Origin of the sequence: Streptomyces hygroscopicus subsp. hygroscopicus, from assembly GCF_001553455.1 — a bacterium.
GTDB classification, from domain to species: domain Bacteria; phylum Actinomycetota; class Actinomycetes; order Streptomycetales; family Streptomycetaceae; genus Streptomyces; species Streptomyces hygroscopicus.
Window position 1 is genome coordinate 57,672 of sequence record NZ_BBOX01000026.1, and the last position, 51,314, is coordinate 108,985.

Below are 51,314 nucleotides of genomic sequence, written 5' to 3' on the forward strand. Positions count from 1 at the left end.
TCGTGCACCACGCCAACAGGTGGATCTACCAACGACTCACTGGCAGCCCCGTGAGGATGATGCCCGCCCCCACAACGCCGATCCCCGACGACAAGCCACGCAAGTATCCGCAGTTCACCTTCGACCTCCACCCGTCGGAGACCGAGGCACTCACACGCTGCTGCTACACACTCCTTGCTGAGCACGACATCACCGAACCATTGTCATGGGCGCCTTCGATCCCAGCGGATCTGGACACCTCGCGGCTGGCCGGGACGACTCTGGAGAGCGTCACTCCCCGTCAGGTGCACGTGCTGCTCCTGACGGGCACCCCGAGTGCATCCGGCGTCGCCAAGGCCCTCGGCACCAGCGCGGCCCACATCCGCTGCATTATCGACCGGCATCCGCTCAGTCGGCACGACATCGTCGCCGACCGCATCGAGAAGTGGCGCCAGCTGTATCTGTCCGGCCGATCGGTAGCCGAGATCGCCCGTGAAGTCGGTGGCGGGCATCAGACCATCCTCACCGAGCTCCGCCGCCTCGGCGTGGAAATCCGCCCCCGTGCTCCCCGCCACCAGTACACGCATCTGACCGAAGAAGTCATTCACCGCTACACCAAACTTGACCAGTCCCTCCAAGACATCGCCGATGCCACGGGGATGTGCAAGGCAACCGTCCGAAACATTCTCGAACGAGAACAAGTTCCCCGACGACGCTGCGGACGACGCACCCTTCGGTAGCGGTCCTTCGCAAGGAGGGACGCTTGCTATCAACGGGCGCCTGGAGCACCTCCGCGGCTCCGTCCTGGGATTCCGGAACCTCACCAACTACATCGCCCGGAGCTCGCTTGAAACCGGTGGATTCAGATCCCATCTACACCCTCAAATGCGATGAGCCGGTTTGTGCCGCGTGTGGCTCCGCCTAGGTTTTGTCTCTTTGGTCAATTGGGCCCGCAGGTGATCAGAAAGGCAGAACCTCGTTCACACCGTTCTAGCGATACCCCTGGACCTCGGGTGAGATCTTGAGTAGAGATTCTCGCTGATTCGAAGGGGTCTGCCGAGGGACCTCCACTGCTGTTGGCTGCAGTGGGGGTGTGCCAAAGAACGACTGGAAGATGAGGTCGAACTCGCAAGCAATCGATTCCTTGAATACCGGAAGCCCGCGGATGGCATCGGCGGTAGTGTAGCGCTCGCAGAACATGCGGGCCCGGTCGTTCTTGTTGTTCGACTCGTTGGCCTGGAGTTCGGGGTAGTAGGCTTCGATCGCCCCTCGCTCCCAGACATAGATGTCTTCGTGGCGAAGCGTCCTGAGCAGTTCCAGCTTCATCTCTGCCAGCTCCGGGTCATCGGCTTCTTCGAGAATCCGCCGGCTGGTTCCATAGGCGGAGCGGGCAAAGAACGCTTTCACGGCTGCGTCCACTTCCTCGAACTCGCATAGACCTTGTGCGTGTTCTTCGCTCTTGAGCTGTGCATGCTCCCACAAAGCCCGAGCGCTACCGTTCTTACTGAGACTCTTGAGGGTGCTGGCAGATACCGCGACGTCCTCGTTCTTCAGCAGTTCGTTGACCTTAGAGACGACCCGGTCACGCAGTTGCCGGCTGCTCGCGCCCAGTTTTTCGAACCCGTCAAGCAGCGCGTCTAGGTCCGCTACGACCGCTACCCTCATCGCGAAGCGCTGGAAGAAGCTGCGGTACCGCTCGATGCTGCCTTTGCCTTCGACCTTGGCGATCGCAGCACCGTGCTTGTCGAAGTCCCACTGAGGGCTGAGGGTGCGCGCGATGTGAGGAATGAGAGTACGGTCGCTCGGCCCTTCCACGAGGAGTACGGAGGTGGCGAAGAAGGCCGCCTCGTTGTTCTCATGTGTGATGATCTCGAACTGATCGCGGGCGTCCATGTCGGACAGGTCGATCACGAAGGTCCGGCTGGCCGGGGGTTCCAGCGTGTGGTCCTTAACAACCTTGACAAAGGTGCCGGTCGCCCCTGGCGCACAGAATGCCGATGAGTGTGTGCTGACCAGGACATCGTTGTAGTTGGAAAACACGGTCAGGGCTTCGAAGAGCTGGCGCTGCGCCTGCGGATGCAGGAACACCTCGGGCTCCTCGAACAGCAACAAGCAGGGCTGTTGGGCACTGTCTGGCTGTGTTGGCTTCGAGGTCTTCATATCCACGTAGGCTCGCAGGATGGCGAAGGCCACCGACCGGCGCAGGCCGTCACCCTTGGTCTTGAACGGGCCGTTGATGCCGTCGTTGACGGTGATCTGGGCGTCCTCCAGCAGGCTACGCAGGCGCGGCGGGGGAATCTCCAGGCGTACTCGTGCACGAGGGAAGGACTCCTGGAGATTGTGCTGGATCAGCGATTCGATCTGGCGGACCTCCGGTAGCCGACCGTCCGACTCGCTACCGTCCTCCTCCGAAACGACGTTCAGCTGGCTACGAAGCAGTTCGAAGGATGCTTCCAGCTGAGGTAATTGATGCTCGATGTCTTCGAACAAGATGGACAGCAGGCGTCCGAACGTCGCAGTGGAGCTGGTCTTGAGGTCGTCGTTGAGTTCCTTCACGGCCGGGATGTAGATGGGCTCCGGCAGCAGGGGAGCGACCGACTTGTCCAAGCCGGTCATCAGTGGGTCATCGCCAGTGGTGTACTCGTCGTCCCTAAGCGCACCGACGCATTCGGCCCATTCTCGCTCAACGGCGGTACGGGTGATCTTGCCCGTCAGTTTGGCAAAGATCTCCGGGTAGGCGAATTTAACGCTCTCCCCAAGCTCCTCGGTGGTGATCTTGGGCCGGAGGACCTCCTTCAGGGCTCCGTTGTGGAACCGGGCCTCCCTCGGCACCTTCCGGACCACCCAAATTGTGCCCTTCCCGGCCCCCGCGTACGTTCGCGCTAGGGTCAGTCGTCCGTCCGCGACCACCGGCTCGATGCGTGAGCGGTGACTCTCCTCGAGGCGCTTGAGGTCTGCTGTGCCGATGCCGGCGAAGGTGAGCTGAATGCGGATGGGCAGCGAGGGGTTCAAGAAGTCGGTGTCGACTGCAGAGCCCGAGCGAAGGAACATGTTGAGGGCCTGGAACACGGAGGACTTCCCCACGTTGTTCTCGCCGATGAGGCAGCCGAAGTGGGAGAACGACATGTCCACATGGCTCAGTCCGCGGAAGTTGTCGATCCTGATGTGTTCGAGGCGCATGGTGCTCCAGAGGATGCTCAAGCCGAGCGATCAGCGTAGAGACCCGCGTGGCATCGCCACCGGGATAAAGCGAGATCGGCTGACATGTCGGGAGTGAGTGGATTTGGGCCACCTTCAAGCCGAAGGGGGTCGCGTGACCAGAGAGGGCGCGACCGGTGGCGAAGGTGATGAATGCATGGCTTGGAGCCGTTACGGGAGGTCGGCCAGTGGCTACTTGCCTGTTCGAGGCATGGGCGTGGGTGCTTGCTCCATGGGTTCGCCTCCCATGACGCCCGGGAAGGGGTAGACGGGGGGTGTACAGGTCGCCGTCCGCAGTCAGCTTGTTATGCCTCGTCCGCTTGCTTATCGGGTCCGCACGGCTGGACAAGTGTCGGACAGACAAGATGTGGTCAGCAGACTTCGTTATCGCGAACGTCGTCGGGCATAGGGGGTGTTGGCCATGGACCGTACGTGGCAAGATCGGGTCACTCACGGTGAGCTTGGGTCTGCAGGGGGTTAGAAATGGCTGAGCGGGAACCCGATTTTGAGGCGTCGGCTTCAGCGCTCGGTTACGTGTACCAACTACGTGAAGCCCTCCACCTATGTGTGAGCCGTCTCGGAGATCTTGACTGGGCGTTGGCCATCGAGGCGGGCGACGACATCGAGGAGGTCCGCCGATACGGGCGGACGTACTACCAGCTCAAACACCGTGCCCCTGGCACGAAGATGACCAACGCAAGCACGGACTTGTGGAAGACCCTGCGCATCTGGGCCCACGCTATCCACGGCGGGCAACTCGACCTCGATCAGACCGATCTCATCCTGCTCACCACGGCGGAGCTGCCCGATGGGTCTGTAGGCAGCATGCTGCAGCCGACGGATTCCCGGCAACGGGACGAACAGAACGCCCTGGAATCCCTGAAGACCACCCGCAGGACCTCCAAGAGTGAGTCCCTTGCGAAGGCGTTCGCGGCATTCGATCTCCTGAAGCCTCCACAGTTGGTGCGTATGGTGTCCAAGATCCAAGTGATCGGTAACGCCCCCGACGTGGATGCCGTCGAGCAGAAGCTACGGCAGGCGGCGATCACGGCCGTGGGACGTGAGCACGCCGCATCATTCCTAGTCCGCCTGGAGGGATGGTTCTTCCGACGCAGCATCCAGCAACTGCGCGCTGGCGGCGCGGACGCGATCACTGGGCTGGACTTTGACGCGGTCTTTTCCGATCTGCGCAACCAGTTCGGGAGGACGAACCTGCCCATTGACGAGGACATCGCCGAGATGGAAGCGGACCTTGCCAAGTACTCCGGCCAGCCATTCGTACGGCAGCTGGAGCTCATTGAGCTGGGATCGAGGCGGGTGAACCGCGCGGTGCGCGACTACATGAGGGCTGTCACCCAACGCTCGCGATGGCTGAATGAGAACCTTCTGCTGCCGAGAGAGCTCAGCCGCTATGAGCGGCGCCTGATCGAGGAGTGGGAGGAGCTCTTTGACGACATGGTGGACACCCTCGGCGCCGAGGCGGCCGAAGCAGAGAAGATCGCCGCAGCCACGAGGATCTACCGGTGGGCGATGACCGAAACCCAGCGGCGCATCCGCCCTGAGTGCGATGAGCCGTTCGTCGCCAAAGGCTCATTCCACATACTGGCCGACGACTACAAGATCGGCTGGCACATGGACTTCGTCGCTCGCCTCATGGCCGTGCTGGAGCCTGTGGAGACCACATCTGTATGAGTGAGTTCAGCACCCTCAGCCGCGATGAGCGCGCCATCTACAACCCCGCCTTCACGGGTTTGGTCGTGGCTCGTGCGGTGCAAGGGCATCAAACGGAGTTCGCCACGCCATGCCCAGTCGTCATCGCGACCCTCGCTGCGGTCATGGCCCTGCAGCCGACGGTGCGCACCGCGCTGCCACGCTCAACCGCGAGCGGACTGCACCGTTGGGTGCAGGGACATCCGGACGTGCGCGCGTCGATGACCCTGAACGCGACGGCAATCGCAGATGTTGTCCGCCCCGGTCTGCTGATGGCCCTGCAAACACGCACGCTGACGTGCGATGCAGAGGGGCACCTCCACGTGCCCAGCAAAGCTTTGAAGAAGGCCATCACCGGCGGCAGCGACGATGTCACTGCCGTTCAGAAGGCCGCGCTGCTGCTGGGGCGTTGGCTACCCAGCGCCGGCAGCATAAGCACCGTCATGACCCTGCTAGGAGTCCGGCCTTGACGTTCCAGATCCGCGCCATCTCCATCTACAGCAGGGATGGCGAGATTCGCACAGTTCCGTTCCAGACAGGCTCACTCAACATCATCACGGGGGACTCCAGACGCGGAAAGAGCGCCCTCTTGACCATCGTCGACTACTGCCTGGGCAGCGACGACTTCGTCATCCGGGGAGCGGCACTCCGCAACTTCGTGCACGTCTTCGCGCTCACCATCGCCAAGGGCGACGAGCAGCTGTTCGTGGCACGTCCCGCGCCCGTCGGCAAGGCGGCAACCAACACCACCTTCTGCATCGTCTCCCAGGCGCACGGAGCGCCCCCGCCTGACTATGCGAACTTGACCTTCTCCATGCCGCTGGATGTCGCCAAGAAGGTTCTGTCTAGGTTCACCGGCATCGACCCCTCCGTGCAGCTGCCCGTGGCACGCAGCCCCCGCCAGCTCTCCCCATCCGTGCGGCACGGCTTGTTCTTCTGCCTCCAGGAGCAGAACGAGGTCGCCAATCAGGACCTTCTCTTTCACGGTCAGATGGACGACTTCCATCGCCCCGCTCTGCGAGCGATGCTCCCGTATTTCCTAGGAGCCGTGGATCCCGAACGCGCCCAGCTTGAACACCGCCTCAGGCTCCTACGTCGGCAACTGATCGAACAACAGGAGCACCTGCGGGCAGCCCGTCCCTTCCAACACGCCTCAGGGACGGCGGCCGGCCTGCACGGGGAAGCCGTCGAAGCCAACCTGCTGACCCCCGCCCCGGCAGGACGTCTACTGTCCAACGACGAGATTGTTGACCGACTGCGCCAAGCGGTCGAGACAACCGTTCCTGATGCGGAGCCACCCGCGGGCGAGGACCCGCTGTCTGCTCTCAACGCGACGCGGCGCGACCTGCGTGAGGCCTACTCCCGGACCCGCGTACGGATATCCAACCTCAAGACCATCGCTAGAGAAAAGGACGACTTCCTCGGCCAGGTACAGGAGCAGCATGCTCGACTTGCCACGCTCGGCCTTCTGCAGCGAGCTCACTCGGAGATGACGCCGCAAGGCGAGCTATGCCCAGTGTGCGGCAGTCACGCGTCAGACGCCGGGCAGGTAGCCCAGATCATGCGGCGAGACCTTGAACGCCTGGATGCTGAGATGTCCGCGATGGGAGAGGCGACACCGGACATCAATGCGCGCATCGCGGACGAGGAGGGTGCACTCGCGGATCTGCGGTCAGCGCTGGCTCGCAACCAGGAGGAGATCGAGGTCCTGAGTGCTGGCCAGCGGGCAGCTGCCCAGGAGGATCCGCAGCACCGGGCAGCTGTAGTCCAGGGACGCATCAGCCTTTTCCTGGACACTATGGCCCGTCATGCCCAGGATCCCGTGGAAGACCGTCGTGAGGAACTCGCCATGGAGATCGCCTCGCTCGAAGAACGGCTCGGCAACAGCGCTCAGGAGGACCTACTCAGCAGCTATCTATCCCTCGTCAACCAGAAAATCCAGTCCAAAGCCGTTGCTCTGGAACTGGAGCACCATAGCGATCCCATCCGCTTGGACCCTCGAGCACTGACTCTCATCGCCGACACGCGACGCGGACCCGTCAAGATGCCCGAAATGGGCAGTGGGCATAACTATCTGGGTTACCACATCGCGACCATGCTGAGCCTGCATGAGTGGTTCAACGAGATCCACAGCCCGGTTCCGCGCTTTCTCATCCTCGATCAGCCTTCGCAGGCAGGGTTCCCCGATGAGACTCGCGGCGGAGGGTTCGGGTCCGCCCGGGCCACGCTGCTCAACCTCTACGAGACGATCCACTTGAGCATCGAGTCCCTCGCCGGCGCCTTCCAGGTCATCGTCCTTGAACACGCCGACCTGGATGACGAACCCTTCCGCAGTGCTGTTCGTGCACGATGGAAGCGAAGCAACGGAGAAGCCCTCGTCCCTGAGCACTGGATCACCTACGACTCCGACGAGTGACCTGCTGGGTAGAGCCGCATGGCAGGCACATGCCGCCCGAGGAGACCGAACGCCTGCGCCATCTCCCGTGGCACGTCCGAGCAAACGCATTGCAGGTCTCATTTGACGGCTACGCGGCAGCAGTCAGGATTCGTCGAGTTCGACCTTTTGCTCTCTCGGGATCGCGTCAACGTTGCCGTCGGCATCTAGGGCTTCCTCTGTCCAGGTAATTTTCGCTTCCTTGATGCCGCGCTTCCGGCGGAGGTAGCTCTTGATTTGATCGGCGGCCACGTCAACGGTGATCCCGACAGGGATCGTCAGCAGGAGAGTTACCAACTGGTCTTCCCCTCGCGGCTTGTTCTCCGGATCACCACGCAGGGCTATGCCGTTGTCGGAGACGGGTGCGTCTGCCGCACCGGCCGCTTTCGCGTCCGCCTCAATGGCAGAGATGAAGGCCTTAGTGTTGTCGGTCTTTAGATCCAGGAAGTAGTTCATTGGTGCTCTCCCAGCCACATCCGTTCAGGGGGTCTGTGGCTTGTGCTTGCTCTGGGGTCGCCCACCACGAACCAGGGGGACCACCAGGATGCGTGCGTCGGTCGCGGGTGCTCGCAGCCAGTGATGAGAGCCTTGACATCATCTACGCGTAGTCGGCGGCGCATGGTCTGTCGTGCCCAAGCGACCGCCGGACCGACCGCGAGCGGCCGGTCGGGTGTTCGCCATGGCCGGTCCGGGCCTTTGCCGTTCAGAGCCCACACGAACAGGTCGGCGAAGAGTACGCCGGCCGCGTCAGGAACAGGGGCCATGCTGACCACGGCGGCCTTGGCGCCGGTCACCACAATCAACTGGCGGACAACTCCGAGGAACTCGTTGTTTTCCTCCCTTGAGAAGTCGCCAGCGCTGCATCCGGTCAGCAAGAGGATGTCGGCGTCGAAGGTGCGTCCGGGGACGTTCATAAGGTCGGTGGGCCTCGTCCAGGTGCCGTTGAGGGACAGCAACAGCCCCTGAGGCTCAGCGTGGCACGCAAGGTGCAGCAGTCCCGCGCTGCACCCGTGCTCCAGGAACCTGCCGCAATCGGCAGTCCCGAGAAACCCGGACCCGGGGTCATCGGCGAAGTGGTTCGACCTGGTGGTCTCCACCTCCTGGTCCACGAAGACGAGGCCTTCACCCCCTCCGTCACAGGCCACACCCAGATAAGCAGAGTCCCGCCTGCTTGGTTCTGAGCGTGGACGATAGGCGCGCAGATGACGCAGAATGCCCGCTGCTGGTACGACAGTGATCGTGTAGCGCTCACCGAGCGTGAGGTTGGAATTGGACGGGTCCGGGCTCGGTACCTGGTGCCACGGAACGCCGACAAGAAGTGAATCGGGAGAGATGATCAGCGTGTCTATATCGTCCGAGACCGGCCCAAGTAGCCGATCTGCGCTAGGGAAAGCGCTGCTGGGCAGTACCTCGCCAAGGCGACCAGCTTTGACGGCCGCGGTGGCGAATTCCGAGGTGACGCCCCTGGCAAGCCCGGCGGTGACACTATTCCGGGTCACGACGGTGCGCAGGGGAGCGCCGTCGTTCCACCGATAGCTGATGTACGCCTCGCCCGGCTCTAGGCTGGCCTGCAGGTCCTCGGGGGTCACGGGAGAGGTGCTGAGCAGCTCAATCCGCTCTGGTGTGTCGTGATAGATGTGCTGGAACCGTCTGGCTACCTGCCGGTCGATGTCCTCCAGCTCGTGCTCCTTGCGACGGAGCCTCTCCTTCATCACCTGGACTTCGTCGTCGGAGCGCGTGATCAGTGTTGCTTTGATCATTTGCTGGAGGTTGGATTGTTCTCGGGTCAGATCCTTTCTGCGCGTCATCAGATCCGACAGGGTGCCGTCGTCGGCGGCCAGCCGGCTCCAGGTGTCGTCCTGGAGGTGTTGGTCCTGAAACGAGCGTCCTTTGGGCGCCTCGCTGAGCAGCCAGATGAGCTCTTGCCACAGCGGATGCTGCCCCATGGTGGCCGCCGACCTGCTTACCTTGCTGGTCAGGACGCGGGTTCCGTTGGCGATGATGGTCCGATCGTTGATCTCCCGGTCCCTGGGTATTCGAAGGCTCGGCCGGGCCTGCTCATAGGTGTGTAGGGCATCGACCGCACCGGTGATCCACTCCGTGCCGCCGGCCTGCGTCAGCGTGACGGCGGCCGTCATTCCAGCAGCCGCTGACTCCACCGGGCGGTCCGCGCGCGTGAAGGCCTCTGCCGCACGGCTGAGGGCGGGTATGCTCCGAGGGTCCGGCGAGCCGCCGACCACGTCCGTCCGAAGGGCCTGCCCAGCCAGGAATTCGGCCATCCCCCTTCCCCACCAGTCGTCGGCGGCGCCGAGGTATTCGGCTGCTATTCCGCACATGGAGTAGCACTTTTCGCGATACTCGGGTCGGAGCAGGCCGAGCCAGTTGTACTCATAGGCGGCCTGGTACCAGCACCGTCCCGCGTCCCCGACCAATCCGACCGTGCGGAACAGTTCAGCCGCGTGCTCGTACTCCGCCGCACGTTCCTTCCGCAGGTCAAGAAGGGCCGAGGTATTGCCGGACTGTACGAGACTCTGTGCGACTTTCCGGCCACGACCCAGACTCTGCGCGCGCTGATAGCGGCACTGCGCCTCCATGCGGGTGTTCCCGGAGGCTGCGTACTGCTCCGCTAGCTCAAGGAACCGGTCCGCAGCCGTTCGTACGTCAGTCATCCAGCGTCGCCCCCAAGCCCTTCGCTGCCTCCTCTTCGAGGTCGGCAGCACCGGGTAGACCACGCACCAAGTCCAGCACCTGCTCGTATTCCTCGGCCGCCGAGTCAAAGTCCTTCAGGATCCGATGATTGTGCGCGAGCACCAGCCGGAAGGTCGCCTCGGTGCGGCGGTCCCCCAGTCGGCCTGCGACGTCCGCGGCTTGAGCGGCCGAAGCGAGGGATCCCATGGGGTCTCCGGCCGCCAGCTGCGCCTGCGTCCGATACCGGAAGGCCACCAATCGAAATGTGAGCAAACGCAGACTGTCGGTGTGCTCGGTCGCGGCGATGAGCTGGTTGCTCAGATCGGTGTCGGACCAACGGTTCAGGTCGGCCAATGTTTCCAGCTTGGCCGCCGAGGCCTCCAGGCGTCCGGCCTGGTCCTCCGCCTGGCCGAACTGGCCAATGGCTCGGTCAAACCACAGTAGACTCTCCTCCTGTCGGCCGTCGACTGTCAGAGCGTGCCCACTGCCCAGGAAAGCCTGGGCCGCCGGGGTCGCGAGCTCATCCTGCTCGAAGATTTCCGCTGCCCTGCGAAGCTGTTCGAACGCTGCGCCGCCGCGTTGCAGTTGAAACAGGTATCTGCCGAGCTCGAATCGGGCTGCAGCTTCCTTGCCTCGGTCGCCCGACTGCGAGAATTTTTCAGCGGCGGCTGCAAGGGTGGAAGTTTGTTGATCGGTATACGCACTACTGCCGCTCATTTCGATCATCTCCGAAAGCGGCGAACTTGGACGCGGGCTGGGCCGCGTGCGGGATTCCCGCCGAACCCATCCTGATTCCTTCTCTCTCTTCATGCTATCCACATTGTGGGAGGGCTTGCAGCGTGAACCGGGTGGCTGCTCCGTCGACCCCGTGCCGGTAACTAACGAGGTCGTGCACGGTAAGCGGTGAGACGTCGAGCTCTGGATCGTCGATCATGGTCGTGTGGTGGGGAACGAGACTCGTGCAGCGATCATCTACGATCGGAGAATCACCAGTCTGTCGACCGGCGTGATCGCTGAACTCGTTACTTAGGTAGGGCCGTTGTGGCATGAACGGCACCAGGCCAGGCTCGCGACACGACCACGCAAGCGGGCCGTGGGCGCCGGTGCGAAGCATCGGCTGGTCTTCGTCGACCAGCTTGGCCACGCTGGTGCACCTCCGTCATGGAGTCACGCATGACGTGCTGGACTGCTGGTTCGGGGTGGACCCCTCCACCATCACCCTGTCCATCGAGGAGGTGCGCCCCCTGTTGGCCGAGCGAGGCTGCACTGTCACTGCCGGAGTGCGGTTACGGACTCTGGCAGAGGTCGTCGACCACCTCGGCGCCAGCGAGAGGACCGGGATCATCGGCGGCACCGAGATCCGGGTCTGGCGGCCGTCCGTCGGACGCAAGGGACCGGGACAGGCTTATCTCCGGCAAGAGCAAGCAAAGCGCTGCTGCCAGGAGGGCACCGCTGTGCGGTGCCCTCCTGGCAGGATCAGCGCATGCTCATCACACCCCGCCCCGGCGCCGACCGCAGAAGCATCCGTGGCGCGCTCCGCGACGCCCACACTGCGGCCAGCAACCTCCAAGGGGCCGGACCTGAAACGGCCTTCTCCCGGCTCATGCGGTACCTCAGCTGGGCCACCGACACCGCTGGCGTGCTTGGCCACCAGATCAGCGACGATGACATCGACCGCCTCGTTCTTACCCGCCGCTACCAGTCCCTCCTGAGCAGTTGCGGCACACTCGCTGGAAGCTCTCAGGAACGCCTCGTCAACGGGCTGATCAATCTTGAGGTGGCCGAACGCATCCAAGCCTTCGAAGACGCCCTTGTGGCCCTCAACGCCCAGATAGAGCGCTGGACCGGGCGTGAGTGGTTTGTAGTCGCGGACTCCAGCTTCTACATTCAGAACCCCGACAGGCTCTCCGAGGTGGACCTGCACAAGATTCTTGGACTGCCGCCAGCTGAGCACATCCGGCTGCTGTTCCCTATCGCTGTTGTAGATGAGCTGGACGCCCTGAAGGAATCGGGTAAGCACCGATCGCGCTGGCGCGCCTCACACACGCTCGGCCGCTTGGACCAGGTCCTGAACGGCTCCACCTTCGGCATCCTGCGCTACGCCGATCTCAACGGCGAACCGGCCCTGTGGCGCGGCGAGGTGAACGTCGAGATCGTCCTGGACCGGCCCGGCCACGTACGTCTCCCGATCACCGACGACGAGATCATTGACAGGGCAGTGGCCATTCAGGCTCTCTCCGCCCGCGAGGTGCGGCTGCTGACGTGCGACACCGGTCAACACACCCGCGGCCGGGCGGCCGGGCTGAAGGTGACGAAGGTGCCAGCGAAGGGGCCTGGGCCGGAACCCGACTGGGAAGCCGAGGACAAGCCGGGCAACGGGACCCGGGCGAAGCGACGCGAGCGGCAGGCGGCCCGTGACGTCGAGTCAGGTGAACCGTCTCCCAGGTAAGCACGACGAGCGCGGGCCAAATCCGACGCCACTGCCGTCACCATCCCAGGCATGGCAAGCGACACGCCGGAGATTGCCGACGATATAGGCGAGAAGGACTGGTCGGAAGCGCTCAACCGAGCGCTTGAGCATCGTCGTCAATAGCGGCGCCGCCCCCAGCGCCGGGGCGCAAGGCGAAGCTGGGCGGTGAGGTCGTCTTCCCGGAGGTTGGCCACGTCGCTTGGCTCCACATCGTCCAGGCCACCGCAGCGCAAGACTCGGCGACGTCCAGCAGCATGTACGCCATGCCGACGAACTGGGCGCCGACGCGGACGCGCCGGCCGCCAGCCTCGGCGGCCGGGTACACAACCACGGGCGGCCCCTCGACCATGCTCCAAGCGTGAGGCGCGTGCCCCGAGCGTGTATGCGGGGCGCCCGAAGCATTCGTAGGCTGGTTGTGGGATCTTCTTGCGCTCGGCATGCACCAATGCTGTGACCTACCGATCTCTGCTCTGTCTCACACCGATGGCCATGCTTCTGTCTCAGGAGCGTGGCCATTTCCTAGGTCGGTTCTGACGCGGGAGCTATGCCGGGCATCCAGTGCGTCTGCTGGGGACCGTGGGCGAGCGGTCATGGGTACGCTTGCGGACGGATGGGCTGGGACTTGGGGGTGCTGTGCGAGCCGGCGAGCAGGTGACGGGGAGATACAACCTCATCGAACTGATCGGCCGCGGAGGCATGGGGGAGGTGTGGAAGGCTCACGACTTGGAATCGCGTGCGTTCGTGGCCGTGAAGCTGTTGCTGGCCGAAATTGGGGACGAGGATGCTGTGGCCCGGTTCCGCCGCGAGGCCCGGATCGGTTCGCGGATACGGCACCCGGGAGTCGTCCCCGTGTACGACGCGGGGCAGGACGCAGGGCAGCCATTCATCGTTATGGAACTCCTCGAGGGCTCGGACCTGGGTGCGCTGATCGATCGGATGCCCGGGGGCCTGCCGCTGCATGATGCCGTGGACTTGGCCTTGAAGGTCTCCGAAGTGCTCGCTGCCGCGCATGAGGAAGGAGTCGTGCACCGAGACCTCAAGCCCGCGAACCTTTTCCGCGAGGTCGACGGACGCGTGCGGATCTGCGACTTTGGCATCGCCCGTGCCGCCGACTCGACTACCGGCCTGACGGTGACGGGACTGCTTCTCGGTACTCCGTCGTACATGGCTCCCGAACAGTGGCGTGGCGCCCAGGTCGATGCCCGATGCGACCTGTATGCCTTCGGGTGCGTGCTCTACACGCTGCTCACCGGGTCTCCTCCCTTCAGCGGTCTCCCGTACGCCCTGATGCGCCAGCACTCCGAGGACATGGCACCCCCACTGCGGAGCCGGCGTGCCGACGTCCCCTTCGAACTGGACCGGCTCGTAGCCGTGCTGCCGCAGAAGGACCCGGCACGGCGCCCGGATTCGGCTCGAGAAGTGTCGGCGGTGCTGTCACGGATCCGGGACCTGCCCGGCGGGATCCTCCCCGTAGCCCAGGCGCTCGGCGGCCACCCGGTCGAGGGCCCGCTCGTCGCCGGGCTCTTGGCGCGAGTCAGGACCTCCACGGAAGTCTTCACTCTTGCCCAAGCGGCCCGTCTGGCGACCCGGGTGAGCCCCGCGCTCGCCCTGGAACTGGTGGAGGCCGCCGAGTCACGAATGTGGGAACTGGAATCCGATCCGGCCGGGTTCATGTCCGCGCTCCGCGAGTTGTTCCTGTGCTGGCACAACTTGGCACCACGACGGTTGTCGAGCCTGGTGGCCGCAGCGACGGAACGGTTCGGCCACATCGAGTGGGTCGTGCGCAAGATCTTCGAACTGTCGGGTTGGTTCGACCTGAACCGCGAGGTGGCGGCGGTCCGGCGTCGTCCACTCGGGAAGGAGGCCGATCAGGCATGGGCCTCTCTGATGATCCGTACCCGGGACACAAAGCTGGCCATGTCCTGGCTGGGCAGCATCTCGGATCCGTTCGCACGCGAGCAGGCCCTGATCCATATCGCCGAGAACGCGTCGGACAGGGACATGGACGAGGCCATGAGGACCCTCGCCATGCTCTCCTTCCAATGGGCCTTCATCCAGGGCCTGGCCGCCATTTCGCTCCGCCGGGGAACATCTTGGGCCGATCCGGCCGGGGCCGAACACTTCCTGGAACGGGCCCGCAAGGAAGAGGCCGCCTATCTTCGCGAGTCCGAGCCCGACCAGGAAGACGGCCGGACCCTCATGGCCAGTGCCATCGACCGCGCCGACCTGTGGATCCGCGTACATAAAAGCAGTGGCTTCAGCAGGTACCGGCAGGCCCCACTCCCCGGAACGACCGCGCGTGCCCGGAGAGCAGCGAACCCTGACCCGCCTTTCAGCCACCAGGTGCTGCTGGACCTGGCCGCGGAATGCTTCGGAATGCCCCTCCCGGGCCCGTTCGGCACCGAGCTGATCAACGCCGTGAGCACACGCGCCCCCGTTCCGCTGGAGCTCCTGGACACCATCACCGCGTAACCCGAGATGGGCGTTCGCCGCAGCCCCGTCCTCCTCCGCGAGGGCTCCGGGATGAATGCGCCGTCCTCACACCGCTGGCCAGTGGCCCGGCACTGCTCGCCACAGCAATCGAACCGACATCCTCGGCTCTGCGGGACCAGGTCGACGATGTCCTTGCACACGCCCCCCAAAAAATAGAGCGGGTGACCCGCCCCCCGGTGGGCGGCGTATCACCCCAGCGGGTCAGCCCCGAGCGTCCGCGCGACGATCACGCGGGAAGACGTGATGCAGGTACCCCTCGGCACCGCTCCCTGACTCCACTCGGATCGAGACTGAACCCTCCGCATGGTGGGTCGGGCAGCGCAAAAGGAGCAAGATCGTGAGACGGAGAGGTCATGTCCCTCGAATGAGACGCCGGATGAAGCCCAGATCACCACGCCGGAATGAGACATTCCGACTGCGGGCCTACACCAGTGTGGCGTCTTAGAATGAATGACCCTTTCTCATTCTCCTTGGCCTGTGTCGGCGAGCTCGCGCGTGAAGTCCCGCCTGTTGTCCCGCGGACGGTCGGACCCAATGCCCCTCGGCCAGCGGCCGAGGAAGGCCGCGCAGAGCGGCAGCGACTCTCAGCAGCCCTCCCCGGCCGGGCAGCAGCTCGGTGTGTACCGGCCTGACGCTGCGGCGGCGGAGCGGTCTGCGCCATCCGAGTGGCAGGCGCTGACGCGCGTCCTCACTAGGTATAGAGCAAGCTGAGGCATGGGGCGAGATGTCGCGCACTCGCTCGTCGTCGTATGCCTGTCCGTCCACGGGTGTCAGCGGCTGGCCTGGGGGCTGGCGCGATGATCCAGTGACCCGCTCGTGATCGAGCGGCTGCGATGGGCCGGTGCCGAGAAGGCGGATGAGGTCGGGACAGGGTGGCCGTCGGTTGTCTCCAGGCGGAATGCGCGGTCCCCGCTCATTTGGCGGGCAGCGGGAGCGCGACATAGCCAGAGGCGGGGCATGCTGGCCTAAAGGCCGCACGTGCGGGCCAAGGGAGCGAGCTGGAGATATGGCTTTGGACTGGGCAGCTGTCGCTGTCGGCGGCATCACAGCGGTGGCGGGGATTTCCGGCTCACTCATCCTCGCCTGGACCACGAGGCGCACCGCTGAGCAGCGGGTTAAAGCGGATCTCATGCAGGGTGAGTTCACACGGTTCGCTGTCTTTCAGATGCATAAGCGTGCCGTGTACAGCGATTTACTCAAAGCTGGACAGGACACATCGCAAGGCTCCGCCGATGGCGTGCCGAGCGAGTGGTCGAAGGAGAGGGCAAGGGCGCTCGTCGTGGCGCAAAAGCCACTGCGGGTCAAGCTGATGGAGTTGACCGACGCCGAGCTGCCGTTGCGAGATGAGCAGCTGACTGACCTTGTTGTGGCGATGCGCGAGGATGTTGACACACAGCTCGTGCCGTAGGCGGTATCGCTTCAGCAGCTGACCGCCCCGCGCCTTGTCAGCGCCTGCCGCAGTCAGCGACGGAGGACCTTGTCGGCTCGGCACACGTCACACATAGCCACGGCGGGATTTCGATCAGGCCAGCTGGGGTCAAGATCGTGAGACGAAATCCGGCTGGCCTACGAATGAGACAGCAGAGGGGCTCCAGGCCAGGGGGCTGCGTGAGGCCAAGAGGAGCGCGAACCTACACCGGCGCGGGTTCTGACAACGAGTGACCCGCTCCCGTTCCGAACGAGTGCCCCCGTCCTCCCTCCCGTGGGCCGGGCGCCGCTCCCCGACGGACGGTCCGCTCACGATCACGGTCACGTCCGCGCGGACACCGAAAGGCGGCGACCAGTTCCTCATCGGGGGCGGGTACGAGGACCGGCTGGGCCCCCGCTTCGGCGGTATCGCCGTTGACGCGCCGTCCGTCACTCCTCCGGGACCGCGGGGAGCGCTTCCTGGGGCCGGTCGGTCGGGGTGTAGAGCGTCTCGGCGCGGGCGGTGGGGTTGAGGTCCTTGTGCACCGCGCGGGCCACCGCCTCGATGGTGGCCACGCCCGCCTTCATGGTGCGGTCGTCCTGGGTGAGCACGGTGAGTGTGTAGTCGTGGCCGCCGCCGGTGAAGGCGCCGACGCTGTGCACCCGCCAGCCGTGCGTGGACCGCTTCAGCCAGCCGTTCTTCACGTGGATCCGGGTGTCGCCCGGGGCACCGGCCGGGGTGCCCCAGCGCTGGGCGTGGACGACCTTGCCCATCAGCGAGAGGAGGTACCCGCGGGAGGCGTCGCTCAGCACCGTGTTCGGGTGGGTGATCAGGTCCAGCAGGCGCTCCTGGTCGTTCGCGGTGATCCGGGTGAGGCCCCAGTAACCGTCCTTGCCGGGCACGGTGTCGGCCATTCCGGCCGTCCGCAGGAACGCCGCGACCCTGGCGGGGGTGAGCTGCTTCCACAGCGTGCTGGTCGAGGCGTTGTCCGACTTGGTGATCATGGCCGTGGCCAGGGTCTTCTCGCGTCTGGTCAGCGCCCGGTGGTGATGTTGCGCGTCCCACAGCAGCGTCGCCAGGACCGTCACCTTCACCACGCTCGCCGAGTCGAACCCCTGGTTCGCGCGCAGGGTGCAGCGGGTGTGCGTGGTGTGATCGCGGAGGCTGAGCGCGGTGGTGGCGGACCGGCCGCGCAGCGCGGCGGTGATGTCCCGGGACAGCTTCCCGGCCAGCCCGGGCTGGTGCGAGACACAGACCGGGCGCGGTGCCGTGGCAACGGCGGAGGCGGCCGGGGCGGTAGCGGAGGTGGCCGGGGCGCCGGAGGTGGCCGGGGCGGCCGAGGTGGCCGGGGCGGTGGACGTGGTGGCGGTGGCGGCCCGGGCGGGCCCCGCCCCGGCGACCGGCGCGGTGGCCACGGCCGCCGCCAGCGCCGCGCACACCGCGGCGCGGTGGTGTCGGGGTATCGCGTGTTCCGTCATGGCGTCTTCATGATCTCGTCTCCGGCCCCGTCCGTCGATCCGAGCCGGACCGGACGATCACCGGGCGTGCCTCCGCGATGATCCCGGCTCCCTGGAACGCCGCCGGTCGTGGGAGGCTTGGAGCCATGGCCCTGCAGATCAATCCCAGCATCCTGTCCGCAGACTTCTCCCGCCTGGCGGATGAGGCGAAGGCGGTCGAAGGCGCCGACTGGCTCCACGTCGACGTCATGGACAACCACTTCGTGCCCAACCTGACCCTCGGCGTCCCGGTGGTCGAATCGCTGGGCAAGGCCACGGACACACCGCTGGACTGCCACCTCATGATCGAGGACCCGGACCGCTGGGCGCCGCAGTACATCGAGGCGGGCGCCGGTTCCGTCACCTTCCACGTGGAGGCCGCGGCCGCCCCGGTGCGGCTGGCCCGCGAGATCCGGGCCAAGGGCGCGCGGGCGTCGATGGCGCTCAAGCCGGCCACGCCCATCGAGCCGTACGAGGACCTGCTGCCCGAGCTGGACATGCTGCTGGTGATGACCGTGGAGCCCGGCTTCGGCGGCCAGGCGTTCCTGGACATCATGCTGCCCAAGATCCGCCGCACCCGGCAGCTCATCGACAAGCACGGACTGGAGCTGTGGCTCCAGGTGGACGGCGGGGTCTCGGCCGCCACCATCGAGCGGTGCGCCGAGGCGGGCGCCGATGTGTTCGTGGCGGGCTCGGCGGTCTATGGTGCCCAGGACCCGGCCAAGGCCGTAGCGGAACTGCGCCACCTCGCCGAGAAGGCGACCACCGCCCCCGGTACAGGAGACGGCCTGGTCACCGGTCGGTGAACTCAGGGGCAAAGGGCGAAGCAACTCCGCCGTTTCTGACAGGATGAACGGTGAGTCCGGACAGTGAATAGTGAGGAGACCGCGGTGTCGACGGGCCGTTCAGCCACGCGGATGGGACCCGCCGAACTGGTGCAGGCGGCGGCCATGGCGCGCCGCTTCTACCTCGAGGGCAAGTCCAAGATCCAGATCGCCGAGGAGTTCGGCGTCAGCCGTTTCAAGGTCGCGCGGGTGCTGGAGACGGCGCTCGAGCGCGATCTGGTGCGCATCGAGATCCGGGTTCCCGCCGAGCTCGACGCGGAGCGCTCCGACGCGCTGCGCGCCCGCTACGGGCTGCGCCACGCGGTCGTCGTGGAGTCCCCGGCCGACGCCGAGGCCGACACCCCCGACCCGGAGAACCTGGGCGAGGTCGCCGCGGACCTGCTGGGCGAGCTGGTGACCGAGGGCGATGTGCTGGGGCTGGCCTGGGGACGTTCCACGATCCACATGGCGGCCGCGCTGCACCAGCTGCCCCCGTGCACCGTGGTCCAGCTCACCGGCGTGTACGACGCGGGCACGGCGGAGCGCGGCTCGGTCGAGGCGGTGCGCCGGGCCGCCGCCGTCTCGGGCGGTGAGGCGCACCCCATCTACGCGCCGATGCTGCTGCCGGACACGGCCACCGCGGACGCCCTGCGCGGCCAGACCGGTATCGCCCGCGCCTTCGAGTACTTCGACAAGGTCACCGTGGCGTGCGTCTCCATCGGCTCCTGGGAGGCCGGGATCTCGACGGTCTACGACATGCTGTCGGAGGAGGAGCGGGCCCACTACGAGAGCCTGGGCGCCGCCGCCGAGATGTCGGCCCACCTCTTCGACGCCGAGGGCCGCCGCATCGGCCGCGACCTGGGCGAGCGCTGCATCACCGTGGAGGCCGACCGGCTGCGCCGGATCCCCGAGGTGGTGGCCATCGCGGGCGGCCGCCGCAAGGCCGAGGCGATCGGGGCGGTGCTGAGGTCCGGCCTGGTCACCAGCCTGGTGACGGACACCGCCGCGGCGGACTACCTGCTCGCCGAGACCACCCCCGGTGCCCGCCCCGCCCTGGACCGCGCCGACCCGGACGGCGCGTAGCGGGCGGCCCGCGGCGGGCGAGGGCCCTTCCGGCCGAGACCCGTCGGGGCGCCGGATCGTCGGGGCGCCAGACCCGTCGGGACGCCAGACCCGTCAGGGCGGAGAGCCGGACGCCAGATCGTCGGGGGCGCCAGACCCGTCAGGACCGAGACCCGTCGGGGCGCCGGACCCCTCACGGCGGCGAGCCGTCAGGAGGACCCCGGGGGAAACGGCCCGCCGGTTCACACCAGCAGCAGGGCGGCGTCCCACGGCACCTCGCCGTCGGCCGCCGCGCCGGGCGGTGTGCTCCCGCCCAGCAGGACGAGGGCGACGCCCGCCGCGCCCTCCAGGAACGTCGGCGCGTCCAGCGGCTCCGGCCGGTGCGTCGGCACCGGCGCGGTGGGAAAGCCGAAGGCCGCGCCGGGGTCGAAGCGGGCGCACAGCCGCTCCGCGATCTCCTCCGCCCGCGCGGACAGCGACGGATCGTCCAGCTCGGCGGCCATGCGTCCGGTGATCCGGGCCAGCCCGGCGAGGCCGTGGCACAGCCCGGGGTCGTCCAGCCCCCGCAGGCCGTCGGGGCGGGCGAAGACCGCCCTCATCGCCTCCGCCGCGGCGTGCACCCACGCGTCCTCGCCCAGCGCCACTCCGGCGAGGTGGAGCGCGCGGGCGATGCCCGGGGTGCCGTAGCACCAGCTCGCCCGGCGCGGCTCCAGGACCGGCCGGGCGGGGGCCAGTTCCTGGTCGGCGGAGACCGTACCGGGCCACCCGGGACCCGCGCCGGTGTCCGGGTGCTCCTGGCGCCAGCTCATCAGCCATCGGGCGATACGGCGGATGGCCGTGTCGTGGTCGGGGACGCGCAGTCCGCGGGTCCAGCACAGGGACAGCAGCGCGAGTGGCCCGGCGACGCCGTGGGCGAGGCCCAGGTCGAGCACCCACTCCCGCCGCCGCGGGTCCACCGCGGCCGGCCACGGGGGGCTGAACCAGCCGGGCAGCGGTCCGGCCCCGGCCTTGACGGGCTCGGTGAGGGCGACCAGATACCGCAGCACGTCGTGGACCGCGTCGGGGTCGGACGGTTCGGCGAGGAAGTACCGGCCGAGGCCGGTCACACCGGAGACGACGTCGAAGTCTCCCCGGTCCGCCCCGGGGACACCCGACTCCATACGCTCGTACTCGGCGTCGAGGACGTTTCCGAGGCGCTGCCGCAGGGCCGCGTCCACCCGGCCCCGCACGGTGGCGTAGTCCCGGGGCGAGCGGGCGGCGTGCTTGGCGGCGAAGCCGAGCCCGGCCAGGCCGGTGATCAGCCCGGAACCCTTGGCACCGGTGAACCCGGCCTCGGCCGCCAGCAGGGCGTGGACGGCCGTGCGCAGGCCCGGATCGCCCTTGCTCAGCTCGCTGAGCAACAGCGCCGCTCCCGAGGCGCCCATGCCGAGCCCGGCGGCGGTGAAGGCCCGGGGACCGGTGGTGGTGTCGGTGGCGTGGTCGCGGATACGGGCGGCGATCTCGGCCACCACCGTGTCGGCGTCCCACCGGGCAGCCGGTGTCACCGTCATCCCAGATGCCTCCGCCGTCCGTGTTCGACCTGGGCGAGGCCGCGTGCCACCGCCAGCGAACGGCCCTCGGAGGTGCGTGAGGTGCCGATGAGCCGGTTGTGGTGCATATGCAACACGCTCGCCAGCACGGAGCCGTCGGCGGCCACCGAGGCGTAGGCACGCATGGCGGCCGCCCTGGCGCCGATGGCGGCGAGCGCGGCGTCGGCGCCCTCGGCGGGGAACGCGGCGCGGAGCCCGCCGTCCAGCAGGCGCAGCGCCGCCGCCCGGTGTTCCCGGAAGGAGGCGTGGTGTTCCTCCTCGCGCGGGTTGCGCAGCCACCAGTCGGTCCACCGGTCGCCGTGGACCTGGCGGGCGAGGTCGAGGTAGTTGGCGGCGGCGAGCACCTCCGGCGGGGCGGTGACCGCGCCGGACGCCCGCAGGCGCAGCTGCTCCAGGACGGCGACGCTGTCGTGGTGGAAGACCGTCTCGGCGGCCTCGATGGCCTGGGGGCCGCCGTAGCGGTGGGTTTCCGGCTCGTAGCCGTCGAGGACGAACGCCCCGGCCAGCCGAAGGTCGCGCACGCGCTCCACCCAGTCGAGGACGCCCGGTGTCAGCTCACCGTGGAGCGTGGCGGGGTCGCCGTGGAACCGCAGCCGCAGATGCGAGCCGGCCGGATCGGTGTAGCGGATGAAGAACCAGCGGTCCACCCCGGGCGGCAGGGCCGCCAGCAGCCGGGGCAGGTGCTCGGCCAGCACCTCGTCCTGGCGGTTGGCGTAGGTGTAGAGCTTGCCGTAGAGCCACTCGCGGCTGTGCCGCGGGACGGGCGGACCGACCGGGCGGATCCGCCGCGCGGGGGCCCGGACGGCCGGGGACCCGGCGGGCGCCGGGCGGGCGGGCACCAGCGGGATCACCAGCTCGCTGCTGAACGCCCCCGAGGCGGTGGCGAGCCAGCCGTGCCCCGCCCCCGCGTCCTCGGGAGTCTCGTACGCCGTCACGTCCTTGCCCCGGACCAGTTCGCGGCGCAGCAGCATGCGGTGCAGCGGGGCGGTCAGGTCCAGCTCCACCCGGTGGTCGCCCTCGCCGACGGCCACCCGGTCGGGCACGTGCCAGCGCGCCCGCCAGGCGTCCAGGCGGCGCTCCCACTCGGCGTCGGGGAGGGAGGCGTCGGACAGGCCGGGGTCGGTCAGCCGCCACCGGGCCGGGGCCAGGACCGTCCTGCCGTACCGGACGCGGGGCAGGTGGGGAAGGGTGGCCAGGCGCCCCCAGGACCACACGCACGAGGGCCAGCTGCCCATCGTCGGCACCTCGCGCAGCAGGCGGACCGCCGCGGGGGCGCGCCGCGGGTCGAGCATGGTCGGCAGCCGGGGGTTGATCTCCTGCCCGGTCGAGGCGTCCACCAGATACAGCCGGTCGGGGTCGGCGGCCAGCGCGAGATCCGCCATGCCCCGCACGGCGGGCGAGGCGCGGTCCGCGAAGCAGCCCACCGCGACCCGTTCGGTCCAGAACGGCCGGACCCGGGCCACGTTGGTGTCGCGCCCGGTCAGGGGCAGGAAGTCCAGGTGCGCCTGGAGCGCGCCGTCCGGGGCCGAGCCGGCGGCGGAACGGCGCGCCAACTCGCCCACCGCCTCCACGTCGTCGAGGAGGTAGGCGAACCGGCCGAAGAGCGCGCCCGGTGCCGGTGACCCCGTCCAGGGGGAGAGCACCAGCGCGAAGTCGCCCTGTTCCAGGGCCCGCTGCGAGGGGGCGGTCAGTTGGGCGCAGAGCTCCAGCGCGGCCGGGGGCGGTGCTCCGGGGCCGCGCAGCCGGTCCAGCGCCGTGTCGTCCAGCACCACCTCGCGGTCGCCCGATCCGATCGCCGCGAGGGCCAGTTCGGCCAGGAACTCGTCCCGGGCCCGGTCGCGTTCGCTCCGCTCGCCGGGGTCCGCCGTGCGCCGCTCGCTCCTCGGATGGTCGTAGTCGGCGGGCGGGCCCAGGCCGGTGTGCGGGTCGAGGACGTCGGCGAGCGGCACGGCCCGGCCGGTGCCGTAGCGTTCGACGAACGCGTCACGGTACTCCCGTAGCTCCGGCGTCGGCCGCGTGTCGGGTGCGGCGAGGCACAGCGCCGTGGCCGCGCGCTCCGCCTCGCGCAACACCTCCCAGGGCAGGGTGACATCGGCGTCCAGCCGCATGTCGACCTGGATCGGCCGGTCATCGGCGCGCAGGCCGCCCATCGCGTCCACCGCCGTCTGCCAGCGGCCGAGCCCCGCGCCGAGGCGTTCCGCGCCGTACTCCTGGAGCAGATCCCCGATGGCGGCCAGTTCGCCTGCCTCGTCGGCCCGGCCCACGGCCTCCAGGACGTCCACCGCGTACCGCAGCGGATCGGTCTCGCCGAGCGGGGGGCGCAGCTCGGTGAGGAGGAAGCCCTGGCGGACCAGCTCGGCGAGCAGCCCCTCCTTGGCGGACGCGGGGACGCTCGGGTACGTCTCGTCGAGGACCTTCAGCAGGTCCCCGGCCGGACAGGGGTGCCGTGCGGCGGCGAGGACGGTCCGCACGGCCGCCGTGTGGCGTACGGAGACCTCCTGGGCGCTCCGCCCCTCGTGCCGCCGTTCACCGGCGGCCCTCTCGTCGGGGCCGGCGGGGTCCTTCGCGTCGTAGCCGCAGGGAAGCACCCAGCGCTGCCCACGGGCGAAGCCCAGGTCGTTCACGACGACGCGCAGCGCCCGCAGCACCTCCGGATCGCCCTCCCAGGCGGCGAGGACACCGGTCAGCCAGCCGCCGTCCGGGCGCACCGCCTTGCGGTGCGAGGTGCCCATCCGGACCTGGCAGCCCTCGCCGAAGGACACCGGGGCGACGCCCGCGAGGAGTCCGAAGGGGGTGGCGCGGCTGGCGGCCCGCAGGACGTAGCGCGTCGCCGAGAGCGCGAGTTTGCGCAGGGCGCCCGCCTTCATGGGCGCGCCCGCGCGCAGCGTTTCGACGGCCCGGCGCAGTGAGGGGCTGGAGACGGCGAGCGCCTCCTCGACCCGTCGGTCGGACAGGAGCGCGTCGAGGTACCGGCGGACCTGTTCGCGGTCGCGCGGATCGAGCTGGGCACGGGTCCCGGTGGCGGAGTGGGGCAGGAGGGGGACACGGAGCAGCCCGGTGGGCTCCGCGTGGAACATCGCGTGGTCTGCGGCCATGGTGTCGTCTCTCCCGTTCACGCTCGGCACCGCCGAGAATTCCGCCGTCAGCGAGCCGGACGGGGCCCGGACACCGGTCCGGGCCCCGTCCTCCTATCCACTAGCCACAGGCCGGGGCGACGATCGTGCACTGGATGATGGACGCCGCGGGCGTGACGGTGGCGGCGCCCTGCGCGGCCACCGGCTCGTCGAGCTCGACACGCACGTCCAGGTCGAACTCCGACATCTCCACGGCCGACTCGGCCGGTACGGCAACAGACATGATCCACTCCTTTGATAAAGGGGCGACGGCAGCCGTTCGCACCAGGGCCGCTCGGGCACACCTCACCAGGTGGGCACGCGCGGCTGCCGTTCGCGGATGTACACAACGGCCGCCCGTGTCGAGCGCCCGCATCTCCTGTCTACGCGCCTAGCGGCGGTTTCAAGCCTTCGGAGAGTCCGGATCTAAGCGTTCCCCCAGAGAGTCGCGGCTGGTGGAACACCCGGCCGCCGTCCCGCTCTCTTTCCGCTGACGGGCGGGACCGGCCGCCCGTGGACGCGCGGACGGCGATCACCGGCCTGCGGCCACTCGCCCTCGGGCGGACGCTCGGGTAACGTTTCGACGTAAGGCAGGTTGCCTGCCGGCGCCGGAGCAGCCCCCGCAGCGCCTCCCCGGAGGCCCAGAGGAACGCGGGGGTCTTTTGTTGTGCCGCCCCGGGAGTGACCTGCGTCGTTTCGCGTGAATGTGAGACTCATGCGTTTCCTCGAGCCCGGTACGGGGCGCCATGTGGAGTCGTCCCCGGTGCCCTACGACCTGACCTACGACGATGTGTTCATGGTGCCGAGCCGCTCCGCGGTCGGCTCCCGCCAGGGGGTGGACCTGGCCTCGCCCGACGGCACGGGCACCACCATTCCGCTGGTCGTCGCCAACATGACCGCGATCGCCGGCCGCCGCATGGCCGAGACGGTGGCCCGCCGCGGTGGCCTCGTCGTCATCCCGCAGGACATCCCGATCGACGTCGTCACCGATGTGGTCCGCTGGGTCAAGGACCGCCATCTGGTGCTGGACACCCCGATCGTCCTCGCCCCGTCCGGGACCGTCGCCGACGCGCTGTCGCTGCTGCCCAAGCGGGCACACGGCGCGGGGGTGGTGGTCGAGGACGGGCGCCCGGTGGGGGTGGTGACCGAGTCCGACCTGACCGGTGTGGACCGCTTCACCCAGCTGTCCGAGGTGATGTCGCGGGAGCTGATGGTGCTCGACGCGGATATCGACCCCCAGGAGGCGTTCAACCGCCTCGACGCCGCCCACCGCAAGTTCGCCCCGGCCGTCGGCGGGGACGGGAAGCTGGTCGGCATCCTGACCCGCAAGGGCGCGCTGCGCGCCACGCTCTACACGCCCGCGGTGGATGCCGCGGGCCGGTTGCGGATCGCCGCCGCCGTCGGGGTCAACGGCGATGTGGAGGGCCGTTCGAAGGCGCTCCTGGACGCCGGGGTGGACACCCTGGTGGTGGACACCGCCCACGGCCACCAGGAGTCGATGATCAGCGCGCTCAAGGCGGTCCGGGCCCTGGGCCCGCGGGTGCCGGTGGTGGCGGGCAACGTCGTCGCCGCCCAGGGGGTGCGCGATCTCATCGAGGCCGGTGCCGACATCGTCAAGGTCGGCGTCGGGCCGGGCGCCATGTGCACCACCCGCATGATGACCGGGGTGGGCCGGCCGCAGTTCTCCGCGGTGCTCGAATGCGCCGCCGAGGCGCGGAAGTTCGGCAAGCACATCTGGGCCGACGGTGGCATCCGGCACCCCCGCGACGTCGCCATGGCGCTGGCCGCCGGGGCGTCCAACGTCATGATCGGCTCCTGGTTCGCGGGGACGTACGAGTCGCCCGGCGACCTCCAGCACACCGCCGACGGCCGGCCGTACAAGGAGAGCTTCGGCATGGCGTCGGCCCGCGCGGTGCGCAACCGCACCAGTGAGGAATCGGCGTACGAGCGGGCCCGCAAGGGGCTGTTCGAGGAGGGCATCTCCACCTCGCGGATGTTCCTGGACCCGGCCCGGCCGGGGGTCGAGGACCTGATCGACTCGATCATCGCGGGCGTGCGCAGCTCCTGCACCTACGCGGGCGCCGGGTCGCTGGAGGAGTTCCACGAGCGGGCCGTGGTGGGCGTGCAGAGCGCCGCGGGCTACGCGGAGGGCCAGCCGCTCCACGCCTCCTGGGACTGACCCCCGGGGCGCCGGGGAGCCTGGCGGGGCGCCGGGGTCTTCCGGCCGGGGACGCCTGCCGGCGGGGGCCGGAGGCGGGCCGAAGAGTCGTGCCCGGTGCCTCCGGGCGCCTGGGGCCACCGGCCGCCGGGCGCCTCCCGGCGGCAGCCGGGGCAGATTACGGCGCCCCGGAGGCGGACCGAGCCCCCCGGAAAGGGGGGCCACGGCGGTGTGTCGCGGTGGTGCCTCACCTCGCCGCCCCGCGCTGCTCGCCCCGGGTGCGGGGCAGCGCGTGGCGCGGCGGGCTGGTGAGGGTGATCTGCCGCACCAGCTGGTGGAAGGAGACCAGCGCGGCGATCGGGGGAAGACCGGCCACGGCCATGCTGGGCGCGTTCTTCGGGGCGTGTGCGACGCACAGGAACACCGCGATGGTGGAGAAGAGCACCACCACGGCCCAGGAGTGCGCCGCGCCCCGCCGGTGCAGGGCGGCCCGCAGCACCGACAGCGAGGCGACCAGCCAGGGTCCGAAGACCAGCAGCGGCCACCACGCCGCCATGGACTCCGAGGTGCTCGGGGAGGCCAGGTAGCGCAGCGGGCGGTAGGAGATCATGCCGCCCAGCACGCTCAGCATGGCGACGATGACCGTGGTGACCGCCGCGAAGATCAGGCTCACCACATGCAGCCACGGCATCCTCGGCAGCCGGAACCGGACCCGGCGGCGCTTGCCGCGCCCGCGCACATGCGCGGGGGAGGGGGTGCGGAGGGCGGTGACCGGTCCGATGGGGCCGGTGCTCTGCCCCGGCTCCTCGGCGGAGGTGGTCTGGAGCAGCCGGGCCAGATCTCCCTCCAGGTCCCAGCGGCTCTCGATGGTCTCCGGATCGGGCAGCGGGAAAGGATTCATCTCGTAGTCGACGGCCGCCTCGAACCGCTCCCCGGGAGGGGGCGCGGGGGCGGGCCGGTGGCCGGTGGGAGGGGGCCCGTAGCCGCCCGGCCTCGGCTCGGTGTACGTCATGCCGTGACGCCCGGTTCCGTGGTGTCGGAGCGCTGGCGGAAGTCCGCCTCGATCCGGCCCAGCGCCCGGAGGAAGTCCTCCCACACTCTCGCGCGGTATGCGAGCGGATGGCGCTCGTTGTCACCCCCCTGGTCGCGGGGCCGGAACACGGGTTCGGCACCGGGGCGGGCGTGATCGGGTGGTTGCAGGCTGTCAGTGGTCACGTCCCCACCAACGACCGCTAAAATGGTGCAGTATCGCGGCATTCGGGTGAAACGCGCGCTGACTCGCGCAGTGTCTCGCAACAATTCCCCGCCGAGCGCCCCCGCGCGCAACGTCGCGACGGGGATGCGCAACCATGGTGCATTACGGCCGTCGGCGGACGGCTCATAGGGTCTTGCGCTGACGTGGAGTGGCGGGACCGGCTGCTCGGCGATTCCCACCTGCGGGTTTGCCCCCCGGGCACCCGTATGTCCGCAGTCGGTCGCCACCACCTGATGGCAGCGATAAAGGAGCCACCCAAGTGTTGGAGCACGGCGCAGCACCGCCCGCCACCCAGCAACCGGAATCAGACCCTCCGGTTGGCGGGCTGGGCGCCCGGCTGATGCGGCGCAAGCCGGTGGAGCGGCTGGTCGCCGAGGGTGGTCAGGGGGAGGGCGGGAGTCTGCGGCGCTCGATGGGCGTCTGGCAGCTCACCATGATCAGCATCGGTGCCACCCTGGGCACCGGTATTTTCGTGGTGCTCGGCGAGGCCGTACCGGACGCCGGGCCCGCGGTCGTCGTGTCCTTCGTCATAGCCGGGCTCACCGCGCTGTTCTCGGCGCTGTCGTACGCCGAGCTGGCGGGCACCATCCCCGTCTCCGGCTCCTCCTACTCCTATGCCTACGCCACCATGGGCGAGCTGATCGCCTGGGTCTGCGGCTGGTGTCTGATCCTCGAGTACGGCGTCTCGGTGGCGGCCGTCGCCGTCGGCTGGGGCGAGTACCTCAACGAACTGCTCGACGGAGCCTTCGGCGTCACCATCCCCGACGCCCTGGCCGCCCCGCCCGGGGACGGCGGGATCTTCAATCTGCCCGGTCTGCTGGTGGTCCTGCTGGCCATGGCGTTCCTGCTGGGCGGCGCCAGGGAGAGCGCCCGTGCCAACGCGATCATGGTGGGGGTGAAGATCGCGGCACTCGTCCTCTTCTGCGCGGTCGCCTTCACCGGGATACGGGCCGGCAACTACACCCCGTTCATGCCGCTGGGCATGGCGGGCGTCAGCGCCGCCGGCGCCACCCTCTTCTTCTCCTACATAGGCTTCGACGCCGCCTCCACGGCCGGTGAGGAGGCCAGGAACCCCCAGCGCGACCTGCCCCGCGCGATCATGTTCTCGCTGGTCATCGTGACCGCGCTCTACTGCCTGGTCGCCGCCGTGGCGGTGGGCGCCCTGCCGTGGCAGCGGTTCTCCGGCTCCGAGGCCGCGCTCGCCTCGATCATGAAGGACGTCACCGGGCAGAGCTTCTGGGCCGTGCTGCTCGCCGCCGGCGCGGTCGTCGCGATCGCCTCCGTGGTGCTGACCGTGCTCTACGGGCAGACCCGCATCCTCTTCGCGATGTCCCGGGACGGGCTGGTGCCCAAGGTCTTCTCCACGGTCCACGCCCGGACCGGGGTGCCCCGCGCCAACACCGTCATCGTCTCGCTCTTCTGCGGGGTCCTCGCCGCCGCGGTCCCGCTCGGCCAGCTCGCCGACGCCACCAGCATCGGCACCCTCTTCGCCTTCGCACTGGTCAACATCGCCGTCATCGTGCTGCGCCGGACCCGGCCGGCCATGGCCCGCACCTTCCGGGTGCCGCTGTCCCCGCTCTTCCCGCTGATCGGCTTCGCGCTGTGCCTGTGGATGATGGGCAGCCTGCGGGCAGTGACCTGGGTGGTCTTCGGCGGCTGGATGGCGGTCGGCCTTGTGCTGTACTTCGGGTACGGCATGCGCCGATCCCGACTGGCCACGGCAGAGAAGTGACTCCCCCGCAGTGCGACTGAACGATCTCGACGAACGCATCGTCCACGCCCTCGCCGAGGACGCCCGCCGCTCCTACGCCGACATCGGCGAGCTGGTCGGACTGTCCGCGCCCGCCGTCAAACGGCGGGTGGACCGGCTGCGCGCGGAAGGAGTCATCACCGGCTTCACGGTGCGGGTCGACCCGGCGGCGATGGGCTGGGAGACCGAGGGCTTCATCGAACTCTTCTGCCGCCACAACACCTCCCCGGCCGACATCCGCCGGGGGCTGTCCCGCTATCCCGAGGTGGTGTCCGCGTCGACCGTCACCGGTGACGCGGACGCCATCGTCCAGGTCTTCGCCTCCGACATGCGCCACTTCGAGCGGGTGCTGGAGCGGATCGCGGGGGAGGCGTTCGTGGAGCGCACGAAGTCGGTGCTGGTGCTGTCGCCCCTGCTGCGGCGGTTCAGCTCGGGGGCGCCCGCCTGAGCGCTCCGCCGGGCGTGGCCTGACCCGCTGTCGCCCGGCTGCGGTGCCGTCGTGGCGGGGCGCGCCCACCCGGGGGAGCCGCATCTCGGCCCGGCTCCGCGCCCCTGGGGCGCCCGGGGCGGGTGCTTGGGCGTTCCGTTGGACGTGGCCTGACGCGCCGTCGCCCGGCCGCGGTGCCGTCGTGGCGGGGTGCGCCCACCCGGGGGAGCCGCATCTTGGCACGGCCTGGTGCCCCGGGGGCCCGGGGCGGGTGCTTGGGCGTTCTGCTGGAACGTGGCCTGCCCCGCGGTTGCCTGGCCGCGGCGCCGTCGTGGCCGGGCGTGCCCACCCGGGGGAGCCGCATCTCGGCCCGGCCTGGCGCTCCGGGGCGGGTGCCGACAGCGGCGCCGTCCGCCCGGAGGGACGGCCCCGCGGCGTCCGGCGGGTGCGATCGCACGGCGGACGGCCCGCGCGGTCCTCGGATGGGGGCCGGAAGGGGGCCCTGCGCGTGCCAGGCGCCGCGAGGCAGGCGGACGTTCGCGACACGCGCCGCCCCGCCCGGTCCGGCCCCGCCCGGCCTCGCCCGGCCCCGCCTCGCCCCCGGGGCCGTCTCGCCGAGCTAGGCGGCCCCGGAGCACGCAACGAATCGCCGTGCGCCGTCCCCCCTACGTTATGAATCGACGCCGGACGCAAATGAAGTCGTCTTGTTGGCCGATCCGGAGGCAACGTACTGTTTTTATGCCCGTACTCATCCCCCCGAGGTCTGCCCATGCCGCCGCTGCGCACCGCTCTGCTCCAGAACTCCGGTCACCCCGGCGACCCCGCCCTCAACCTCAAGGTCCTCGACGAGGCCGCCGCCCGCGCGGCGGCCGACGGGGCCGGGCTGCTGGTCACCTCGGAGATGTTCCTCACGGGCTATGCCATCGGCGGCGGCGTACGGGAGCTGGCCGAGCCCGCCGACGGGCCGAGCGGCCGGGCCGTGGCCGAGATCGCCCGGAGCCACGGCCTGGCCGTCCTCTACGGCTACCCCGAGAGCCACGCGGGCGCCGTCCACAACTCCGCGCGGCTCGTCGGGCCGGACGGCGCCGAGCTGGCCAACTACCGCAAGACCCACCTCTACGGCTGCTTCGAACGGGACTCGTTCACCCCCGGTGAGACCCCCGTCGTCCAGGCCACCGTCGGCGAGCTGACCGTCGGCATCCTGATCTGCTACGACGTGGAGTTCCCGGAGAACGTACGGGCCCACGCCCTGGCCGGCACCGATCTGCTGCTGGTGCCCACCGCGCAGATGCACCCCTTCGAGTTCGTCGCCGAATCCCTGATCCCGGTACGGGCCTTCGAGAGCCAGATGTACATCGCGTACGTCAACCGCAGCGGACCGGAGGGCGAGTTCGACTTCATCGGTCTGAGCTGCCTGGCCGGGCCCGATGGCGCCACCTGTCTGCGGGCCGGCCGCGGTGAGGAACTCCTCCTCGGCGACGTCGCCCCCAAACTGCTGGCCACCTCGCGCCGGATCAACCCGTATCTGCGCGACCGCCGCCCCGGTCTGTACACCTCCCTCGGCTGATCCGGCCCCTGCCGCGCCCGCCCCACCCGTAACACCCAGCAGCAAGGAGTCCGTACTCCATGACGTCCACCGTGCCCACCGCCGTCCACGACGAGCAGGAAACACGAGGCCGGAACAGCCCGGACGCCCTCCCGCCGGTCACGATGTTCGGCCCGGACTTCCCCTACGCCTACGACGACTACCTCGCCCACCCGGCGGGCCTGGGCCAGATACCGGCGACCGAGCACGGCGCCGAGGTCGCGGTCGTCGGCGGCGGCCTGTCCGGCATCGTCACCGCGTACGAGCTGATGAAGATGGGCCTGTGGCCCGTGGTGTACGAGGCCGACCGGATCGGCGGACGGCTGCGCACCGTCGGCTTCGAGGGCTGCGACGACTCGCTGACCGCCGAGATGGGCGCGATGCGCTTCCCGCCGTCCTCCACCGCCCTCCAGCACTACATCGACCTGGTGGGCCTGACGACCGAGCCGTTCCCCAACCCGCTGGCCCCCGCCACCCCCTCGACCGTCGTCGACCTCAAGGGCGAGACCCACTACGCCCGCACCATCGACGACCTGCCGCCGGTCTACCGCGAGGTGGCCGACGCCTGGAGCGCCTGTCTGGAGGAGGGCGCGGACTTCTCCGACATGAACCGCGCCATCCGCGAGCGGAACGTCCCCCGGATCCGGGAGATCTGGTCGCGGCTGGTCGAGAAGCTGGACAACCAGACCTTCTACGGCTTCCTCTGCGACTCCCCGGCCTTCGCCTCCTTCCGCCACCGGGAGATCTTCGGCCAGGTCGGCTTCGGTACCGGCGGCTGGGACACCGACTTCCCCAACTCCATCCTGGAGATCCTGCGGGTCGTCTACACCGAGGCCGACGACCACCACCGCGGCATCGTCGGCGGCAGCCAGCAGCTTCCGCTGCGGCTGTGGGAGCGAGAGCCCGAGAAGATCGTCCACTGGCCCCAGGGCACCTCGCTGTCCTCGCTGCACGGCGGCGCGCCCCGTCCGGCGGTGACCCGGCTGCACCGGGCCGCGGGCGACCGCGTCGTGGTGACCGACGCCAGCGGTGACATCCGCTCGTACCGGGCGGTGGTCTTCACCGCGCAGTCCTGGATGCTGCTCTCCAAGATCGACTGTGATGACTCGCTCTTCCCGATCGATCACTGGACGGCGATCGAGCGCACCCACTACATGGAGTCCAGCAAGCTCTTCGTGCCGGTCGACCGGCCGTTCTGGCGGGACAAGGACGAGGCCACCGGCCGGGACCGGATGAGCATGACGCTCACCGACCGGATGACCCGCGGCACCTATCTGCTGGACAACGGCCCGGACCGGCCCGCCGTCATCTGCCTCTCCTACACCTGGTGCGACGACAGCCTCAAGTGGCTGCCGCTGTCGGCGAACGAGCGGATGGAGGTCATGCTCAAGTCGCTTTCGGAGATCTATCCACACGTCGACATCCGCAAGCACATCATCGGCAGCCCGGTCACCGTGTCCTGGGAGAACGAGCCCTATTTCATGGGCGCGTTCAAGGCCAACCTGCCCGGCCACTACCGCTACCAGCGCCGGCTGTTCACCCACTTCATGCAGGACCGGCTGCCGGCCGACAAACGGGGTGTCTTCCTCGCGGGCGACGACATCTCCTGGACGGCGGGCTGGGCCGAGGGCGCCGTCCAGACCGCGCTCAACGCGGTCTGGGGCGTCATGCACCGCTTCGGCGGCTCCACCGACCCGAAGAACCCCGGGCCGGGCGACGTGTACGACGAGATCGCGCCCGTCGAACTCCCCGAGGACTGAGCCGGTCCGGGGGGCTGTTTGGTACGTGCGGGTCGGGGGGCTGCTCGGCATCCGGGCCGTGGGGCTGCTTGGTATGCGCGGGCTGGGGGGTTGTTCGGCTCCCGGGCCCTGGGGCTGCTTGGTACGCGGGGGCCGTGGGGCTGTTCGGCATCCGGACCGGAGGGTCGCTCGGTATGCGCGGGCCGGGGGCTGCTCGGCTCCCGGTCCGGGGGCCGCTTGGTACGCGCGGCCCGTGGGCTGCTCGGCTCCCGGTCCGGGGGGCTGTTTGGTACGTGCGGGTCGGGGGGCTGTTCGGCATCCGGACCGTGGGGCTGCTCGGTACCCGGGCCGGGGGCTGCTCCGTACGCGCGGGCCGGGGGTCGCTCAGTACGCGGACGGCAGGGGGGTGAGCAGGAACCGTCCCACCAGGCCCACCGTGGCGTCGACCCGCTCCGCGAACTCCTCCGCCAGCTCCGGCAGTCCACGCAGCCCCCACAGCGCGCGGAACGCCGCCCACGCGGCATCCCTCGCCTTCTCCAGGCTCCACGAGCCCACCAGATGGGTCAGCGGATCGGCCACGTCGAGCAGGTCGGGGCCGGGCATCAGCTCCTCCCGGATCCGCTCCTCCATCCCCGTGAGCAGTGCGCCGATCCGGTCGAAGTCGCCCTCCAGGGCGTCCGGTTCGAGGTCCCGGGCCCGGCAGGTGTCCAGCAGCGCGAGCGCCAGGTCATGGCCGATATGGGCGTTGATCCCGGCCAGCGCGAACTGCACCGGACGGACCCCGGGGTGGCGCCGCAGCTGGAACAGCGGCCGCCAGCAGGCGGGCGGCCGTCCGCCCGCCGCCACCGTGTCGACCGCCGTCAGATAGCGCTCGGCGAACCGCACGTCCAGCTCCTCGGTGGCGGACGGGTCGTGGAAGTACCCGTCCGCGAGCCGTCGGCCGACCTCCTCGGTGACCGACAGGTACACCCCGTTGAAGACCGCCACCCCGTCCCCGGGCGGCAGCGCCGCGCCGAGCGCGCTCATGCGCGCCACGACGCTTCTCACGGTGCGCGGCGCGAGCCGCGAAGGCGTGGGCGTGGGCAGGGGCATGGGCATCGTCATGGACGCCAGGGTGGCAGCCCGGACGTAAGCCGTCCCGCCGTCCGCCGCCGCGTCCCCTGGACGGCTTAACGCCGCGTCAACCGGCGTATCACAGCGCCCCCGCGTCGCGCGCCGTCCACATCGACGCATATCGACGGATATCGACGGATATCGACGGATACAGCGTCCGCCAGCCCAGCTCGTCGCGCAGCCGGAGGCCCTGCTGAGCTCGGAACACGCCCAGCGGCTGATCGTCCACACCGCCCGCCCGGGCAGCGAGTCCGCCGAGCGGCTGGAGCTGCTGCGGGTGGTGGGGGCCTCCAGGATCTCGCCCCGCGAGAAGCGCTTCAGGGCCGCGGCGGCATTAGGGCTGCGGTGGCTTCAGGGCTGTGCAGGCCGCTCGCTGTCGTATGTGCTGGTGCCCGCGTCCAGCAGGGGCTCCTGCGGCTTCAGATGTGCCGGGGCCAGGGCGCGCAGAACGTGGTAGCCGAGCAGCACCACGATCGTGCCGAGCGCGATCCCGCCCAGCTCGAAGTTCTGGCTGATCTTCAGGCTGACGCCGCCGACGCCGATGATGACGCCCGCCGCGACCGGCACCAGGTTGAGCGGATTGCGCAGATCCACTGTGTTGTGCACCCAGATCTGCGCACCGAGCAGCCCGATCATGCCGTAGAGGATGACGGTGATCCCGCCCAGCACCCCGCCGGGCACCGCCGCCACCACCGCGCCGAACTTCGGGCACAGCCCGAAGAGCAGCGCGAAGCCCGCGGCCGCCCAGTACGCGGCGGTGGAGTACACCCGGGTGGCCGCCATGACGCCGATGTTCTCGGAGTACGTCGTGTTGGCCGGGCCGCCGACCGCCGTGGAGAGCACGGTGGCCGCGCCGTCCGCGGCGATCGCCGTGCCCAGCTGGTCGTCGAGCGGATCGTCGATCATCTCGCCGACCGCCTTCACATGCCCGGCGTTCTCGGCGATCAGCGCGATCACCACCGGCAGCGCCACCAGCACCGCCGACCAGTGGAAGCTCGGCGCGTGCAGGGACGGCAGGCCGATCCAGTCCGCCTTGGCCACACCGGACAGATCCAGCCGCCAGTGGTCGGTGACCCGCCCGCTGCCGCCGATGGAGTGGATCTTGCCGAAGACCCGGTCGAAGACCCAGGAGACCACATAGCCGAAGACCAGCCCCAGGAAGATCGCGATCCGCGACCAGAAGCCCCGCAGACAGACCACGGCCGCCCCGGTGACCAGCATCGTCAGCAGCGCGGTCCACTGATCGGCGGGCCAGTACGTCCCGGCGGTCACCGGTGCCAGGTTGAACCCGATCAGCATGACCACCGCGCCGGTCACCACCGGCGGCATCGCCGCGTGGATGATCCGCGCACCGAATTTCCGCACCGCCAGACCGCTCAGCAGCAGTACCCCGCCGACCACCAGGATCGCCCCGGTGACGGCCGCGCTGCCGCCGCCCTGCGCCCTGATCGCGGCGGCCACGCCGACGAAGGACAGGCTGCATCCCAGGTAGCTGGGGATCCGGCCGCGGGTCGCGAGCAGGAAGAGGATGGTCGCGACCCCGGACATCATGATCGCGAGGTTGGGGTCGAGCCCCATCAGCACCGGGGCGACGAAGCTCGCCCCGAACATGGCCACGACGTGCTGCGCGCCGAGCCCCGCCGTCCTCGGCCAGGACAGCCGCTCATCCGGCTTGACGACGGCGCCGGGGGCGGGGGTGCGCCCATCACCGTGCAGGGTCCAGCGCACGCCGAGGCCCATGACTGCTCCACTTCATCGCTGCGGGGAATCGCACCCATGTTAATTGGCCGAAAATATGCTCCCTGCGGCTCTCTGCGCGGACGGCCCCCGCGAAGCCCGCCGTGAAGTCCGTCGTGAAGCCCGCCGTGCAGCCCGCCGTGAAGTCCGTCGTGAAGCCCGCCGTGGAGTCCGTCGTGCAGTCCCCGGGCGGCGACCGTTCCTCGGCGCAGGTGGTCGGTCCGCCGAAGTCGCCCGGCCGTCACCGGGGGCCGGGCCCCGCCCCGCCCCGGCCGTCAGGGCAGCTTGGCCTGGGACGCGGACGGGTCGTGCCGCGGTGCCGCATCCGACGACGGCGTCCGCAGCACGCCCGCGCCCGCCACCAGGCCCAGCGCCAACGCGGTGACCAGGCAGAACGACATCGTGAGCGAGGTCAGGTTCGCGATCGAGCCGATCGCCGCCGGGGCGATCAGCCCCGAGGTGTACGTGATCGTGGCGACGCCCGCGATGGCCTGGCTCGGGGCCGGGCCGCTGCGCCCCGCGGCGGCGAAGGCCAGCGGCACCACGACCGCGATGCCCATGCCGATGAGGCCGAACCCGGTGATGGCCAGGGCGGGGCCGGGCGCGGCGATGACGAGGACGCCGCCGGTGGTGGCCAGAACACCGCCCGCCCGTACCGTCCGCGTCGCGCCGAAGCGGCCCACGACCGCGTCCCCGATGAGCCGGGCGCCGGCCATCGTGCAGGAGAAGGCGGTGGTGCAGGCGGCGGCGACGCCGGGGGAGGAGTCCAGGACGTCCCGCAGATAGACCGCCGACCAGTCCAGGCTCGCCCCCTCGGCGAAGACCGCGCAGAACCCCACCGCGCCGATGATCAGCGCGGAGCGGGGCGGCAGGGCGAACCGGGGCGGCGGACGCTCCTCGGGCGCGCTGCGCAGATCGAGGACCCAGTGGCAGGCCACCGCCCCGAGCACGGTGAGGGCCGCGGCGGCGATGCCGAGGTGGAGCCGGGCGTCGGACTCGGCGTGCGCGGCGATCGTGCCCGCCGCCGAGCCGGTGAGCGCGCCCACACTCCACATGCCGTGCAGCCCGGACATGATCGAACGGCCGAGCCGGTTCTCGATCTCCACGCCGAGGGCGTTCATGGCGACGTCGGACATCCCGGAGGTGGCGCCGTAGAGGAAGAGCACACCGCACAGCCAGACCAGACCGGGGCTGAGCGGAGGCATCACCAGCCAGGCGGTCCACAGGGCGAGCAGCCCGCGCAGCGCCGTGCGGGCGCCGAAGCGATGGCTGATCCGCCCAGCCAGGGGCATCGCGAACGAGGCCCCGAGGGCGGGGAAGGCGAGCGCGAGTCCGAGCTGACCGGCGCTGAGGTCCAGCCGCTCCTGGATCCAGGGGATGCGGGTGGCGAAGCTGCCGGTCACCGCGCCGTGCACGGCGAACACCGCCGCGACGGCCACCCGTGCCCGCCGTACCGGGCGCATCCCGGACGCCTCGGGTTCCTTGAGCCTGCCCATACCTGTCGCACCCTCCCCGTAGCGCGCCCCGTAACCCATGGTCCCGGCCCATGGTCCCAGCGGAAACTATCAGGAAGGGTCCCTGATAGATAGGGCCCTTTCCGCGGCCTTCTGGAAGGATCCCGGTATGACCTCGACGAGCGTGTCCGTAACGGGCCGTACCGCCTCCCCGAGCACGGCGCGGGTCATCAACGACCGCCTCGCCCTGCACCTGCTCAAGGACAAGGGCCCGCTCACCGCGGGGCAGCTCAAGTCGCTGACCGGTCTGTCCCGTCCCACCATCGCGGACCTCGTCGAGCGGCTGCGGCGGACCGGGCTGGTGGCGGTCGTGGGGGAGGCCGGGGCGGAGCGCCGGGGGCCCAACGCCCGGGTGTACGGGATCGTCGCCGACAGCGCGCATGTGGCCGGGGTCGACGTCCGTACGGACAGCGTCGCCGTATGCGTGGCCGATCTGCTGGGCCGGACGCTGGCCGAGGAGTCGCTGCCGGTGGCCCCGGACACCGACCCGGCGCGGACCGTGACGGCCGCGGTGGCCCTGGTGGCGGGGGCGGCCGAGCGGGCCGGGGCGGCGCGGCTGCACCACATCGGCATCGGGGTGCCCGGTCTCATCGACCCCGCCACCGGTGAGCTCAACGCCACCAGCGGGCTGCCCTCCTGGCACCGGGAGCTGGCCACCGCGCTGCACGGCGGCCTCGCGGCGCCGGTGCTGCTGGAGAACGAGGTCAATCTGGCGGCCGTCGCCGAACAGCGGCTGGGCGCGGTGCGCGACCGCGACACCTTCGTCCTGCTGTGGCTCGGCCATGGCGTCGGCGCGGCCGTGGTGCTCGACCGGGTGCTGCGGCGCGGTGCGTCGGGCGGCACCGGCGAGATCGGCTTTCTGCCGGTGCCGGGCACCTCGGGGCTGCCCTCCGCCACCGGCTGCGACGGCGGGTTCCACTCCCTGGTGAGCAGCGCCGCGGTCTGCGAACTCGCCCAGGAACACGGGCTGGAGGCCGCGGCGGGTGACCAGGCCGGACGCGGGGACGGCACGGAGGGCGCCGGTGCGGCGGAGGCGGCGATACGCGCGGCCCTGGGGGCGGGGGAGCGGGGCGAACCGTTTCTGGACGCCCTGGCGGCCCGTATCGCGGTGGGTGTCGCCGCGATCTGCGCGGTGCTCGACCCGGGGTGCGCGGTGCTCGGCGGCGAGGTGGGCCGGGCCGGGGGCGAAGAGCTGGCCCGCCGCGTGGAGGAGCGGGTCGCCCGGCTGTCACCGCTGCGGACGCGGGTGCGCGCGGGGGTGGTGGGCGGCGGCGGGGTGCTGCGGGGCGCCGTACTGACGGCGCTGGACGCGACGCAGAACGAGCTGTTCGGCGCCCCATAGCCCCGCCAGCCGCGGCCCCCGGGGGCCGCATATCCGGGAGGCCGGGGCTGTTGTGGGCCGCGCGCCCGGGACCTGTGGGCACTGCGCCCCGCGTGGAGCCCTGGAGTAGCCCTGGATCAGTGGAGCACTGCAGCAATGGAACCCTGGAGCAGTGGAGCAACGGACACCATCGCGCGGGGGCGAATGCCTCACCGGGTGAGCGAGGCCACATCGGGCTCGCCTCCCACCTGCGCCGATGGCCATGGCACACTGGGGCCGTACCAGTGACGTCAGCGCACTCCGGGGTCGGTGAAAATCCGAACCGGCGGTTACAGTCCGCGACCCGTCCGCTGCCAGCGGCCGGTTGACCAGGTGAAATTCCTGGACCGACGGTGAAAGTCCGGATGGGAGGCAGTGCGCGGCGGTAGCGACATCACCGGTGCGCCGCCTCGGTGCGGTCCGCTCCTTCGCAGCGGACCCCGTGCCGGACCCGGCGTTCCGGCGACGGCGTTTCCGCTTCCGTGTCATGTCGACAGCCCCGGAGTCCGTGCCCGAAGAGGCAGGAGGACCCGGTGGCCACCGCAGCCGAAGCCCACGCGATGCGCCGTGCCGTCGCGCTCGCCGCCCGCGGCCTCGGCCACACCAGCCCCAACCCCGTCGTCGGCTGCGTCATCCTGGACGCCGGGGGCCGCGTCGCGGGCGAGGGCTGGCACCAGCGGGCCGGCGGTCCGCACGCCGAGGTCCACGCGCTGCACGCGGCGGGCGAGCGGGCCCGCGGTGGCACCGCCCTCGTCACCCTCGAACCCTGCGACCACACCGGCCGCACCGGCCCCTGCTCCCAGGCCCTGATCAGCGCCGGGGTCGCCCGCGTCCGCTACGCCGTCGCCGACCCCACCGCACAGGCCCGGGGCGGCGCCGCCACCCTCGCCGCCGCCGGGATCGAGGTGGCGGCCGGGCTGCTGGCCCAGGAGGCCGAGGCGGTCAACGAGCCCTGGCTGACCGCGATGCGCCGGGGCCGCCCCTTCGTGCTGTGGAAGTACGCCGCGACCCTGGACGGGCGCAGCGCCGCCGCCGACGGCACCAGCCGGTGGATCACCTCTCCCGCCTCCCGCGCCGATGTCCACCGGCTGCGCGCGGAGGCCGACGCCGTCGTCGTCGGCTCCGGCACGCTGCGCGCCGACGATCCCCACCTGGCCGTACGCGGCCGGGAGGGGGTCACCCAGCCGCTGCGGGTGGTCCTGGACACGCGCGCCACCGTCAAGCCCGGCGCCCGGGTCCTGGACGACGCCGCGCCCACGCTGATCGCCGTGGCCGAGGACGCCGACACCGCCCATCTGCGGCGGCTGCCGGGTGTGCGGACCGTACGGCTGCCGCGTGCCGGGACCGGTCTCCAGATCCCCGCGCTGCTGGCCGAACTGCACGGCCGCGGGGTGCGCTCGGTCCTGCTGGAGGGCGGACCCACCCTCGCCGGCGCGTTCCTCGCCGCGGGCGCCGTCGACAAGGTCGTCGGCTATCTCGCGCCGGTCCTGCTCGGCGCGGGCCCCGCCGCCCTCGCCGACGCCGGAATCACCACCATCACCCAGGCGTTGCGCCTCGAGACGACCGATGTCACCCGGCTCGGCCCCGATCTGCGCGTCACCGCCACCCCCACAGCCCCCGCCCCTCTCGCCGAGGAGAACTGAAGTGTTCACCGGAATTGTCGAAGAACTGGGTGAGATCGTCGCCATCGAGAACCTGGGTGACGCGTCCCGCTTCCAGGTGCGCGGCCCCGTCGTCACCGAAGGGGCGAAGCACGGCGACTCCATCGCCGTCAACGGCGTCTGTCTCACCGTCGTCGACATCATCGGGGACGCGGAGGGCACCCGCTTCACCGCCGATGTGATGGCCGAGACCCTGGACCGCTCCAGCCTCGGCGCGCTCGGCGTCGGCTCCCGGGTCAACCTGGAGCGCCCCATGGCGCTCGGTGGGCGGCTCGGCGGCCACCTCGTGCAGGGCCATGTGGACGGCACCGGCACCATCGTGGAGCGCAAGCTCTCCGAGCACTGGGAGATCGTGAAGATCTCGCTGCCCGGCGAACTGAGCCGCTACGTCGTCGAGAAGGGCTCCATCACGGTCGACGGCGTCAGCCTCACCGTCGTCGACGCGGGCCCCGACTACTTCACCGTCAGCCTCATCCCGACGACCCTCGCGCTCACCACGCTCGGGGTCAAACAGTCCGGGGACCCGGTCAACCTCGAGGTGGACGTGCTCGCCAAGTACGTCGAGCGGCTGCTGGGACGGGACGGCGGCGCCCGGGACCAGGAGGTCACCCCATGAGCGCCGCACCCGCGGCCGCCGGGCCGCACCTGGTGACGATGCTCGCGCCGCTGCGCCGCGCGGGTGGAGAAGCGAGTGAAAGGCACACCTCATGAGCGAGCCGTACACGGCCACCACATCGCGTCCGAGCGGCTCGGCCGCCTCCCTGCGCGCCGCGCAGTGGCCGGGTGAACCGGCGCTGGACCCCATCGAGCGGGCCATCGCCGAGATCGCCGCGGGCCGCCCCGTCGTGGTCGTGGACGACGAGGACCGGGAGAACGAGGGCGACCTCGTCGCCGCCGCCGAGACGATCACCCCCGAGATCGTCGCCTTCATGATGAACGAGTGCCGCGGACTCATCTGCGCCCCCATGGAGGGCGCCGAGCTGGACCGGCTCCGGCTGCCGCAGATGGTCGAGGAGAACACCGAGTCCATGCGGACCGCGTTCACCGTCTCGGTCGACGCCACCGCCGAACACGGCGTCAGCACCGGTATCTCCGCCGCCGACCGGGCCACCACCCTGCGGCTGCTGGCCGACCCGGCCACCACCCCCGGTGACCTCGTGCGGCCCGGCCACGTCTTCCCGCTGCGCGCCCGCCCCGGCGGCGTGCTCGCCCGCGACGGCCACACCGAGGCCGGGGTCGACCTCGCCCGGCTGGCCGGACTGCGCCCGGCGGCCGTGATCTGCGAGATCGCGGGGGAGGACGGGGTGATGCTGCGCCTGCCCGACCTGGTCGCGTTCGCCCGCAAGCACGACCTGGCGATCGTCTCCATCGCCGATCTGATCGCCTACCGCAAGCCCGCCGAGCCGCTGGTGCGGCGGGAGGCCGAGACCCGGTTGCCCACCGCCTTCGGCGACTTCCGGGCGTACGGCTACCGCGCGACCGACGGCGTCGAGCACATCGCGCTGGTCCAGGGCGAGCTGGGGGACGGCGAGGACGTGCTGGTCCGGGTGCACTCCGAATGCCTCACCGGCGATGTCTTCCACTCGCTGCGCTGCGACTGCGGCCCCCAGCTGCACGCCGCCCTGGAGCGGGTCACCGCCGAGGGCCGTGGCGTCGTCCTGTATCTGCGCGGCCACGAGGGGCGCGGTATCGGACTGCTGTCCAAGCTGCGCGCCTACGAGCTCCAGGAGCTGGGCCGGGACACCCTGGACGCCAACCTGGAACTCGGACTGCCCGCCGACGCGCGGGACTACGCCGCGGGCGCGGAGATCCTCGCCGACCTCGGCGTGCGCTCGCTGCGGCTGATGACCAACAACCCGGAGAAGACCACGTCGCTGGTCAGGCACGGGCTGCGGGTCACCGGCCGGGAGCCGATGCCCGTCCAGGCCGGGGAGCACAACCTCCGCTACCTCCGGACGAAGCGGGACCGGATGGGGCATGACCTGCCCTGGCTGGACGGCGACCGCGCCGAGCCCATATCGGCCTGCGGCAACCAGTAGCGATTCCCCCAGCTGCACCTACGCATATCCACCCACCACTGTCCACCCACCACCCAAGACACCGAGGAGAGACGTGAGCGGTAAGGGCGCCCCCGAACTGTCCGTGAAGAACTGCGGGGACCTGCGCGTCGCCGTCATCGCCGCACAGTGGCACCAGAAGGTGATGGACGGGCTGCTCGACGGCGCCCTGCGCGCGCTCCGGGAGCTGGGCATCGACGAGCCCACCGTGCTGCGGGTGCCGGGCAGTTTCGAACTGCCGGTCGTCGCCAAGGTGCTCGCGGGCCGCGGCTACGACGCGATCGTGGCCCTGGGCGTGGTCATCCGCGGCGGCACCCCGCACTTCGACTATGTCTGTCAGGGTGTCACCCAGGGACTGACCCAGGTCAGCGTGGACACCGGGGTCCCCGTCGGTTTCGGCGTGCTGACCTGCGACACCGAGGAGCAGGCGCTCGACCGGGCCGGGCTCGAGGGATCCAGCGAGGACAAGGGCCACGAGGCGGTCACCGCGGCCGTCGCCACCGCCACCACCCTGCGGTCGGTCGCCGAGCCCTGGCGCTGAGCCGCGCCGCGGACCCCCAGTAGGATGGCGGACACCATGTCCAAGAAGACGTTCGAGGAGCTGTTCACCGAGCTCCAGCAGAAGGCCGCCACGGCCGATCCCGCCACTTCCCGCACCGCCGAGCTGATCCGGTCCGGCGTGCACACGATCGGCAAGAAGGTCGTGGAGGAGGCCGCCGAGGTGTGGATGGCCGCCGAGTACGAGAGCGACGAGGCGACCGCGGAGGAGATCTCCCAGCTTCTGTACCACCTTCAGGTGATGATGGTCGCCAAGGGGCTGACCCTCGACGACGTCTACGCCCACCTCTGACCCGTTCGCATCCCGCCGCCCCCGCCGCCCCCGCCGCCCCCGGCGATCGGCCCGCAACCCCGGGCCACCGCCACCGAGTCACCGAACTACCGAAGGAAAGAGCACTCATGCTGCGCATCGCCGTCCCCAACAAGGGTTCACTGTCCGAGCCTGCGTCGGCGATGCTCCATGAGGCGGGCTACCGGCAGCGCAAGGACCGCAGGGAGCTGGTCCTCGTCGACGCCGACAACGGCGTGGAGTTCTTCTTCCTGCGCCCCCGCGACATCGCCGTGTACGTGGGCTCCGGCCGGCTCGACATCGGTATCACCGGCCGTGACCTGCTGCTGGACTCCGGCTCCCAGGCCGAGGAGATCATGCAGCTCGGCTTCGCCGGGTCCACCTTCCGCTACGCCACCCGCCCCGGCACGGCGAAGGACGTCAGCGAGTTCGGCGGCATGACCGTGGCCACCTCCTTCTCCGGCCTGGTCACCAAGCACCTCGCCGACAACGGGGTGGACGCCGACGTGGTCCACCTCGACGGTGCGGTGGAGACCGCCATCCAGCTCGGCGTCGCCGAGGTCATCGCGGATGTGGTCGAGACCGGCACCACCCTGCGCAACGCCGGGCTGGAGATCATCGGCGAGCCCATCCTGGAGTCCGAGGCGGTCGTCATCCGCCGCACCGGCGCCCCCACCGACGACCCCAAGGTCCAGCAGTTCCTCCGCCGGATGCAGGGCGTCCTGGTCGCCCGGCGCTACGTGATGATGGACTACGACATCCGGGTGGAGCAGGTGGAGCGCGCCGTGGCGCTCACCCCGGGTCTGGAGTCGCCCACCGTCTCCCCGCTGCACCACGAGGGCTGGGTCGCGGTCCGCTCGATGGTTCCCACGAAGGACGCCCAGCGGATCATGGACGAGCTCTACGACCTGGGGGCGCGGGCCATCCTCACCACGGGCATCCACGCCTGCCGCCTCTGACGGTCCGGGCCTCCGTGCCCGATATCGTGCGGTTCCACCGGTTTCAAGTGACTCCTATCCATTTACCCGTTTCTCTCCCTTGAGAGGCCGACCCTCACGTGTCCGCCGCCGCGCCCCCGCCCGCCCTGCCCGTCACCTTCCGGCCGACCAGGACCCGGGCCGTCCTGCTGACCGTCGGCGTCGCCGTCCTGGTCGTCCTCACGGCCGTCGCCCTGCTGCTGGAGCGGCTGGGGCCGGGCGAGCGGGCCAGCTTCATCGTCACCGGACTGCTGTTCTTCGGGGTGCTGACACTGCTCAGCCGCCCCAAGGTGGTGGCCGACGAGGGCGGGGTGACCGTGATCAACCTCACCACCAGGCGCCGGCTGGAGTGGGCGGAGGTGCTCCGGGTCAATCTGCGCCCCGGCGACCCCTGGGTCTATCTGGACCTCGCCGACGGCACCAGCCTGCCCGCGATGGGCATCCAGCCGGGCATCGCCAAGGCGCGGGCCATCAGCGACGCACGCGCCCTGCGCGCGCTCGCCGAGCGGCACGGCACCGGCCGCGCCGCGGACTGAGCCGTCCGGCCGGGCCCGGCCGCCCCCGCCGTGCCGAGCCGCCCCGTCACGTCCGCTCCTGCCGTGCCGGGCCGCCCCGCCACGTCCGCCCCGCCCCTGCCGGGCGGGTCCCCCGGAGCCGTCCGGTGCGTCGATCGGCACTCCAACGGCGCGAGGGGCCTGCCCGTCACACGCCATCCTTGATTACCCTGTTGCCGGGGCCGAACGGTGCCCCGCCCCGCCTCTTGCTGAGCGCACGCCCCCGTGCGCTCCGGTGGGCTCCCCTGCGACCCGAGGAGTGACTCCCTCCGCAGATGGACGGATCGTCCTGTAGTACCTGCGCCGCCGCCGACTCCGGGGCGGCGGCATGAGCATCACCCTGTCCCTCCTGCTGCTTTCCGCGGCACTTGTCCTGATCCTCGCCAACGGCTTCTTCGTGGCCGCCGAATTCGGCCTGGTCACCGTCGAGCGGCCGGAAGCCGAGCGAGCCGCCGACGAGGGCGACCGGCGCGCCCGCACCGTCGTCGAGGCGCTGCGCGAGCTGTCCTTCCAGCTCTCCGGAACCCAACTCGGCATCACCATCACCTCGCTGATCGTCGGCATGCTCGCCGAGCCCGCGCTCGGCCATCTGCTGACCGCCCCGCTGACGGCGGTCGGGCTGCCGCACGGCGCCGTCTCCGGAGTCGCCGTCGTCCTCGGCATGCTGCTGGCCTCCGCCGTCCAGATGGTCATCGGCGAGCTGGTGCCCAAGAACTGGGCGGTCTCCCGGCCGCTGCAGGTCGCCCGCTTCGTCGCGGGCCCGCAGTACGCCTTCGCCCACTTCTTCCGGCCCGTGATCGCCCTGCTCAACACCGTCGCCAACCGGCTGGTGCGGGCGCTGGGCGTCGAGCCCACCGAGGAGCTCGCCTCCGCCCGCACCCCCGGCGAGCTGGTCTCGCTCGCCCGCCACTCGGCGCGGGCCGGCGCGATCGAGCAGGACACCGCCGACCTGTTCGTGCGGACCCTCGCCCTGGGCGAGCTGACCGCCCAGCATGTGATGACCCCGCGGGTGCGGGTCAGCGCGCTGCACTCCTCGGCGACCGCCGTGGATGTGCTCAATCTCACCCGGGCCACCGGGCTGTCCCGCTTCCCCGTCTACCGCAACCGGCTGGACGAGGTCATCGGGATGGTGCACCTCAAGGACGCCCTCGCGGTGCCCGCGCAGGACCGGCTGCGCACCCCCGTCGGCCGTATCGCCCAGCCCCCGCTGCTGGTCCCCGAGACGCTGCCGGTCCAGCCGCTGCTGGAGCGGCTGCGCAGCGAGCAGCCGATAGCCGTCGTCGTCGACGAGTACGGCGGCACGGCCGGTGTGGTCACCCTGGAGGACATCGTCGAGGAGCTGGTCGGCGAGGTGCGCGACGAGCACGACGACGCGGCCGCGGAGATCCCCGACCTGGTGCAGACCGTCACCGAGGACGGCCGCCCCGCGTGGGACGCCGACGGCGGCTGCCGCGTCGACGCCCTGCGCCGGATCGGCCTCGACGCGCCCGACGGGCCGTACGAGACCGTGGCCGGGCTGGTGGCCGATCTGCTGGCCCGGATCCCCGTCCCCGGCGACACCGCCGAGCTGCCCGGCTGGACGCTGTACGTCCGGCAGGTCGGCCACCACCGGGCGGAGCTGGTGCGCATCGTCCGCACGAAGCCGGGTACGCCGCCAGGGCACACCAGTGCCGAGGCCGCGGCCCGGGAGGAGGACGGACGATGAGTCTGGTACAGCTTCTTTTCGCCGCCCTGCTGGTCCTCGCCAACGGCTTCTTCGTGGGCGCCGAGTTCGCCCTGGTCTCGGTGCGCCGCAGCCAGATCGAGCCGCGTGCGGCCGAGGGCTCCGGGCGCGCCCGTACGGTGCTGACGGGCCTGGAGAACCTGCCGCAGATGATGGCGGCCGCGCAGTTCGGCATCACCGTCTGCTCGCTGACCCTCGGCGCGGTCGCCGAGCCGACCGTCGCCCATCTGCTGGAGCCGGTCTTCCACGCCGTCCACCTGCCCGAGCAGCTGGTGCACCCGCTCGGCTACGCCATAGCGCTCGCCGTGGTGGTCTGCCTCCACCTGGTCATCGGGGAGATGGTGCCCAAGAACCTGGCCATGGCGGCGCCGGACAGGACCGCGCTGTGGCTCGGCCCCGGCCTCGTCGCCTTCGCCCGGCTGTGCCGTCCGGTCACCGCGCTGCTGGGGGCCTGCGCCCGGCTGGTGCTGCGGCTGTTCCGGGTGGAGCCCAAGGACGAGATCGAGGCCGTCTTCACCAGCGAGCAGCTGACCCATCTGGTGGAGGACTCCCGGCAGGCCGGTCTGCTCGACCCCGGTGAGCACGAGCGGCTCGCGGACGCCCTGGAGCTGGGCAGCCGCCCGGTCACCGACGTTCTCCTGGACCCGGCGGGCCTGGTCACCGTCGACCCCTCGGTCACCCCCCGGCAGATCGAGGAGCTGACCGTGCGGACCGGCTACTCGCGCTTCCCGGTGCGCGACCCCGGTGGCGCCTTCATGGGCTATCTGCACGTGAAGGACGTCCTGGAGCTGGAGTTCCCGGAGCGGGCGGTGCCGCAGCGGCTCTGGCACCCGATCGAAACGCTGCGCGCGGAGCTTCCGCTGGACGACGCGCTCACCGCGATGCGCCGGGCCGCCTCCCATCTGGCGGCGGTCGCCGACGCGTCCGGCACGGTGCTGGGGCTGGTCGCCCTGGAGGACGTGCTGGAGAAGCTGGTCGGCGAGGTCCACGACCCCGCCCACCGCGGCGAGGGCCCCGGCCGGGTGGCCGGACAGCGGAGCGAGCCGACGACCCCGGCGGACGAACCGGCGATGGTCGCGCGGTGAGCCCCACTGCGGGGTGAGCCCGACTGCGGGGCAGCCCCACCGCGAGGTGAGCCCGACAGCGGGACAGCCCCACCGCGAGGTGAGCCCGACTGCGGGGCAACCCCACCGTGGGGGTAAGCCCTACCGAGGGCTGAGCCCCACTGCGAGGTGACCCCCACCGCCGCAGTGAGCCCTACAGCGAGGTAGCCCCACAGCGGGGGTAAGCCCCACCGCGGGGCGAGCCCCGGGGCGCGGTAGGCGCTACAGCGGGGGGTCCTGGGGGTCGCGGTACATCGGACCGCGGCCGGACAGGACCTCCCCGTACGCCTGCATCAGATCCGGCAGCCGCAGCGTGGCCAGGTCCTCGCGGGACGGGGTGCCGGTCCAGCCGGAGAGCCGCAGATCGCGGTAGGCGCAGCTCTTCTCGTACAGCGTGCGCAGGAACCGGCCGTTCCCCAGCTCGTCGATCCAGCCCTGGTCCACCACATGGCCGCTGATGCTGCGCAGCTCCTCCACGGACTCCTCGTCCCACACGTCCCCGTTCTCCGCGGCCAGCACCTGACCGATCCGGGTCAGCTCCAGCGGGCGGTAGCTGGGGAAGTCGACGCGCGTGGTGAAGCGCGAGCTGAGGCCGGGGTTGGCGGCCAGCAGCCGGTCCATGCCCTCGGGGTAGCCGGCCAGGATCACCACGAGCCGGTCGCGGTTGTCCTCGGCGCGCTTGAGCAGCACCTGGAGCGCCTCGTCGCCGTACGCGTCGCCCTTGCTGTAGCCGGAGTTGGACAGGCTGTACGCCTCGTCGACGAAGAGCACCCCGCCGAGCGCCGAGTCGATCAGCTCATTGGCCTTCACCGCCGTCTGGCCCAGGTACTCGCCGACCAGATCGGCGCGCCCGGCCTCCACCAGATGGTCGCCGCCGAGCAGCCCGAGCGCGTAGAAGACCCGGCCCAGGATGCGGGCCACGGTGGTCTTGCCGGTGCCGGAGGGGCCGGAGAAGACGAAGTGGCGCTTGGGCGGCTGGACCGGCAGGCCCTGCCCGGCGCGCAGCCGCGCCATATGGAGCTGGGCCGACAGGGCCCGCACCTGCCGCTTGACCGGCTCCAGACCGACCATGCGCTCCAGCTCCCGCAGCGCGCTCTCCAGCAGCACCGGATCGGAGGGGCCGGGCTGGGACGGCGGACCGGACCGCTCCCGCGTGGAGCCCGCGCCCACCACGGCCGGGCCCATCAGCGGCGGCCCCTCGGGTCCCTCGCCCGCGGCCCGCGGATCGCGGCCGTCGGCGGGCAGCGGATCGGCGGGGTCGGTGGCGGTGGCGTCCCGGCCGTCCGCGTCCTGGCCGCCGGCCCCGGCCAGCGAGACGGCGGCCAGATCCGCGGGCTCGTCCAGCCCGTCGGACTCGGCTATCGCCGCCAGCCGCGCCGAGGTGTCCATGAAGGCGGAGTCGATGCGGTGCACCGCGCGGTAGAGGGGGAGCGCGGCGGCGCTGCGCCCGGTGCCCTCGTGGGCGCGGGCCAGCCAGTAGCGCAGCTCCTTGCGCTGGGGCTGTTCGCTGCGACAGCGCATCAGGGCGGCGGCCAGCAGCGGTTCGGCCTGGCTGTACATCTCCAGCCGGACCCGCGCCATGCCCGCGAACAGACCCGCCTCGATGCCCAGGAACGGATCGTCCAGCAGCGGCTCGGTGTGGCGCACCAGCTGCTCCCAGTCCTTGACCAGGTAGGCGCGGCAGGCGTGCAGGAAACGGGCCTGGGGGTCGGCCTCCACCGGAGGGCAGCCGGCCAGCGCCCGGTCCAGCTCGGGGACGTGCCGGCCGTCGAGCCAGTGCGAGGCGTGGGCGAGCAGCAGGTCCCGGCTGGTCTCCAGCACCGGCTGGACCCACCAGCCGAGCCAGTACCAGGAGTTGAGGGTGCGGCGGTGGCGGGCGCGCTGCTCGCCGAAGCGGTCGCGGTGCCGGTACATCCGCAGCAGCGCGGTCGCCGTGTCGGCCCGCAGGGCGTGCAGCCCCAGCCAGGCGTCGGCCATTCCGGGATCGAGCCGCGTCGCGGTCCGGAACTCCTCCTCGGCCTGTCCGTACGCGCCCATCGTGTAGGCGTCGACGGCTCGCAGCCAGGCGAGGTCGGCCGGGGCGTGCGAACTGTGCGTGCCGAAATCCATCACGTCCCCCACAACCCCTGCCCCCGTGGATGCCGCAGGGGCGACTGCCCCTTTCGCATCGTACCTGCGCAGGCCGCATGGGCCGAGGGTGCCGCACTGTTGTTCGTCGCAATACGACAAGATCGAGCGGGTGTGCGCGCGGGCGTGCGGGGGCGCGCGGAGCCCGGCACCGTTGGTCACCCAGGGTGAGCGAAGCCGGACAGGACGAAGCCCCCGATCACGGGGGAACAACCGGGGGCTTCGCGTTGTGGGACGACTCGTACGAGTCGCACATTGAGAACGTAAGACCTGTATGGGCCCCAGGTCAAGCCGAGTTGGGGGGCGCGTCACGCCTCGGGTGCGGGGGCCGCCCCGGTCGGCCGCATCGGCTCACGCTGTGTGAGGCCCAGGGCCGTTTCCGTCGATCGCCGCAGGCCCCGGTAGCACCTCATACCCCTCTTTTCGCTGGAGTACCAACTCTCCGGCATACGGACGGGAGGGATCGTCGGCGAAATGGGCCCGCTCGGCCGGCCGCCACCCGTCCCAGAACGCGGCCAGCTCCGGGCCGTCCCGCAGCCGGCCGCGCCGCCAGGAGTCCCGGTCGGGCAGCTCCATCCACAGCAACCGGGCCAGCCACGGGCGCACCGCGCGGCGGCCGCTGCCCACCCCCTCCAGCAGCACGACCGGCGCGGGGTCGAGCCGCCGCCGGGTCGCGGCGAAGCGGCGCTCCACCCAGTCGTACGGGGCGTAGCGCGCGGCCGTGCCCCGGGCGAGCGGGGTGAGGACGTGGGTCCGCAGCCGCTCCGTCCAGCCGAAGAGCTGCTCATGGGTGGCGAAGTCGTCCGTGTGCAGCACCGGCGCGCCGCCGAGCGCCTCGGCGAGCCGCCCGGCGAAGGTGGTCTTCCCGGAACCGGCGTGGCCGTCGACCGCGACCAGCCGGACCGGCCCGCAGGACGGCGGCAGCGCGCGCAGACGCCGCGCCAGCGCGTCGAGGGTGCCCACCGGTTGAGTCCGCATCGGGACCACCATACGGCCCCTTCCGCGCGTTCACTCCATTGGTCCACACCAATATTGACGGCGCGGCGCCGGGGGAATCACTGGCCTGAGAACACCCGCAGCGGCCATAGTTGTGCGACTGTCGCGCACCCGCCGCCCATTGGACTGGACGACGACTGGGGGAACCCGCATGACCAGATCCGGAC

40 protein-coding genes, 2 pseudogenes and 1 riboswitch (1 of these 43 only partly in view) are annotated in these 51,314 nt (G+C 70.4%); of the genes and pseudogenes, 26 read left to right on the forward strand and 16 right to left on the reverse strand.

Annotated elements, in window-relative coordinates; translation table 11 throughout:
• Both AXW62_RS03945 and AXW62_RS42400 read left to right on the forward strand, forming a co-directional pair.
• On the forward strand, nt 1–719 hold the end of the coding sequence (locus tag AXW62_RS03945; protein WP_060943252.1) for a TniQ family protein. Its footprint begins 1,582 nt before the window's first position; the window shows 719 of its 2,301 coding nt (coding positions 1,583–2,301); the start codon falls outside the window, past its left edge; it ends in the stop codon at nt 717–719.
• Nucleotide 720: 1 nt separating this feature from the next.
• A pseudogene (locus AXW62_RS42400) lies at nt 721–873 on the forward strand (ISL3 family transposase); the annotation flags it as partial.
• 96 nt (nt 874–969) lie between these two features.
• Here AXW62_RS42400 and AXW62_RS03950 read toward each other — a convergent pair.
• Complete coding sequence (locus AXW62_RS03950; protein ID WP_060943253.1) at nt 970–3,159, reverse strand: ATP-dependent nuclease; 2,190 nt, start codon at nt 3,157–3,159, stop codon at nt 970–972.
• Between the two features lie 501 nt (nt 3,160–3,660).
• Here AXW62_RS03950 and AXW62_RS03955 point away from each other — a divergent pair.
• From AXW62_RS03955 to AXW62_RS03965, 3 genes are read left to right on the forward strand one after another with little or no spacing between them, the layout of a single operon-like run.
• Nucleotides 3,661–4,869, forward strand: a complete 1,209-nt coding sequence (locus AXW62_RS03955; protein WP_159060806.1) for an ABC-three component system protein — start codon at nt 3,661–3,663, stop codon at nt 4,867–4,869.
• Entirely contained in the window at nt 4,866–5,357 is a 492-nt protein-coding gene (locus AXW62_RS43735) for a three component ABC system middle component (RefSeq protein WP_060943255.1), read from the forward strand. Before AXW62_RS03955 ends, AXW62_RS43735 begins: the two co-directional genes overlap by 4 nt.
• Nucleotides 5,354–7,303: a DUF3732 domain-containing protein gene (locus tag AXW62_RS03965; protein WP_060943256.1), complete on the forward strand. Its 1,950-nt coding sequence runs from the start codon at nt 5,354–5,356 to the stop codon at nt 7,301–7,303. Before AXW62_RS43735 ends, AXW62_RS03965 begins: the two co-directional genes overlap by 4 nt.
• A gap of 123 nt (nt 7,304–7,426) precedes the next feature.
• Here AXW62_RS03965 and AXW62_RS03970 read toward each other — a convergent pair whose 3' ends face one another.
• The 3 genes from AXW62_RS03970 to AXW62_RS03980 form a co-directional block, all read right to left on the reverse strand.
• Nucleotides 7,427–7,777 (reverse strand): hypothetical protein, encoded by a 351-nt coding sequence (locus AXW62_RS03970; RefSeq protein WP_060943257.1) that lies wholly within the window; start codon nt 7,775–7,777, stop codon nt 7,427–7,429.
• Nucleotides 7,774–9,915, reverse strand: coding sequence for a CHAT domain-containing protein (locus AXW62_RS03975; RefSeq protein WP_159060807.1), 2,142 nt, complete (start codon nt 9,913–9,915; stop codon nt 7,774–7,776). Before AXW62_RS03975 ends, AXW62_RS03970 begins: the two co-directional genes overlap by 4 nt.
• Nucleotides 9,916–9,982: 67 nt before the next feature.
• The gene (locus AXW62_RS03980) at nt 9,983–10,819 is read right to left on the reverse strand and encodes a hypothetical protein (protein ID WP_159060808.1); all 837 of its coding nucleotides are present in this window, start codon (nt 10,817–10,819) and stop codon (nt 9,983–9,985) included.
• Nucleotides 10,820–11,055: 236 nt separating this feature from the next.
• Here AXW62_RS03980 and AXW62_RS45410 point away from each other — a divergent pair.
• The 4 genes and pseudogenes from AXW62_RS45410 to AXW62_RS04000 all read left to right on the forward strand — a co-directional run.
• Nucleotides 11,056–11,214 (forward strand): annotated as a pseudogene (locus AXW62_RS45410) (transposase family protein); the annotation flags it as partial.
• Nucleotides 11,215–11,492: 278 nt separating this feature from the next.
• Nucleotides 11,493–12,458 (forward strand): PIN domain-containing protein, encoded by a 966-nt coding sequence (locus tag AXW62_RS03985; RefSeq protein ID WP_060943286.1) that lies wholly within the window; start codon nt 11,493–11,495, stop codon nt 12,456–12,458.
• Between the two features lie 654 nt (nt 12,459–13,112).
• Entirely contained in the window at nt 13,113–14,951 is a 1,839-nt protein-coding gene (locus tag AXW62_RS03995) for a serine/threonine-protein kinase (RefSeq protein WP_060943261.1), read from the forward strand.
• Nucleotides 14,952–15,978: 1,027 nt separating this feature from the next.
• A complete protein-coding gene (locus tag AXW62_RS04000; protein WP_060943262.1) occupies nt 15,979–16,380 on the forward strand; it encodes a hypothetical protein in 402 nt (133 codons plus the stop codon).
• 449 nt (nt 16,381–16,829) lie between these two features.
• On the opposite strand, the gene AXW62_RS04005 is transcribed toward AXW62_RS04000, so the two are convergent.
• Entirely contained in the window at nt 16,830–17,858 is a 1,029-nt protein-coding gene (locus AXW62_RS04005) for a serine hydrolase (RefSeq protein WP_060943263.1), read from the reverse strand.
• A gap of 125 nt (nt 17,859–17,983) precedes the next feature.
• Between AXW62_RS04005 and rpe the strand changes: the two genes are divergently transcribed.
• A complete protein-coding gene (rpe, locus tag AXW62_RS04010) occupies nt 17,984–18,682 on the forward strand; it encodes a ribulose-phosphate 3-epimerase (RefSeq protein WP_060943264.1) in 699 nt (232 codons plus the stop codon).
• A gap of 111 nt (nt 18,683–18,793) precedes the next feature.
• Entirely contained in the window at nt 18,794–19,783 is a 990-nt protein-coding gene (locus tag AXW62_RS04015; RefSeq protein ID WP_030826642.1) for a sugar-binding transcriptional regulator, read from the forward strand.
• A gap of 221 nt (nt 19,784–20,004) precedes the next feature.
• Here AXW62_RS04015 and AXW62_RS04020 read toward each other — a convergent pair whose 3' ends face one another.
• The 3 genes from AXW62_RS04020 to AXW62_RS43740 form a co-directional block, all read right to left on the reverse strand.
• Nucleotides 20,005–21,312, reverse strand: coding sequence for a lanthionine synthetase C family protein (locus AXW62_RS04020; RefSeq protein WP_060943265.1), 1,308 nt, complete (start codon nt 21,310–21,312; stop codon nt 20,005–20,007).
• Nucleotides 21,309–24,446 (reverse strand): lantibiotic dehydratase, encoded by a 3,138-nt coding sequence (locus tag AXW62_RS04025; RefSeq protein ID WP_060943266.1) that lies wholly within the window; start codon nt 24,444–24,446, stop codon nt 21,309–21,311. Before AXW62_RS04025 ends, AXW62_RS04020 begins: the two co-directional genes overlap by 4 nt.
• Before the next feature lie 100 nt (nt 24,447–24,546).
• A complete protein-coding gene (locus AXW62_RS43740; protein ID WP_153880940.1) occupies nt 24,547–24,708 on the reverse strand; it encodes an FDLD family class I lanthipeptide in 162 nt (53 codons plus the stop codon).
• A gap of 471 nt (nt 24,709–25,179) precedes the next feature.
• Here AXW62_RS43740 and AXW62_RS04030 point away from each other — a divergent pair, with 471 nt between their 5' ends.
• On the forward strand, nt 25,180–26,643 hold the full coding sequence (locus AXW62_RS04030; RefSeq protein ID WP_060943267.1) for a GuaB1 family IMP dehydrogenase-related protein: 1,464 nt from the start codon (nt 25,180–25,182) through the stop codon (nt 26,641–26,643).
• A gap of 226 nt (nt 26,644–26,869) precedes the next feature.
• On the opposite strand, the gene AXW62_RS04035 is transcribed toward AXW62_RS04030, so the two are convergent.
• Together AXW62_RS04035 and AXW62_RS04040 are read right to left on the reverse strand one after the other, a co-directional pair.
• On the reverse strand, nt 26,870–27,634 hold the full coding sequence (locus AXW62_RS04035) for a DUF2637 domain-containing protein (protein ID WP_060943268.1): 765 nt from the start codon (nt 27,632–27,634) through the stop codon (nt 26,870–26,872).
• Complete coding sequence (locus AXW62_RS04040; protein ID WP_060943269.1) at nt 27,631–27,837, reverse strand: hypothetical protein; 207 nt, start codon at nt 27,835–27,837, stop codon at nt 27,631–27,633. Before AXW62_RS04040 ends, AXW62_RS04035 begins: the two co-directional genes overlap by 4 nt.
• A 299-nt stretch (nt 27,838–28,136) precedes the next feature.
• Here AXW62_RS04040 and AXW62_RS04045 point away from each other — a divergent pair, with 299 nt between their 5' ends.
• The 4 genes from AXW62_RS04045 (at nt 28,137) to AXW62_RS04060 (ending at nt 33,399) form a co-directional block, all read left to right on the forward strand.
• Entirely contained in the window at nt 28,137–29,609 is a 1,473-nt protein-coding gene (locus tag AXW62_RS04045) for an amino acid permease (protein ID WP_060943270.1), read from the forward strand.
• A 10-nt stretch (nt 29,610–29,619) separates the two neighbouring features.
• Nucleotides 29,620–30,075: an Lrp/AsnC family transcriptional regulator gene (locus AXW62_RS04050; RefSeq protein ID WP_030826619.1), complete on the forward strand. Its 456-nt coding sequence runs from the start codon at nt 29,620–29,622 to the stop codon at nt 30,073–30,075.
• 748 nt (nt 30,076–30,823) lie between these two features.
• Complete coding sequence (locus AXW62_RS04055; RefSeq protein WP_030826615.1) at nt 30,824–31,621, forward strand: carbon-nitrogen hydrolase family protein; 798 nt, start codon at nt 30,824–30,826, stop codon at nt 31,619–31,621.
• Between the two features lie 59 nt (nt 31,622–31,680).
• Entirely contained in the window at nt 31,681–33,399 is a 1,719-nt protein-coding gene (locus AXW62_RS04060; protein ID WP_060943271.1) for a flavin monoamine oxidase family protein, read from the forward strand.
• A gap of 363 nt (nt 33,400–33,762) precedes the next feature.
• Here AXW62_RS04060 and AXW62_RS04065 read toward each other — a convergent pair whose 3' ends face one another.
• The 4 genes from AXW62_RS04065 to AXW62_RS04075 all read right to left on the reverse strand — a co-directional run bounded on the left by AXW62_RS04065 (nt 33,763) and on the right by AXW62_RS04075 (nt 37,724).
• Complete coding sequence (locus tag AXW62_RS04065) at nt 33,763–34,476, reverse strand: DUF5995 family protein (RefSeq protein WP_060943287.1); 714 nt, start codon at nt 34,474–34,476, stop codon at nt 33,763–33,765.
• Between the two features lie 94 nt (nt 34,477–34,570).
• Entirely contained in the window at nt 34,571–34,720 is a 150-nt protein-coding gene (locus AXW62_RS43745) for a hypothetical protein (protein WP_159060809.1), read from the reverse strand.
• Nucleotides 34,721–34,842: 122 nt separating this feature from the next.
• Nucleotides 34,843–36,231: a uracil-xanthine permease family protein gene (locus AXW62_RS04070; RefSeq protein WP_060943272.1), complete on the reverse strand. Its 1,389-nt coding sequence runs from the start codon at nt 36,229–36,231 to the stop codon at nt 34,843–34,845.
• 272 nt (nt 36,232–36,503) lie between these two features.
• A complete protein-coding gene (locus tag AXW62_RS04075; protein WP_060943273.1) occupies nt 36,504–37,724 on the reverse strand; it encodes an MFS transporter in 1,221 nt (406 codons plus the stop codon).
• 127 nt (nt 37,725–37,851) lie between these two features.
• On the opposite strand from AXW62_RS04075, the gene AXW62_RS04080 reads away from it, so the two are divergent.
• The 10 genes from AXW62_RS04080 to AXW62_RS04125 all read left to right on the forward strand — a co-directional run bounded on the left by AXW62_RS04080 (nt 37,852) and on the right by AXW62_RS04125 (nt 48,006).
• Nucleotides 37,852–39,084, forward strand: a complete 1,233-nt coding sequence (locus tag AXW62_RS04080) for an ROK family transcriptional regulator (protein ID WP_060943274.1) — start codon at nt 37,852–37,854, stop codon at nt 39,082–39,084.
• A 270-nt stretch (nt 39,085–39,354) separates the two neighbouring features.
• Nucleotides 39,355–39,485: riboswitch (FMN riboswitch) on the forward strand.
• Nucleotides 39,486–39,635: 150 nt separating this feature from the next.
• Entirely contained in the window at nt 39,636–40,745 is a 1,110-nt protein-coding gene (ribD, locus tag AXW62_RS04085) for a bifunctional diaminohydroxyphosphoribosylaminopyrimidine deaminase/5-amino-6-(5-phosphoribosylamino)uracil reductase RibD (protein ID WP_060943275.1), read from the forward strand.
• A 1-nt stretch (nt 40,746) separates the two neighbouring features.
• Nucleotides 40,747–41,379, forward strand: coding sequence for a riboflavin synthase (locus tag AXW62_RS04090; protein ID WP_060943276.1), 633 nt, complete (start codon nt 40,747–40,749; stop codon nt 41,377–41,379).
• 91 nt (nt 41,380–41,470) lie between these two features.
• Nucleotides 41,471–42,802, forward strand: coding sequence for a bifunctional 3,4-dihydroxy-2-butanone-4-phosphate synthase/GTP cyclohydrolase II (locus tag AXW62_RS04095; RefSeq protein WP_060943277.1), 1,332 nt, complete (start codon nt 41,471–41,473; stop codon nt 42,800–42,802).
• A gap of 73 nt (nt 42,803–42,875) precedes the next feature.
• A complete protein-coding gene (gene ribH, locus AXW62_RS04100; RefSeq protein ID WP_060943278.1) occupies nt 42,876–43,361 on the forward strand; it encodes a 6,7-dimethyl-8-ribityllumazine synthase in 486 nt (161 codons plus the stop codon).
• Nucleotides 43,362–43,397: 36 nt separating this feature from the next.
• Entirely contained in the window at nt 43,398–43,670 is a 273-nt protein-coding gene (locus tag AXW62_RS04105) for a phosphoribosyl-ATP diphosphatase (RefSeq protein WP_455681603.1), read from the forward strand.
• 107 nt (nt 43,671–43,777) lie between these two features.
• Nucleotides 43,778–44,626 carry an ATP phosphoribosyltransferase gene (gene hisG / locus AXW62_RS04110; protein ID WP_060943279.1) on the forward strand — a complete coding sequence of 283 codons (849 nt, stop codon included), beginning with the start codon at nt 43,778–43,780 and terminating at the stop codon, nt 44,624–44,626.
• A 98-nt stretch (nt 44,627–44,724) separates the two neighbouring features.
• On the forward strand, nt 44,725–45,180 hold the full coding sequence (locus tag AXW62_RS04115; RefSeq protein WP_030826576.1) for a PH domain-containing protein: 456 nt from the start codon (nt 44,725–44,727) through the stop codon (nt 45,178–45,180).
• Nucleotides 45,181–45,526: 346 nt separating this feature from the next.
• Nucleotides 45,527–46,903, forward strand: coding sequence for a hemolysin family protein (locus AXW62_RS04120; protein WP_252368493.1), 1,377 nt, complete (start codon nt 45,527–45,529; stop codon nt 46,901–46,903).
• Nucleotides 46,900–48,006 (forward strand): hemolysin family protein, encoded by a 1,107-nt coding sequence (locus AXW62_RS04125; protein WP_060943280.1) that lies wholly within the window; start codon nt 46,900–46,902, stop codon nt 48,004–48,006. The genes AXW62_RS04120 and AXW62_RS04125 overlap by 4 nt, the downstream gene beginning before the upstream one ends.
• Nucleotides 48,007–48,246: 240 nt before the next feature.
• On the opposite strand, the gene AXW62_RS04130 is transcribed toward AXW62_RS04125, so the two are convergent.
• Entirely contained in the window at nt 48,247–50,133 is a 1,887-nt protein-coding gene (locus AXW62_RS04130; protein WP_060943281.1) for an AAA family ATPase, read from the reverse strand.
• A 369-nt stretch (nt 50,134–50,502) separates the two neighbouring features.
• Entirely contained in the window at nt 50,503–51,129 is a 627-nt protein-coding gene (locus AXW62_RS04135) for a uridine kinase family protein (protein ID WP_060943289.1), read from the reverse strand.
• Between the last annotated feature and the right edge of the window lie 185 nt (nt 51,130–51,314).

Coding starts and splice junctions, on each gene's coding strand:
- AXW62_RS03950 (WP_060943253.1), bottom strand. CDS start 3,159: ATGCGCCTCGAACACATCAGGATCGACAACTTCCGCGGACTGAGCCAT.
- AXW62_RS03955 (WP_159060806.1), top strand. CDS start 3,661: ATGGCTGAGCGGGAACCCGATTTTGAGGCGTCGGCTTCAGCGCTCGGT.
- AXW62_RS43735 (WP_060943255.1), top strand. CDS start 4,866: ATGAGTGAGTTCAGCACCCTCAGCCGCGATGAGCGCGCCATCTACAAC.
- AXW62_RS03970 (WP_060943257.1), bottom strand. CDS start 7,777: ATGAACTACTTCCTGGATCTAAAGACCGACAACACTAAGGCCTTCATC.
- AXW62_RS03975 (WP_159060807.1), bottom strand. CDS start 9,915: ATGGAGGCGCAGTGCCGCTATCAGCGCGCGCAGAGTCTGGGTCGTGGC.
- AXW62_RS03980 (WP_159060808.1), bottom strand. CDS start 10,819: ATGAAGAGAGAGAAGGAATCAGGATGGGTTCGGCGGGAATCCCGCACG.
- AXW62_RS03985 (WP_060943286.1), top strand. CDS start 11,493: ATGCTCATCACACCCCGCCCCGGCGCCGACCGCAGAAGCATCCGTGGC.
- AXW62_RS04000 (WP_060943262.1), top strand. CDS start 15,979: ATGGCTTTGGACTGGGCAGCTGTCGCTGTCGGCGGCATCACAGCGGTG.
- AXW62_RS04005 (WP_060943263.1), bottom strand. CDS start 17,858: ATGACGGAACACGCGATACCCCGACACCACCGCGCCGCGGTGTGCGCG.
- rpe (WP_060943264.1), top strand. CDS start 17,984: ATGGCCCTGCAGATCAATCCCAGCATCCTGTCCGCAGACTTCTCCCGC.
- AXW62_RS04015 (WP_030826642.1), top strand. CDS start 18,794: ATGGGACCCGCCGAACTGGTGCAGGCGGCGGCCATGGCGCGCCGCTTC.
- AXW62_RS04020 (WP_060943265.1), bottom strand. CDS start 21,312: ATGACGGTGACACCGGCTGCCCGGTGGGACGCCGACACGGTGGTGGCC.
- AXW62_RS04025 (WP_060943266.1), bottom strand. CDS start 24,446: ATGGCCGCAGACCACGCGATGTTCCACGCGGAGCCCACCGGGCTGCTC.
- AXW62_RS43740 (WP_153880940.1), bottom strand. CDS start 24,708: ATGTCTGTTGCCGTACCGGCCGAGTCGGCCGTGGAGATGTCGGAGTTC.
- AXW62_RS04030 (WP_060943267.1), top strand. CDS start 25,180: ATGCGTTTCCTCGAGCCCGGTACGGGGCGCCATGTGGAGTCGTCCCCG.
- AXW62_RS04035 (WP_060943268.1), bottom strand. CDS start 27,634: ATGACGTACACCGAGCCGAGGCCGGGCGGCTACGGGCCCCCTCCCACC.
- AXW62_RS04055 (WP_030826615.1), top strand. CDS start 30,824: ATGCCGCCGCTGCGCACCGCTCTGCTCCAGAACTCCGGTCACCCCGGC.
- AXW62_RS04060 (WP_060943271.1), top strand. CDS start 31,681: ATGACGTCCACCGTGCCCACCGCCGTCCACGACGAGCAGGAAACACGA.
- AXW62_RS04065 (WP_060943287.1), bottom strand. CDS start 34,476: ATGCCCATGCCCCTGCCCACGCCCACGCCTTCGCGGCTCGCGCCGCGC.
- AXW62_RS04070 (WP_060943272.1), bottom strand. CDS start 36,231: ATGGGCCTCGGCGTGCGCTGGACCCTGCACGGTGATGGGCGCACCCCC.
- AXW62_RS04075 (WP_060943273.1), bottom strand. CDS start 37,724: ATGGGCAGGCTCAAGGAACCCGAGGCGTCCGGGATGCGCCCGGTACGG.
- AXW62_RS04080 (WP_060943274.1), top strand. CDS start 37,852: ATGACCTCGACGAGCGTGTCCGTAACGGGCCGTACCGCCTCCCCGAGC.
- AXW62_RS04095 (WP_060943277.1), top strand. CDS start 41,471: ATGAGCGAGCCGTACACGGCCACCACATCGCGTCCGAGCGGCTCGGCC.
- AXW62_RS04105 (WP_455681603.1), top strand. CDS start 43,398: ATGTCCAAGAAGACGTTCGAGGAGCTGTTCACCGAGCTCCAGCAGAAG.
- hisG (WP_060943279.1), top strand. CDS start 43,778: ATGCTGCGCATCGCCGTCCCCAACAAGGGTTCACTGTCCGAGCCTGCG.
- AXW62_RS04120 (WP_252368493.1), top strand. CDS start 45,527: ATGAGCATCACCCTGTCCCTCCTGCTGCTTTCCGCGGCACTTGTCCTG.
- AXW62_RS04125 (WP_060943280.1), top strand. CDS start 46,900: ATGAGTCTGGTACAGCTTCTTTTCGCCGCCCTGCTGGTCCTCGCCAAC.
- AXW62_RS04130 (WP_060943281.1), bottom strand. CDS start 50,133: ATGGATTTCGGCACGCACAGTTCGCACGCCCCGGCCGACCTCGCCTGG.
- AXW62_RS04135 (WP_060943289.1), bottom strand. CDS start 51,129: ATGCGGACTCAACCGGTGGGCACCCTCGACGCGCTGGCGCGGCGTCTG.